The organism is Streptomyces lasiicapitis, assembly GCF_014646335.1.
GTDB lineage: Bacteria > Actinomycetota > Actinomycetes > Streptomycetales > Streptomycetaceae > Streptomyces > Streptomyces lasiicapitis.
The window spans coordinates 1-57,671 of record NZ_BMNG01000020.1 but is presented as its reverse complement, the minus strand read 5'-3'; the positions used below and the strand labels follow the sequence as shown (position 1 = coordinate 57,671).

General features: G+C 71.9%; 45 protein-coding genes, 1 tRNA gene and 1 pseudogene (1 of these 47 running past the window's edge). 15 read left to right on the top strand and 32 right to left on the bottom strand.

Features of this window, described 5'->3' with window-relative positions; genetic code table 11:
- Positions 1 to 413: the 3' portion of an RNA polymerase sigma factor gene (locus IEY91_RS35850; RefSeq protein WP_189177151.1), read on the top strand. It extends 139 nt beyond the left edge of the window; only the last 413 of its 552 coding nucleotides appear in the window; the start codon falls outside the window, past its left edge; the stop codon is at positions 411 to 413.
- Positions 410 to 1,342 (top strand): CU044_5270 family protein, encoded by a 933-nt coding sequence (locus IEY91_RS35845; RefSeq protein WP_189177150.1) that lies wholly within the window; start codon positions 410 to 412, stop codon positions 1,340 to 1,342. Before IEY91_RS35850 ends, IEY91_RS35845 begins: the two co-directional genes overlap by 4 nt.
- A gap of 32 nt (positions 1,343 to 1,374) precedes the next feature.
- Here IEY91_RS35845 and IEY91_RS35840 read toward each other — a convergent pair whose 3' ends face one another.
- A complete protein-coding gene (locus IEY91_RS35840) occupies positions 1,375 to 2,367 on the bottom strand; it encodes an alpha/beta fold hydrolase (protein ID WP_189177149.1) in 993 nt (330 codons plus the stop codon).
- Positions 2,368 to 2,642: 275 nt separating this feature from the next.
- A complete protein-coding gene (locus IEY91_RS35835) occupies positions 2,643 to 3,425 on the bottom strand; it encodes a hypothetical protein (RefSeq protein ID WP_189177148.1) in 783 nt (260 codons plus the stop codon).
- Between the two features lie 137 nt (positions 3,426 to 3,562).
- On the opposite strand from IEY91_RS35835, the gene IEY91_RS35830 reads away from it, so the two are divergent.
- Positions 3,563 to 4,276 (top strand): TetR/AcrR family transcriptional regulator, encoded by a 714-nt coding sequence (locus IEY91_RS35830; protein WP_189177147.1) that lies wholly within the window; start codon positions 3,563 to 3,565, stop codon positions 4,274 to 4,276.
- Between the two features lie 43 nt (positions 4,277 to 4,319).
- Here IEY91_RS35830 and IEY91_RS35825 read toward each other — a convergent pair whose 3' ends face one another.
- Both IEY91_RS35825 and IEY91_RS35820 read right to left on the bottom strand, forming a co-directional pair.
- The gene (locus IEY91_RS35825) at positions 4,320 to 5,933 is read right to left on the bottom strand and encodes an AMP-binding protein (RefSeq protein WP_229697447.1); all 1,614 of its coding nucleotides are present in this window, start codon (positions 5,931 to 5,933) and stop codon (positions 4,320 to 4,322) included.
- Positions 5,934 to 5,967: 34 nt separating this feature from the next.
- Positions 5,968 to 6,729, bottom strand: coding sequence for an SDR family oxidoreductase (locus IEY91_RS35820; protein ID WP_189177146.1), 762 nt, complete (start codon positions 6,727 to 6,729; stop codon positions 5,968 to 5,970).
- A 145-nt stretch (positions 6,730 to 6,874) separates the two neighbouring features.
- Between IEY91_RS35820 and IEY91_RS35815 the strand changes: the two genes are divergently transcribed.
- Positions 6,875 to 10,090 carry an AfsR/SARP family transcriptional regulator gene (locus tag IEY91_RS35815; RefSeq protein WP_189177145.1) on the top strand — a complete coding sequence of 1,072 codons (3,216 nt, stop codon included), beginning with the start codon at positions 6,875 to 6,877 and terminating at the stop codon, positions 10,088 to 10,090.
- On the opposite strand, the gene IEY91_RS35810 is transcribed toward IEY91_RS35815, so the two are convergent.
- The 12 genes from IEY91_RS35810 to bldG all read right to left on the bottom strand — a co-directional run bounded on the left by IEY91_RS35810 (position 10,087) and on the right by bldG (position 27,587).
- Complete coding sequence (locus IEY91_RS35810) at positions 10,087 to 10,449, bottom strand: cupin domain-containing protein (protein ID WP_164322360.1); 363 nt, start codon at positions 10,447 to 10,449, stop codon at positions 10,087 to 10,089. The genes IEY91_RS35815 and IEY91_RS35810 overlap by 4 nt on opposite strands.
- A 210-nt stretch (positions 10,450 to 10,659) precedes the next feature.
- Positions 10,660 to 10,733, bottom strand: a tRNA-Thr gene (locus IEY91_RS35805).
- 131 nt (positions 10,734 to 10,864) lie between these two features.
- Entirely contained in the window at positions 10,865 to 12,385 is a 1,521-nt protein-coding gene (locus IEY91_RS35800) for an alpha/beta hydrolase (RefSeq protein WP_164322362.1), read from the bottom strand.
- Between the two features lie 278 nt (positions 12,386 to 12,663).
- Positions 12,664 to 13,869: a DNA polymerase III subunit delta' gene (locus IEY91_RS35795; RefSeq protein WP_164322364.1), complete on the bottom strand. Its 1,206-nt coding sequence runs from the start codon at positions 13,867 to 13,869 to the stop codon at positions 12,664 to 12,666.
- 250 nt (positions 13,870 to 14,119) lie between these two features.
- The gene (tmk, locus tag IEY91_RS35790) at positions 14,120 to 17,380 is read right to left on the bottom strand and encodes a dTMP kinase (RefSeq protein WP_189177144.1); all 3,261 of its coding nucleotides are present in this window, start codon (positions 17,378 to 17,380) and stop codon (positions 14,120 to 14,122) included.
- A gap of 165 nt (positions 17,381 to 17,545) precedes the next feature.
- The gene (topA, locus tag IEY91_RS35785) at positions 17,546 to 20,365 is read right to left on the bottom strand and encodes a type I DNA topoisomerase (protein WP_189177143.1); all 2,820 of its coding nucleotides are present in this window, start codon (positions 20,363 to 20,365) and stop codon (positions 17,546 to 17,548) included.
- 400 nt (positions 20,366 to 20,765) lie between these two features.
- Complete coding sequence (locus IEY91_RS35780) at positions 20,766 to 20,963, bottom strand: hypothetical protein (RefSeq protein ID WP_164322367.1); 198 nt, start codon at positions 20,961 to 20,963, stop codon at positions 20,766 to 20,768.
- Between the two features lie 220 nt (positions 20,964 to 21,183).
- Positions 21,184 to 22,704: a DUF7059 domain-containing protein gene (locus tag IEY91_RS35775; RefSeq protein ID WP_189177195.1), complete on the bottom strand. Its 1,521-nt coding sequence runs from the start codon at positions 22,702 to 22,704 to the stop codon at positions 21,184 to 21,186.
- Between the two features lie 218 nt (positions 22,705 to 22,922).
- Entirely contained in the window at positions 22,923 to 23,513 is a 591-nt protein-coding gene (locus IEY91_RS35770) for a small secreted protein (protein ID WP_164322368.1), read from the bottom strand.
- 215 nt (positions 23,514 to 23,728) lie between these two features.
- Positions 23,729 to 26,131, bottom strand: coding sequence for a sodium-translocating pyrophosphatase (locus IEY91_RS35765; protein ID WP_164322369.1), 2,403 nt, complete (start codon positions 26,129 to 26,131; stop codon positions 23,729 to 23,731).
- Positions 26,132 to 26,673: 542 nt separating this feature from the next.
- Entirely contained in the window at positions 26,674 to 27,090 is a 417-nt protein-coding gene (locus IEY91_RS35760; RefSeq protein WP_164322370.1) for an ATP-binding protein, read from the bottom strand.
- Positions 27,091 to 27,245: 155 nt separating this feature from the next.
- Positions 27,246 to 27,587 (bottom strand): anti-sigma factor antagonist BldG, encoded by a 342-nt coding sequence (gene bldG / locus IEY91_RS35755; RefSeq protein WP_164322372.1) that lies wholly within the window; start codon positions 27,585 to 27,587, stop codon positions 27,246 to 27,248.
- An 81-nt stretch (positions 27,588 to 27,668) separates the two neighbouring features.
- Here bldG and sftH point away from each other — a divergent pair, with 81 nt between their 5' ends.
- Positions 27,669 to 30,122 carry a DEAD/DEAH box helicase gene (gene sftH / locus IEY91_RS35750; protein ID WP_189177142.1) on the top strand — a complete coding sequence of 818 codons (2,454 nt, stop codon included), beginning with the start codon at positions 27,669 to 27,671 and terminating at the stop codon, positions 30,120 to 30,122.
- 366 nt (positions 30,123 to 30,488) lie between these two features.
- Here sftH and IEY91_RS35745 read toward each other — a convergent pair.
- From IEY91_RS35745 to ssd, 7 genes and pseudogenes are all read right to left on the bottom strand, one after another.
- A pseudogene (locus IEY91_RS35745) lies at positions 30,489 to 30,836 on the bottom strand (Rv3654c family TadE-like protein); the annotation flags it as partial.
- 47 nt (positions 30,837 to 30,883) lie between these two features.
- Complete coding sequence (locus IEY91_RS35740) at positions 30,884 to 31,264, bottom strand: TadE family type IV pilus minor pilin (RefSeq protein WP_189177141.1); 381 nt, start codon at positions 31,262 to 31,264, stop codon at positions 30,884 to 30,886.
- Positions 31,251 to 31,388 (bottom strand): DUF4244 domain-containing protein, encoded by a 138-nt coding sequence (locus IEY91_RS35735; protein ID WP_373288093.1) that lies wholly within the window; start codon positions 31,386 to 31,388, stop codon positions 31,251 to 31,253. The genes IEY91_RS35740 and IEY91_RS35735 overlap by 14 nt, the downstream gene beginning before the upstream one ends.
- A gap of 400 nt (positions 31,389 to 31,788) precedes the next feature.
- Complete coding sequence (locus tag IEY91_RS35730; protein ID WP_189177139.1) at positions 31,789 to 32,739, bottom strand: type II secretion system F family protein; 951 nt, start codon at positions 32,737 to 32,739, stop codon at positions 31,789 to 31,791.
- Positions 32,736 to 33,602, bottom strand: coding sequence for a type II secretion system F family protein (locus tag IEY91_RS35725; protein ID WP_189177138.1), 867 nt, complete (start codon positions 33,600 to 33,602; stop codon positions 32,736 to 32,738). Before IEY91_RS35725 ends, IEY91_RS35730 begins: the two co-directional genes overlap by 4 nt.
- A complete protein-coding gene (locus IEY91_RS35720) occupies positions 33,599 to 34,813 on the bottom strand; it encodes a TadA family conjugal transfer-associated ATPase (RefSeq protein WP_189177137.1) in 1,215 nt (404 codons plus the stop codon). Before IEY91_RS35720 ends, IEY91_RS35725 begins: the two co-directional genes overlap by 4 nt.
- On the bottom strand, positions 34,810 to 35,928 hold the full coding sequence (gene ssd / locus IEY91_RS35715) for a septum site-determining protein Ssd (RefSeq protein ID WP_189177136.1): 1,119 nt from the start codon (positions 35,926 to 35,928) through the stop codon (positions 34,810 to 34,812). Before ssd ends, IEY91_RS35720 begins: the two co-directional genes overlap by 4 nt.
- A gap of 525 nt (positions 35,929 to 36,453) precedes the next feature.
- Here ssd and IEY91_RS35710 point away from each other — a divergent pair.
- Positions 36,454 to 37,278, top strand: a complete 825-nt coding sequence (locus IEY91_RS35710) for an HAD family hydrolase (RefSeq protein ID WP_164322385.1) — start codon at positions 36,454 to 36,456, stop codon at positions 37,276 to 37,278.
- 431 nt (positions 37,279 to 37,709) lie between these two features.
- Here IEY91_RS35710 and IEY91_RS35705 read toward each other — a convergent pair whose 3' ends face one another.
- Positions 37,710 to 38,525 (bottom strand): Fic family protein, encoded by an 816-nt coding sequence (locus IEY91_RS35705; protein ID WP_189177135.1) that lies wholly within the window; start codon positions 38,523 to 38,525, stop codon positions 37,710 to 37,712.
- A 116-nt stretch (positions 38,526 to 38,641) separates the two neighbouring features.
- On the opposite strand from IEY91_RS35705, the gene IEY91_RS35700 reads away from it, so the two are divergent.
- A complete protein-coding gene (locus IEY91_RS35700; protein WP_164322388.1) occupies positions 38,642 to 39,631 on the top strand; it encodes an ATP-binding protein in 990 nt (329 codons plus the stop codon).
- Between the two features lie 17 nt (positions 39,632 to 39,648).
- On the opposite strand, the gene IEY91_RS35695 is transcribed toward IEY91_RS35700, so the two are convergent.
- Positions 39,649 to 40,941, bottom strand: coding sequence for a polysaccharide deacetylase family protein (locus IEY91_RS35695; protein ID WP_164322390.1), 1,293 nt, complete (start codon positions 40,939 to 40,941; stop codon positions 39,649 to 39,651).
- A gap of 298 nt (positions 40,942 to 41,239) precedes the next feature.
- Here IEY91_RS35695 and IEY91_RS35690 point away from each other — a divergent pair, with 298 nt between their 5' ends.
- The 6 genes from IEY91_RS35690 (at position 41,240) to IEY91_RS35665 (ending at position 49,274) form a co-directional block, all read left to right on the top strand.
- On the top strand, positions 41,240 to 43,693 hold the full coding sequence (locus tag IEY91_RS35690) for a SulP family inorganic anion transporter (protein ID WP_189177134.1): 2,454 nt from the start codon (positions 41,240 to 41,242) through the stop codon (positions 43,691 to 43,693).
- Positions 43,694 to 43,741: 48 nt separating this feature from the next.
- Positions 43,742 to 45,742: an acetate--CoA ligase gene (acs, locus tag IEY91_RS35685; RefSeq protein WP_189177133.1), complete on the top strand. Its 2,001-nt coding sequence runs from the start codon at positions 43,742 to 43,744 to the stop codon at positions 45,740 to 45,742.
- A 240-nt stretch (positions 45,743 to 45,982) separates the two neighbouring features.
- Positions 45,983 to 47,380: a Na+/H+ antiporter NhaA gene (nhaA, locus tag IEY91_RS35680; protein ID WP_229697446.1), complete on the top strand. Its 1,398-nt coding sequence runs from the start codon at positions 45,983 to 45,985 to the stop codon at positions 47,378 to 47,380.
- A 123-nt stretch (positions 47,381 to 47,503) separates the two neighbouring features.
- A complete protein-coding gene (locus IEY91_RS35675; protein ID WP_164322395.1) occupies positions 47,504 to 48,001 on the top strand; it encodes a phage holin family protein in 498 nt (165 codons plus the stop codon).
- Positions 47,998 to 48,948 (top strand): alpha/beta fold hydrolase, encoded by a 951-nt coding sequence (locus IEY91_RS35670; protein ID WP_164322397.1) that lies wholly within the window; start codon positions 47,998 to 48,000, stop codon positions 48,946 to 48,948. The genes IEY91_RS35675 and IEY91_RS35670 overlap by 4 nt, the downstream gene beginning before the upstream one ends.
- A gap of 128 nt (positions 48,949 to 49,076) precedes the next feature.
- Complete coding sequence (locus IEY91_RS35665) at positions 49,077 to 49,274, top strand: hypothetical protein (RefSeq protein ID WP_164322399.1); 198 nt, start codon at positions 49,077 to 49,079, stop codon at positions 49,272 to 49,274.
- Positions 49,275 to 49,312: 38 nt separating this feature from the next.
- Here the strand turns inward: IEY91_RS35665 and IEY91_RS35660 are convergent, their stop codons facing one another.
- From IEY91_RS35660 to nth, 3 genes are all read right to left on the bottom strand, one after another.
- Positions 49,313 to 50,515 carry a MarP family serine protease gene (locus IEY91_RS35660; RefSeq protein ID WP_189177132.1) on the bottom strand — a complete coding sequence of 401 codons (1,203 nt, stop codon included), beginning with the start codon at positions 50,513 to 50,515 and terminating at the stop codon, positions 49,313 to 49,315.
- 72 nt (positions 50,516 to 50,587) lie between these two features.
- On the bottom strand, positions 50,588 to 51,415 hold the full coding sequence (locus IEY91_RS35655) for an NUDIX hydrolase (RefSeq protein ID WP_189177131.1): 828 nt from the start codon (positions 51,413 to 51,415) through the stop codon (positions 50,588 to 50,590).
- A 145-nt stretch (positions 51,416 to 51,560) separates the two neighbouring features.
- A complete protein-coding gene (nth, locus tag IEY91_RS35650) occupies positions 51,561 to 52,415 on the bottom strand; it encodes an endonuclease III (RefSeq protein ID WP_189177130.1) in 855 nt (284 codons plus the stop codon).
- Between the two features lie 410 nt (positions 52,416 to 52,825).
- Between nth and IEY91_RS35645 the strand changes: the two genes are divergently transcribed.
- Both IEY91_RS35645 and IEY91_RS35640 read left to right on the top strand, forming a co-directional pair.
- On the top strand, positions 52,826 to 53,500 hold the full coding sequence (locus IEY91_RS35645; protein WP_016642758.1) for a Crp/Fnr family transcriptional regulator: 675 nt from the start codon (positions 52,826 to 52,828) through the stop codon (positions 53,498 to 53,500).
- Positions 53,501 to 53,678: 178 nt separating this feature from the next.
- The gene (locus IEY91_RS35640) at positions 53,679 to 54,560 is read left to right on the top strand and encodes a nucleotidyltransferase domain-containing protein (RefSeq protein ID WP_189177129.1); all 882 of its coding nucleotides are present in this window, start codon (positions 53,679 to 53,681) and stop codon (positions 54,558 to 54,560) included.
- Between the two features lie 15 nt (positions 54,561 to 54,575).
- Here IEY91_RS35640 and IEY91_RS35635 read toward each other — a convergent pair whose 3' ends face one another.
- The 4 genes from IEY91_RS35635 to sp36 form a co-directional block, all read right to left on the bottom strand.
- Positions 54,576 to 55,406 (bottom strand): MBL fold metallo-hydrolase, encoded by an 831-nt coding sequence (locus IEY91_RS35635; protein WP_164322407.1) that lies wholly within the window; start codon positions 55,404 to 55,406, stop codon positions 54,576 to 54,578.
- Between the two features lie 466 nt (positions 55,407 to 55,872).
- Positions 55,873 to 56,769, bottom strand: a complete 897-nt coding sequence (locus IEY91_RS35630) for an NUDIX hydrolase (RefSeq protein WP_189177128.1) — start codon at positions 56,767 to 56,769, stop codon at positions 55,873 to 55,875.
- A 96-nt stretch (positions 56,770 to 56,865) separates the two neighbouring features.
- A complete protein-coding gene (locus IEY91_RS35625) occupies positions 56,866 to 57,333 on the bottom strand; it encodes a RidA family protein (protein ID WP_164322412.1) in 468 nt (155 codons plus the stop codon).
- A complete protein-coding gene (gene sp36 / locus IEY91_RS35620; protein WP_003975360.1) occupies positions 57,330 to 57,491 on the bottom strand; it encodes a Sp36 family protein in 162 nt (53 codons plus the stop codon). Before sp36 ends, IEY91_RS35625 begins: the two co-directional genes overlap by 4 nt.
- Positions 57,492 to 57,671: the final 180 nt, after the last annotated feature.

Here is a 57,671-nt window from a genome sequence, read left to right as displayed (position 1 = left end):
TGCTGGCCGAGCTCTGGCTGCAGGCGTACGCCGCGCGGCGCGGCTTCGACCCGGCGCGCGGGCCCGCGAGGGCGTGGCTGTTCGGCGTGGCGCGGAACGTGCTGTCGGCGCACTGGCGGCGTACGGCGCGGCAGCGCCCCGCGCTGCCCGGCGACGGCGGCGACGACCCGTGGGAGGCGGTGGACGCGCGGCTCGACGCGGCGGCGGTGGCACCGCGACTGCGTGACCTGCTGGCCGGCCTGCCGGAGGAGGAGCGGGAGTTGCTGCTGCTCGTCGCCTGGGAGCAGCTGACACCCGGAGAGGCCGCCGCGGTGGTCGGCATCCCCGCGGGGACGGCCCGCTCGCGGCTGCACCGCGCCCGTACCCGGCTGCGCGCCGACGCACCCCTCGACCTGGCAGGAGACCCGGCATGACCGAACGTACCAACGAGCGTGACGACCTTCTCGACTTCCCCGGCGCCGGGGAGCTGATCACGGCGGGCGACGTGGCCCCGCCCGCGCCCGGGGCGGTGGCGGCGGCGAAGGCCGCGGTGGCCCGCGCGGCGGAGCGCGAGACGGCGGTGGTGCCGCTGCGGGTCCGCGTCCCGCGCCGCCGCAGGTTCCTGGTCGCGGCGGCGGCGGTGGCGGCGATCGCCGCCGGCGCGGTGGCGTACCCGGTCCTCGACGTGGGCGGCGAGCAGGCCGCCACGGCCTCGGCGGCGGAGTTCCTGAACGACATGGCGGCGGTCGCGGCGGATGCCCCGGCGACGGACGCCAAGTACTGGAAGGTCCGCGTGGAGACGGTCAACGGGGACGACAGGGAGATGAGGACCACCACCTACTTCGACCGGGCGGGCCGGGTCTGGACGGTGGACGAGGACGGCACCGTCCACGAGCCGCCGGCGGGCGAGGAGGGCAAGGTCAAGAACTGGCCCGTGGGCAAGCGGTGGCTGACCTGGCCGGAGCTCGACAAGCTGCCCACTGACGCGAAGGCGCTGGCCGAGCGGTTCCCGAAGGACGCCCAGAGCCGGTTCCGGCAGCTGGTGATCATGCTGGAGGACTCGCCCGCGAGCCCCGAACTGCGCTCTGCGCTCTTCGAGGTCCTCGCGGACACCCCCGGCATGGAGCTGGCCGGAAAGGTCAAGGACAGCAAGGGCCGTCCGGGCGTCGCGATCGACACCACGCAGAAGGCCACGTTCACGGGCGGCCCCGGAAAGGACGTGACGTACTGGACGACGGACCGCTACATCGTCGACCCGGACACCGGCCTCCTCCTTGAGTCCACCCACAAGATCCGCGGCCAGGACATCCCGGCGGACCGCTACACCTGGCAGGAGGTGGGCCCGGCGGACCAGATCGGCTGAGCACGTACGTGCCGGTCCGCTCCTGCCGCTGGTCACCCCAGTTGGCGGAGCCAGCCGGTGAGGATCCCGTTGACCTCCTCGGCCCGCTCCTGCTGCACCCAGTGCCCGCACCCCTTGAGGATGTGGGAGGAGACGAGGCCGGGGAGGGTCACGGGGTAGGCGTCCAGGGCGCCGGACAGCCACTGGAGGGAGGGGTCGAGCTCGCCCGCGACGAAGAGGGAGGGCTGGGTGAGGGGTGCCCCGTCCCAAGCGGCGAGGTCGGCCCAGTCGCGGTCCATGTTGCGGTAGCGGTTGAGCGGCCCGGTCATGCCGCCGCGCTCGAACTCGGCGGCGTACACGTCGAGTTCGCGCTCGGACAGCCAGGCGGGCAGCGCCCCACCGCTGACGAACCGCTCGGACATCCGCGCCCCCTTGGGCACGAAGGCGGGGCTGGGCGAGCCGGGAGGCGCCATGGTGTCACCGGAGTAACTGGCGTAGAACCCGGCGATCCAAGCCCGGACATCGGGCTCCATCTCCCCCTCGGCCCGCCCCGGCTCCTGGAAGTAACTGACGTAGAACTCCTCGTCCCCCGGGATGGCGGCGAAGGCGTCGGTGGGCCGGGGCCCGCCGCGGGGCGCGTAAGGCACGCTCATGAGCGCCGCCCCCTTGAAGACATCGGGCCGCAGCAACGCCGAATTCGCCGCGATGGGCGACCCCCAGTCATGCCCGACGACAACGGCGCTCTCCTCCCCCAAGGCCCGCACGACCCCGACGTTGTCGGCAACGTGGGCGAGCATCCCGTAGGCCTCGGCGTCACGCGGCTTGGACGACCGCCCGTACCCCCGCAGATCAATGGCCACGGCCCGATACCCGGCCTCGGCGAGGGCAGGCAACTGCCACCGCCACGAGTACCAGCTCTCGGGAAACCCGTGCACGAGCAGGACAAGTGGCCCGGCCCCCTGCTCCACGGCATGAATCCGAATCCCGGGACTCTCGGGGAACTCCAGCAGCGTGTGCTTGACGCTGTCCAGCGAGGGTGCGGTCATGGTGGGGGCTCCTCCGGTTGTACGGGCGGCGGCCATTCGCCACGAGTCTGTACGGGGACGGGCCCGAACGCAGAGGGTCGTTGCCGTTCCGGCAAGTTTCGCGGGCGCGCCCCGTAAGGGGCGCGGGGAACTGCGCGACCAGCCCCCACCGGCCCGCAGGGACAGCACGGCGGCAGCGGAGCAATTAGCCCGTCCGGCGTTTGAGGACGAGCGCGCAGCGCGATCGGCGGGGTGCCGGGGGCAAGGGTGCCGGGCGGGCGGGTGGGAAGTCTCCGCTAAGCCGCAGGCACCTGCACAGGCACCGTCGGCAGGGGCAGCGGGGGCGACATCGGGTAGGCCGACGGCACCCCGCCCGCGAGCCGGGACTTCGGGAGCCACAGGGACAGGATCCGACTCGTCCGGTCGAAGTACCGCTCCGCGGCCAGGGATTCCGGCAGGAGCGAACCAAGGGACACCTCGGCCTCCAGCCCGGCCGAGGCCTCCCTGGACGCCACGGAGTGGATCCCGATCAGCCGCTGCTCGGGCTGATGCAACAGCCACACAGCCCCCAGCCCCCGCGCCTCCGCCTCGTCCCGCAGGGACGCCCACGCCCCCCGAACCGCCACGTCAGCGTCAGCGTCCTCATACCGGAACCGCTCAAACCGACTGACGTGATGCTCCTCCAGAGGCAGGAAGTTGTGAGCCCCGGCAACCCGCCAGACAAACCGCTCCACGTTCAGGAAAAACGGCCGGCTCCAGAACTTCACCCCCGGCTCGAACTCCAACTCCTCGCTGGTGAACCGCTCATAGTCGAGCACGTCGTCCCACGTCTCGAACAGGTACCGCCCCCCGGTGAAGTGCGTCCCCGCACCGCCCTCCTCAATCCGACTCGGCATGTACTTCGCGTACATCCCAGGCCGAACATCCATCACCCGCCGCTCCACCTCCTGCTTGTCCACGATCTCCTGAACCCCAACCCCCTCAGCCAACGGAAAGTCCGACGTGAACGCGGCCTCCATAGGAATCGGCCCAACCTCGTAGCCCTTGATGGGCCCAGCCCCATACGCGTGCGTGGCCATGCCACACCCCCTGCAATAGCTCATACCAGTACATATCTGCGCACTCGGCACAAGCCGCCGAGCACTCCAGAAACGTAACCCGAACACCGACCAAATTCCAAACACTGTTCAATCTTTGCCCGCCGTACCATAGGGACATGCCTGCAGCCAGCCGCCGAGAACGCCACCGCACCGAGACCACCGCCGAGATCAAGGCGACAGCCCTGAAGCACCTGGTGGAGGAGGGTGCGGAATCCGTGGCCCTGAGGGGCATCGCCCGGGACATGGGCATGGCACCCGGCACGTTCTACAGCTACTTCGACACCCGCGAGGCCCTGCTCTCGGCACTCGCCGCGGACGCGTACCGCGACCTGGCAGCCCACCTGCGCGAGGCCCGCGACGCCCACCCCCCGACGGCCCCGGCGGCCCGAGCCCTGGCCCACGGTCTGGCGTACCGCGCATGGGCGCTGGCGCACCCGCAGGAGTTCAGGCTGCTGTTCAGCGGCCGCGCGCAGACCCCCCACACGAACACACCGGAAAGCACGGCCGCAGAGTACGAACTCTGCCTGGGCATAGTGGAAATCGCCACAACAGCCACCCCCGCCTCCCCTTCAGCGGACGGCAACGGCAGCACCACCTACACCTGGGAAGACTTCGCCCCCGACTTCACCACCGTGGCCCGCGCCACCTTCCCCACCCTCACCCCGCCCGCTCTCGCCCTCTCACTCCGCGTATGGGGCCGCATGCACGGCCTGGTCACGCTGGAGATCGACGGCCTGCTGCGCCCCCAGATCGACAACCCGGACACGCTCTACAGGGATGAACTCGCCGACCTGGTAAGGGGATTGGGCCTCACTCCGACAACGGAGTGACCCGCGACGACGGAGTGACCCGCGGGCACGAAGCGACCCGCAGCTACGGAGTAACCCGCAACTCCCGCCGCAACACCTTCCCCGCCGCCGACCGCGGCACCCGCTCCCGGAACTCGATCACCCGAGGCACCTTGAACCCGGCGAGCGCGCCCCGACAGTGCTCGACGAGCCGCGCGGCAAGCCCGTCGTCCCCCCGCACCCCCGCCTCCGTCTGCACGACGGCGGCAACCCGATGCCCCCACTCCTCATCAGGCACCCCCACCACGGCCACGTCGGCGACATCCGGGTGCGAAATCAGCACAGCCTCGACCTCCGCCGGATACACGTTCACACCCCCGGAAATGATCAGGTCGGTGCGCCGGTCCCGCAGGTACAACCACCCGTCCTCATCGACGTACCCCTGATCCCCCGCGGTGAAGTACCCGCCCCGCATGGCCCGTTGAGTCTTCTCCTCGTCCTTGTAATACGAGAACGGCACGGCGAGCCGGAAGTACACCCCACCGGTCTCCCCGACCCCCACTGCCGTGCCCTCATCGTTCAAAATCCGTACGTCGATGCCCGCGAGAGGCAACCCCACGGTCCCGGGCCGCGCCAGCCACTCCTCACTGCTCGCGGCGGTCACCCCGCCCTCGGTCGCAGCGTAGAACTCGTACAGAACCGGCCCCAACCAGTCGATGGCCCGCCGCTTCACGTCCGGCGGACAGGGCGCCGCCCCGTGCACGACGGCGCGCAGGCTCGACACGTCGTACCGAGCACGCACCTCGGCGGGCAGCCGCAGCAGCCGATGCAGCACGGTCGGCACCGCGAACAGCACCTGCACGCCGTGCCGTTGGATCAGCCGAAGCCACTCCTCCGTACCCGGCCGCTCCGCGAGCACGACGGTGTGCCCGAGCTGCATCGCCATGTTCGCGAAGAGCCCGGGGGCGGCGTGGTAGAGCGGCGCGGCACTCAACTGCGTGTACGCGCCCGCCCGCACCCCGACGCGCGCCATGAAGTCCAGCTCGTACGGGCTCGGTCCGGGCGGCGCGTCCGGCAGCGCCCGCCGCACGGCCTTGGGGCGGCCTGTGGTCCCGGAGGTGTAGAGCATGACGCCGCCGGCGCGGGGGTGCGGGGGCGGGGTCGCCGGGGCGGCGGCGAGCAGCTCCTCGTAGTCGACCCAGCCGTGGGGCACCCGCTCGGCCCCCCACACCACCCGCCGCCCCTCCGGCACCCCCGCCGCATCCAGCGCGGGCCCGGCCACCTCCACCAAGGACGCGTCCACAACCACCACCCGAGCCTCACTGTCGGCGACGACATGCGTCACCTCGGCGGTGGTGAAGTGATGGCTGAACGGCGTGAAGTACACCCCCGACCGCCCCGTGGCCAGCCGCAGCTCGAAGAAGGCCCGGCTGTTGGGCAACATGGCGGCGACACAGTCCCCCGCCCCCACCCCGAGCCCGGCCAGGGCATGCGCGAGCCGGTAGACGCGGGCGGCCAGCTCGCCGTACGTGAGGGTGGCACCGTCGGCGTCGACGAGGGCAACCCGATCAGGATCCGCAGCGACAACGGCATCAAAGCCGACCCTCGCAGCCGCACCACTGCTCACATTCGCACCCGTACCCATGACCGCCTCCCGCCCCTGCTCACCGTCCCAGCCGTCCCAGCCGTCCGGCCGCACGCGCGCATCGTAGGCACAGGCGCCCCCGCCCGCATCAGTGGCCGACAGGCAACCCCTGCGCGAACCCGCCATCCACCGCCAGCTCGACATTCGTCGTGAACGTGGCGTCGGCGGCGAGGAACAACGCGGCCGCGGCGACCTCGTCGACGGTCCCGTTCCGCCCCAGCGGCGTCGTCTCGTTGCCCTGCCGCTCGAACTCGCGCCGCTGCTCCTCCGTCAGCCCGGCGACCCCCATGGTCGGCGTCTTGATGAAGCCGGGCGCGACCGAGTTCACCCGGATCTTGCGCGGAAGCAGTTCGAGCGCGAGGACGTGCGCGAAGGCCCGCATGGCCTCCTTGGAGGCGGAGTACGCGCTGAGCCCCGGGAAGACGACGTCGTTGACGACCGTCGTGAACACCACCGACCCGCCGTCGTTGATCAGCGGAGCGAGCCGCTGCATCGTGAAGAACGAACCCTTCGTGTTGATCGCGAACTGCCGGTCCCAGGACTCCTCGGTGACCTCGGCGAGCTCGGCGAACTCCGCGATGCCGTGGTTCACGAAGACGTGGTCGACCCGGCCGAGCCGGGCCTGGACCAGGTCGGCGAGGCCCGCGATGTCGGCCATGCTCGCCGCGTCAGAGCGCACGACGTGCGCCGCGCGCCCCTTCAGCTCGGTACGCGCCTCTTCCAGGGTCTTCTCGTTCCGCCCCGTGAGGACGACCTCGGCGCCCCCGTCGAGCAGCCCCTTGACGATGGCGAGACCCATGCCGTGCGTACCGCCGGTGACGACGGCGGTCTTGCCCGCGAACTTGCTCATGCTGAGCTCCAATTGGCTGGTGGTTACGTGGCGACTCGGTACGAGGACGACTCTGCGGGTGGGCCCTTTCGGCGGGCCTTCGCTCGGCTTTCGGTCGGCATTCGGTCGCCGCCGGGTCCGCGGAGCGTTGATCTACGCTGGCCATATGCGCTTCGGTGTCCTGGGACCGCTCACCGTCCGGACGCCCGAGGGCGCTCCCGTGACGGTCCCCGAGGCACGCGTACGGACCCTGCTTGCGAGCCTCCTCGTCGCCCCGGGCGCGGTCGTCCCGGCGGACCGCCTCATCGAGGACCTGTGGGGCGCGGGCCCACTCCCCACGCGCCCCGCGAATGCCCTGCACACCCTGGTGTCCCGACTGCGCACGGCCCTGGCGACGGGCGGCGGCCGGGACCTGGTGGTCCGCCGCGCACCCGGCTACCTCCTCCGGATACCCCCGGACACGGTGGACGCGAACCGCTTCACGACCCTGGCGACACGCGCCCGCGCGACCACGGACGCCCGCACCCGGGCCGCACTCTTCGCCGAGGCGCTGGCCGAGTGGCGGGGCGCGGCGTTCACCGAGTACGCCGACGAACCGTTCGCCCGCGCCGCCGTGACACACCTGGAGGAACAACGGCTCCTGGTGCGCGAGGAGCACGCGGAGGCCCGCCTGGAACTCGGCGACCACGCCGAACTGGCCGCTGAACTGGCCGAGTTGACCTCGACGCACCCCCTGCGAGAGCGCCTCCGCGCGGCCCACATGCGCGCCCTGCACGGCGCGGGCCGCACGGCGGAGGCACTGGACGCGTACCAGGACCTGCGGCGACACCTGGACGAGGAGCTCGGGCTCACTCCGGGAGCGGAGGTGATGGCGCTACAGGGCCGGATCCTCCGGGGCGAGCGGGAGCAAGCGCCCGCGCACCACACAACCCCACTCAGACGTCGCACCAACCTCCCCGTCCCTGTCACCCCCCTCATCGGCCGCACCGGCCCCCTCCAAGACGTACGAGAACTCCTCTCCGCAGGCACCCGTCTGGTGACCCTGACCGGCCCCGGCGGCGTCGGCAAGACACGGCTGGCGCTGGAGGTGGCGGGGACGTACGCGGACGGGGAAGCCGTCGGCTCGTACGCGGACGGGGCAGCCGCAGCCCCGTACCCGGACGGAATCTGGCTGGTGGAACTCGCCGCCCTGCCCACCTCCTCAACCCCCGAGGAGGCAGCGCAGACAATCACGGCGACCCTGGGCCTACGCGAGGCTCAAGCTCCCCGAACCACCGAAAGCCCCAGCACTCCCGGCACCCCCGCAGCCCCCACAGCACCCGCGGCCCCCGCCACCCACCACCTCACCGAAGCCCTCCGCGACCGCCGCCTCCTCCTCGTACTCGACAACTGCGAGCACCTGGCCGCCGCGGCAGCCGACCTCACCCGCCACCTCTTGCGCGCCGCCCCCGGCCTCCGCGTCCTGGCCACCAGCCGCGAACCCCTCGCCCTCACCGGCGAAACGCTGTACGCCGTACCGCCCCTGGACCTGCCGGACCCGGACGCGGAACCGTCCGAGGTCCAACGCGCGGGCGCCGTACGCCTGTTCACGGCAAGAGCGGCAGCCGCGACGCCCGACTTCAAGGTCACCGACGCCAACTCCACCGCCGTTGCCACCATCTGCCGCCGCATGGATGGCCTCCCGCTGGCACTCGAACTGGCAGCGACGCGCGTACGCGCCCTCGGCCCTCAAGCGCTGGCCGAACGCCTCGACGACCGCTTCGGCCTGCTCACCGGCGGCCGCCGCGACGCCCCGGCCCGCCAGCAGACACTGCGCGCGATGATCGACTGGAGCTGGGAACTGCTGACGGCGGCCGAACGTACGGTCCTGCGCCGCCTCGCCGTACACGCCGATGGCTGCACACTGGAGGCCGCGGAAGCGCTCTGCTCAACACTGGACGTCAAATCATCCGAAGTCCTTGACCTCCTCTCCCGCCTGGTGGACCGCTCGCTGGTGACGGTGACGCACACGGAGGACGGCCCGCGCTACCGCCTCCTGGAGTCGGTGGCGGCGTACGCGCTGGAACAACTCACGTCCTCCGCCCCGGAGTTCGAGTCCCTGCGCCGGGCCCACGCCACCCACTACACAGCCCTGGCCGAACGGGCCGACCCCCTGCTCCGCGGCGCCGGCCAGCAGACGTGGCTGCGCCGCCTGAACGCGGAGTCGGCCAACGTCCGCGCGGCGCTGGCCACGGCGTCGGCGACGGGCGACGGCGCGCTGGCGCGGCGGCTGACGCGGGCGATGGCGTGGTACTGGTTCCTGCGGGGCCGCTTGACGGAGGCGCGCCGCGCGATGGCAACGGCACTGGCGGTCCCGGACGCGACATCGGAGGCCGCCGACAGCGAACAGGTCGAGGCCTTGCATCGAGCCATGACACTGCTGACGGGCGAGGGCGAGGCGGAACTGACGGAACCCACCACCGACGACCGGGCAACTCCCCTCACCACCCTCTTCCTCTCCTACGCCGCCACGATGTTCGGCGGGATGCCCGAGGCCGAGAGACTGACCGCCCGCGCCCTGGAAGCGTTCCGGGCCGGGTCGGACGACTGGGGCACGGCGGCGGCGCTGACAATCCGAGGCGTACAGCGCTACGTACGAGGCGACTTGGAGGGCTCGTACAAGGACGGCGTACGCAGCCTCGCCCTCTTCCGGGCGACGGGCGACGGCTGGGGCCAACTGCAGGCGACGGGCGTACTGGGCAGGGTCGCCGAGATCAAAGGCGACTACACGGAGGCCCGCGCCCAGCACACCGAGGGCCTGCGCCTGGCAACAGCCCTCGAACTGTGGTCGGAGGCATCGACGCGCTGGTCCCAACTGGGCCGTGTGGCACTCCTCACCGGCGACCACGAACAGGCGGACGCCCACCACGAACGGGCCCGCCGCCTGGCGGTCGAGCAGGCGGACCGCGCGGCCCAGGAGGTCGCGGAGGTCGGCCTGGCCCTGGGCGCGCGCAGACAGGGCCGCCTGGCCGAGGCGGAGGCGTACCTGCTCCCGTGGCGGGAGTGGAACCGCCGATTCCCGGCGGAGAACGGCGCGGCCCTGATCCTCGCGGAACTGGGCTTCATAGCCGAACAGCGGGGCGACGCGCATGCGGCCCTACGCCTGCACACGGAAGGCCTGGCGGCAGCCCGCACCACAGCGGACCCCCGAGCGATAGCCCTGGCCCTGGAAGGCCTGGCAGGCGCTCACCACCTCACAGACTCCTCCCCCACCCGAGCCACCCACCTCCTAGCCACAGCGGCCCGCCTACGAATTTCGGTAAACGCCCCACTCCCCCCAGCGGAACGAACCGACGTGGACCGCATAACAACAGCGATCCAAGCAACGAGACGAAAGGGCTAACCCTTGGCCTTCGCGTACTCCTGCGCCATGCCTCCGGCGAAGTCGTACACCACGACCTGTTCCTCACCCACGACCCAGGCGTCGTGTCCGGGCGGGCACACGAAGACATCGCCGGGCCCGACCTCGGCCTCACCACCGTCGTCCATACGGATATGCATGCGCCCCTGGACTACATAGCCGTTGTGGTGGATCTGACAGCTCTCGGTCCCCGCGAGCTCCGCCACGGACTCGGACCAACGCCAGCCGGGCTCGAAGGTGCCCACGGCGAAGTCCAACCCGGTGAGATGGACGGCTTCGAGGTGCCCACGGGGAAAATCACGCCGCTCGTCCGGCTTCTCAACCGCCTTGACCTCGATCATGACAACTACCTCCGCCCTGCACATGCCAACTCTTCAGGCCGACTACCACCGCGACGCCATCCACGGCCGACGCCATACCCAGCCGACCCCTTCACTCCATCGTCCGCCTGCCGACCTGGGGCCGCCAACTTGAGTGCCGCGCTTCCCCCCTCCCGAATCCGGGCATGAAAAAACCCCAGGTCACGGCGAGTGAGTCCTGGGGTTAATCCGAGCCGCCTTCGGGATTCGAACCCGAGACCTACGCATTACGAGTGCGTTGCTCTGGCCATCTGAGCTAAGGCGGCGCGCTGTCCGCACCTATGGTGCGATCAGCAACGGCGCCAAGTCTACACAGTTTCGGAGGGTGCTCCGTACACCCCTCCGGGGCGGCCCGCGGGTGGGGCGGGTGCGGCCGCTGCGGGGCCGTGAGCTGGGGTTATGTGCAGCGCTTGGACTTCTGGGGGGCGCGGCCCTCCAGGAGGTACGTGTTGATCGTCTTGTCCACGCAGGCGCTGCCACGGCCGTACGCGGTGTGGCCGTCGCCCTCGTAGGTGAGGAGGCGGGCCGAGGTGAGCTGGGCGGCGAGGGCCTGGGCCCAGCGGTAGGGGGTGGCGGGGTCGCGGGTGGTGCCGGTGACGATGATCGGGGCGGCGCCCTTCGCCTCGATGCGGCTCGGCTTGCCCGTGGCCTTCGCCGGCCAGTACGTGCAGTTCAGGGCCGACCAGGCCAGGCCCTCGCCGAACACCGGCGACGCCTTCTCGAACTCGGGGAGCGCCTTGCGCACATCCTCGGGCGAGGTGAAGGACGGCGGCAGGTCGAGGCAGTTCACGGCGGCGTTGGCGAACATGAGGTTCGTGTACGACCCGTCGCCGTCGCGCTCGTAGTAGCTGTCCGAGAGGGCGAGTAGCGGCGCGCCGTCCTTGTTCTTCATCGCCGACATGAGCGAGTCCCGCAGCTCCGGCCACGCCGCCTCGTCGTACATCGCCGCGATCACGCCGGTCGTCGCCAGCGCCTCGCCGAGCTTGCGGCCGCCGGACGTGCTGGTGTCTCCGGCCCGGAGCGGCCTGCGGTCCAGGTCGGAGAAGAACCCCTTCAGGCGCTTACCCGCGTCCGCCGCGCTCTTCGTTCCGAGCGGGCAGTCCCGCTCCCGCACGCACTCCCGCGCGAACGACTGGAACGCCGTCTCGAAGCCCGCCGTCTGGTCGAGGTTCATGCGGCGCGCGGTGAGCGAGGGGTCCATCGCGCCGTCGAGGACCAGGCGGCCCACGCGCCCGGGGAACAGCCCGGCGTACGTCGCGCCGAGGAACGTGCCGTACGACGCCCCCACGTACGTCAGCTTCTTGTCGCCGAGCGCCGCCCGCAGGATGTCCATGTCCCGGGCCGTTTCGACAGTGGAGACGTGCCCGAGCAGCTTGCCGGACCGCTTCCGGCAGCCCGCCGCGAGTTTCTTGTACGTCGCCGACAGCAGGCCGACCTCGCGGCCGTCGTCGGGCGTCACGTCCGTCTGCGTGTACGCGTCCATCTCCCGGTCGTTCAGGCACGACACCGGCTCGCTGCGGGCGACGCCGCGCGGGTCGACGCCCACCATGTCGTACCGGGCACGGACCTTCTCCGGGTAGCCGAGCGCCGCGTACGCCTGGAGGTACCCGACCGCCGAGCCTCCCGGCCCGCCCGGGTTCACGAGCAGCGAGCCGAGCCGGCGGTCCGGCTTCCCGGTCGCCCGCTTCCGCGACACCGCCAGCTTCACGTCCCCCGCGTCCGGCTTGTCGTAGTTCAGCGGCGCCCTCAGCGTCGCGCACTGGAAGCCGGGCACCCCGCAGTCGCGCCAGCGCAGCTTCTGGCCGTAGTACGACGTGAGTTGCTTCGGCGTGGCGCTCGGCAGCTCGGCCATGACCACGTCCGCCGACGAACCGTCCGACGAACTCGCCGACGAGCAGCCGGACATGAGTAGACCCATGGCCAACAGGGCCAGACCGCCGCGGCGGAACGGACGGCGGGCGCGTGCTGGTTCGCTGGCGGGCTCTCCTGCTCGAGCGGGGGCGTGGGCTCGGGGAAGGGAGGTTTCCATCTCGCGAGACTAACTCTATGGAGTTGTTGGATCACTTTCCGTGCCCGTATGGGTGAGGCGGTCAACCTGGCGTGCCCGGACGTACGGAGCGGAGGTACAGGGCGGAGGGAGAGGACAGAGGGAGAGGGCGGAGGGACGGCGCGGAGGGGCAGACCGGATCGACCGGCTCAGCCCGCCCGCAGCGCCACCGTCATCGCCTCCACCGCGAGCAACGGCGCCACATTGCGGTCAAGCGCCGTGCGGCACGCGCCGATCGCCTCTATGCGGCGCAGCGTGGACTCGGGCGACGTACCCCGCGCCATCCGCTCCAGCATGTCCTGCACCTCCGTGTTGGCGAGCGGCACGCGGGAGCCCAACTGAAGCGCGAGGACGTCCCGGTAGACCCCGGTGAGGTCGATGAGGGCGAGGTCCAGGCTGTCCCGCTGCGTACGCGTCCTGCGGCGCTTCTGCTTGTCCTCGAGGTCCTTCATGACGCCCGCCGTGCCCCGGGGCATACGGCCGCCCTGGGCGGCGCCGAGCGCCGCCTTCATGTCCTCGGTCTCCTTGACGTCGACGTCCTCGGCGACCTGCTTGGCCTCCTCCGCCGCCGTGTCGATCAGCTCCTGCGCGGCCTTCAGGCAGCCGCCGATCTCCCCGACGCGCAGCGGCAGTTTGAGGACCGCGGCCCGGCGCTCCCGCGCGCGGTCGTCCGTCGCGAGGGTGCGGGCGCGGTCGATGTGGCCCTGGGTGGCGCGGGCGGCGGCGGCCGCGGCGGTGGGCTCGATGCCGTCGCGCCGCACGAGCATGTCGGCCACGGCGTCCACCGACGGCGTACGCAGGGTCAGGTGGCGGCAGCGGGAGCGGATCGTGGGCAGCACGTCCTCCAGCGAGGGCGCGCAGAGCAGCCACACCGTGCGGGGGGCCGGCTCCTCCACCGCCTTCAGCAGGACGTTGCCCGCGCCCTCCGTGAGACGGTCCGCGTCCTCCAGGACGATGACCTGCCAGCGGCCGCCGGCCGGTGAGAGCTGGGCGCGGCGGACCAGCTCACGGGTCTCCTTGACGCCGATCGAAAGCAGGTCGGTGCGGACGACCTCCACGTCGGCGTGCGTGCCGATCAGGCTCGTGTGGCAGCCGTCGCAGAAGCCGCAGCCCGGCTCGCCGCCCAGCGCGCGGTCGGGGCTCACGCACTGCAGGGCCGCGGCGAAGGCACGGGCGGCGGTGGCGCGGCCCGAGCCGGGCGGGCCCGTGAACAGCCAGGCGTGCGTCATCTTGGACGACTCGGGCAGCGGGGTGTCGGCCGCGACGGCGGTGACCAGCGTGTCGGCGTCACGGGCGGCCGCGCCGAGCTGCCCGCTCACCTTCTCCTGGCCCACCAGGTCGTCCCATACCGGCATGGGTCACCGCCTTTGCCCTACCGACGCCCACCGTCCCCCGGCACACGTCCCACTTCGCGCTGTCGGAATTCATTGTGAGGCACCCCACTGACAACGCCGCCCACGGCTGCGCTGAGCTGGGGTTATACGCGACGCGGGGCTCTCGGCCGGGCGGCGTACGCGGACGACGGAGCGTACGCGGACGAATGGACGTACGCGGACATAAGCGGACGAACGCCTCAGTGTCGGCGCCGCCACCCCGCGTCCAGCCTCAGCGCCTCCGCCGCCCCTCATCCACCTCATCCACCCCATCCGCCTCATGCGACCCGAGCAACTCGTCCGCCAGCGACGGCAGGTCGTCCAGCGGGGTCTCCTCTGCCCAGTCGGAGCGCGGGCGCTGCCGCGGCGTGCCGTCCTCGTCGACCTGCGGCAGCTCCCGCGTGCGGTCGTCGGGGGCGGGTCGCTCGTCGCGGAAGTAGCCCGGCGGCACCTTGTCCGCCGCGTTCTCGCCGCGCGCCGGCGGCTCGTTCCCCACGGCCGGAAGGACCGCTGTCTCGTCGACGGCACCGGGCACGGACGCCTGCGGCAGCTCGGCGGTCACGTCGGACGCACTGAACGCACTGTCAGGGCCGGTCCCGTGCTGCCCCGCCGCGGCCTCGGCCCGCGCCGCCGCCCCGGCCTCCGTGGCCTGCGGCAGCACAGCCGTCTCGTCGGCGGCACCCGGCACCTGCGCCTGCGGCTTCACGACCGGCGTGGGCACGGTCGCGGTCGTCTCGTTGTCGGGCGAACTCGGCGCGGACGGCGCGGAAGTCGCGGAAGTCACAGGCGACGCGGGCGGAGCGGCCGGTGCAGCAGGCGCGGCCGACACCGGCGGCGCAACAGGAGCCGCGGACGCCGACGACGTGGGCGGAGCCGCAGGCGCAGGCGGCACCGGCGGCGCGTCGGCGGACGCGGCCGCCGCCTCAGCCAGCAGCCGCGCCTCCTCAGCCCGCCGCAACGCCTCCTCGGCCTTGCGCTGCTTCTCAAGACGGCGCGCCTCGGCCTCGGCCCGCAGCCGGGCCTCCTCCTCGGCCGCCTTGCGGCGCCGCTCCTCCTCGGCGGCGCGGACCTGCTCCTCGGCGAGGACCCGCGCGCGCTCCTCCTCGGCCTTGCGGCGGGACTCCTCGGCGCGCAGCCGGGCCTCCTCGGCCTGGCGCTCGGCCTCGCGGCGCTGGGCCTCCTCCAGCTCGCGCTGCTTGCGCTCTTCCTCCTCCGCGCGGAGCTTGGCGAGCTGTTCCTGGCGCTCCCGCTCCAGGCGCTCCTCCTCGGCCTTGCGCGCGGCCTCTTCCTCGGCGCGCCGCCGCGCCTCCTCCTCGGCCGCCTTGCGGGCCTCTTCCTTGGCCTTCACTTCGGCTTCGGAGAGGGGCAGTACGACGTCGAGGCGGTGCCGGATGACGGTCGTGACGGCCTCCGGCTCCTGGGCGGCGTCCACGACCAGATACCGGCCGGGGTCGGCCGCGGCCAGGGTGAGGAAACCGGAGCGCACGCGCGCGTGGAACTCGGCGGGCTCGGACTCCAGGCGGTCGGGCGCCTCGGTGAAGCGCTCGCGGGCCGCCTCGGGCGCCACGTCGAGCAGGACCGTCAGATGCGGTACGAGACCGCCCGTGGCCCATCGGTTGATGCGGGCGACCTCGGTCGGCGACAGGTCGCGGCCCGCGCCCTGGTAGGCCACGGACGAGTCGATGTACCGGTCGGAGATCACCACGGCGCCGCGCGCGAGGGCGGGCCGGACGACGGTGTCGACGTGCTCCGCGCGGTCGGCGGCGTACAACAGCGCCTCCGCGCGGTGCGACAGACCGGCCGACGACACGTCGAGCAGGATCGACCGCAGCCGCTTGCCGACCGGCGTCGCGCCGGGCTCGCGCGTGACGACGACTTCGTGGCCCTTGGCGCGGATCCACTCGGCGAGCGCCTCGGCCTGCGTGGACTTGCCCGCGCCGTCGCCGCCCTCCAGGGCGATGAAGAAGCCGGAGTCGGCGCGCGCCTGCACCGGGTCGTCGCCGCCGCGCAGCGCGTCGCGCAGGTCGTGGCGGAGCGGCACACCCTGCCGGTCGTCGGCCTTGGCGAGGACCAGCGCGGCCACCGGAAGCAGCAGCGCGCCGACGAGCATCAGCGTGAAGGAGGCGCCTCCGTGGTCGAAGACGAACTTGCCGTTGACCATCCGGTGCGGACCGATCACGGCCGCGAGCAGCGGGGCCACGAGCGCGGCGAGCGCCACGGAGAGGCGTACGACCGCCTGAAGGTGCTCGGTCGTGCGCGCCCTTCGGTAGTCCTCGACCTCCTGGTCGAGCAGCGCGTGCCCGGTGTTCGCGGCGATGCCGGCGGCGACGCCCGCGAGCGCGAGGATCAGCAGGACCGTCGTCACGTCGGGCACGAGACCGGCCGCGAGCAGCGCGACACCGGTGACGGTGATCGCGAGCGCGAGCAGGCGGCGGCGCGACAGCGAGGGCAGCAGTGCGGGCGCGAGGCGGATTCCGGCGACGGTGCCGCCGGTCAGCGCGAAGACGAACAGGCCGTACGTGACGGGCCCGCCCTGGAGGTCCTTGGCGTGCAGGACGGCGACCGCGACGGCCGCGGCGATGGCTCCGGCGACGGCGGTGCAGGCGGCCACGAGCAGCGGGATGGCGCCCGTGCGGCCCTTGTCGGTGCCGCTGCCCGTGCGCGGCCTGCGCAGGCCCTCCAGGGGGCTGCGCGCGCGGGGCGTGTGCGTGCCGGGAAGCTCGATGGCGTACACGATCGACAGCGACGCCGCGAACAGTCCGGCCGCGAGGAACGAGGCGAGGCCCGCCTGGTGCTGGTCGAACCAGTCGACTCCGGAGCCGAGCAGTATCCCGACGAGGCTGACCGCGACGAGCGCGAGGGCCGCGAGCGGCAGCGCCACGAATCCCGTACGCAGCGACAGGCGCCGCAGTGCGTCCATGTGGTCCGGCAGCGGGCGCACCGTCGCGCCCTCCAGGGGCGGGGCGGGCAGCAGCGCGGGCGCGGCGCTCTCACGGGCGACCGTCCAGAAGCGCTCACCGACGCCGATGACGAACGCGGTGACAAGGAGCATCGCGAGCGCGTTGGCGGGCGTCCAGTCGATCCACAGGGGCGCGCAGATCAGCAGCGCGGCACGGACCCCGTCCGCGCCGACCATGGTCCAGCGGCGGTCCAGCGGGCCGTCGGGCGACGTCAGGGACGTCAGCGGGCCGAGGAGCACCGCTCCGAAGAGAAGGGTCGCCAGAACGCGCGCTCCGAAGACGGCGGTCACGGCGATGGCGACCCCTCGGTAGCCACCCCCGAACGAGCCCTCCGCGATGGCTGCTTGAAGCACCAGCATCACAAGGACGAACAACGCCAGGGCGTCTCCGACGCTGCCGACGAGGTGCGCGCTCCACAACCGCTTCAGCTGCGGTACGCGCAGCAGCGATCGGACGGCGCGCTCGCGGGAGTCCGCGAGCAGGGCGTCGTCTGGGGCCACTTTCATGGCGGGTGGCTGCTCGGCACGCGTCATCCGTCCAGCCTATCTGGACGGCCCGCTTCCCCGCGGTGCCCGTCCGAACATACGGCCACCGCGCCGGGGCTCCCGTGGAGGGGAACCCCGACGCGGTGGTCGGTTCGTTTCGGTATGTGCCGTCGCCGCGGCTCAGCCATGGCCGACTCAGCAGTCAGCCACCGCTCAGTCCTCGGCCGCGGCCTTCGAAGCCGTCGCCTTCTTGGCGGTCGTCTTCTTGGCGGCGGTCTTCTTGGCCGCAGTCGTCGTCTTCTTGGCTGCCGTTTTCTTGGCGGCAGTCTTCTTGGCCGTCGTCTTCTTCGCCGGGGCCTTCTTGGCGGTCTTCTTGGCCGGCCCCTTCGCGCGCTTCTCGGCGAGGAGTTCGAAGCCCCGCTCGGGGGTGATCTCCTCGACGCTGTCGCCGGACCGCAGCGTCGCGTTGGTCTCGCCGTCCGTCACGTACGGACCGAAACGGCCGTCCTTGACGACGACGGGCTTGGCGCTGACCGGGTCCTCGCCGAGCTCCTTCAGCGGCGGCTTGGCCGCGGCACGACCGCGCTGCTTCGGCTTGGAGTAGATCTCCAGGGCCTCGTCCAGCGTGATGTTGAAGAGCTGCTCCTCGGCCTCCAGGGAGCGCGAGTCCGTGCCCTTCTTCAGATACGGGCCGTACCGGCCGTTCTGCGCGGTGATCTCCACGCCTTCGGCGTCCGCGCCGACGACGCGCGGCAGCGACATCAGTTTCAGCGCGTCCGCGAGCGTCACGGTGTCCAGGGACATGGACTTGAAGAGGGAGGCCGTGCGCGGCTTGACCGCGTTCTTGCCGGTCTTCGGGGTGCCCTCGGGGAGCACCTCCGTCACATACGGGCCGTACCGGCCGTCCCTGGCGATGATCTCGCGGCCCGTCCCGGGGTCCGTGCCGAGCGCGAAGTCGCCGCTGGGCTTGGCGAGCAGCTCCTCCGCGTAGTCCACGGTGAGCTCGTCGGGCGCCAGGTCGTCGGGGACGTCGGCGCGCTGGTGGCCCTCGGAGTCGCGCTCGCCGCGCTCGATGTACGGGCCGTAGCGGCCGACACGGAGCACGATGCCGTCGCCGACAGGGAAGGAGGAGATCTCCCGGGCGTCGATCGCGCCCAGGTCGGTCACCAGCTCCTTGAGCCCGCCGAGGTGGTCGCCGTCGCCGTTGCCCGCGCTGGACGCGACGCCCGCGTCGTCGCCCTCACCGAAGTAGAACCGCCGCAGCCACGGCACGGCCTGCGCCTCACCGCGCGCGATGCGGTCGAGGTCGTCCTCCATGCGTGCGGTGAAGTCGTAGTCGACGAGCCGCCCGAAGTGCTTCTCCAGGAGGTTGACGACGGCGAAGGACAGGAAGGACGGCACCAGGGCCGTGCCCTTCTTGAAGACGTAGCCGCGGTCGAGGATCGTGCCGATGATCGACGCGTACGTCGACGGGCGGCCGATCTCGCGCTCTTCCAGCTCCTTGACCAGCGAGGCCTCGGTGTAGCGGGCCGGCGGCTTGGTCGCGTGGCCGTCGACCGAGATCTCCTCGGCGGACAGCGCGTCGCCTTCGGAGACCTGCGGCAGCCTGCGCTCACGGTCGTCCAGCTCGGCGTTCGGGTCGTCCGCGCCCTCCACGTAGGCCTTGAGGAAGCCGTGGAAGGTGATGGTCTTGCCGGACGCGCTGAACTCGGCGTCGCGGCCGTCGGCGGCCCGGCCGCCGATCTTGACGGTGACCGAGTTGCCGGTCGCGTCCTTCATCTGGGAGGCAACGGTCCGCTTCCAGATCAGCTCGTAGAGGCGGAACTGGTCGCCGGTCAGGCCGGTCTCGGCGGGCGTGCGGAAACGATCACCCGAGGGACGGATCGCCTCGTGCGCCTCCTGCGCGTTCTTGACCTTGCCGGCGTACACGCGCGGCTTGTCGGGCAGGTAGTCGCCGCCGTAGAGCTGCGTCACCTGTGCGCGGGCCGCGGAGACGGCCGTGTCCGACAGCGTCGTGGAGTCCGTACGCATATAGGTGATGAAGCCGTTCTCGTACAGCTTCTGCGCCACCTGCATCGTCGCCTTCGCACCGAAGCCGAGCTTGCGCGAGGCCTCCTGCTGGAGCGTCGTCGTACGGAACGGCGCGTACGGAGAGCGGCGGTACGGCTTGGACTCGACCGAGCGTACGGAGAAGTCGGTGTTCTCCAGGGCGGCGGCAAGGGCGCGGGCGTTGGCCTCGTCCAGGTGCAGGGTGTTCTGGCTCTTCAGCTGGCCGACCGAGTCGAAGTCGCGGCCCTGCGCGATGCGCTTGCCGTCGACCGTCGAGAGGCGGGCGACGAGCTGGGAGGGGTCGCTGGAGTCACCGGGGCGGCCGGTGCCGAAGGTGCCGGTGAGGTCCCAGTACTCGGCGGAGCGGAAGGCGATGCGCTCGCGCTCGCGCTCGACGACGAGCCGGGTCGCCACGGACTGCACGCGGCCCGCCGAGAGCCGCGGCATGACCTTCTTCCACAGCACCGGGGAGACTTCGTAGCCGTACAGGCGGTCCAGGATGCGGCGGGTCTCCTGGGCGTCGACCATGCGCTGGTTGAGCTCGCGCGGGTTGGCGACGGCGCCCTGGATCGCGTCCTTGGTGATCTCGTGGAACACCATGCGCTTGACCGGGACCTTGGGCTTCAGGACCTCGAGGAGGTGCCACGCGATGGCTTCGCCCTCGCGGTCCTCATCGGTGGCGAGGTAGAGCTCGTCGGAGTCCTTCAGGAGGTCCTTGAGCTTCTTGACCTGGGCCTTCTTGTCGGCGTTGACCACATAGATCGGCTGGAAGTCGTGCTCGACGTCCACGCCGAGGCGGCGCACCTCGCCCGTGTACTTGTCGGGGACCTCGGCGGCCCCGTTGGGAAGGTCGCGGATGTGCCCGACGCTCGCCTCGACTACATATCCGGGGCCGAGGTAGCCCTTGATCGTCTTCGCCTTGGCAGGCGACTCGACGATGACGAGTCGGCGGCCGCCCTGTGCGGTCTCGCTGGTCGGGGACAACTTCGCTCTTCTCTCCGGTCGACGCTCGGTGGCAGTGCTGCGGTGCTTCGGCAGTGCGGTGGCGGCGCCCGGTGGGGCGCCGTGACTGCGCTTGCGTTGCGCTGACGCTGCGGAGTGTGACGGTACATCCCGCCCCCGTGTCAAACGGGAAAAGCCCGCAACGGCCACTCGAACGGTAACCCGACTACCGCCATTCCTGCCGCCTGGGCTGGCCCCTGGGCCTTGAGCGGTGCGTGTGTGGGCCCCTTTTATGTTGCCGTCGGCCCGGCGTGCCGTCCATCGCGCTGCGCGCTCGTCCTCAATCGCCGGACGGGCTTTTCCCCACCCGCCCGCCCTTTCTGCGCTGCGCGCGGCCTGCCCGGGCGCGTTCCGCTTCTGCGCTGCGCGCGGCTCCCCGGCGTCAGAGCCGTGTGAAGCACCACACCGCGAGGGCCAGGGCGCCGGATCCCGCCAAGGTCGCGAAGGTGGCGGCGGCAGTGGGGTGGACGCCGTGGGCCACGGGGGCGCGGTGGGCGACGCGGGTGCCCGTCCAGAGCAGCAGGCCGGCCCCGAACAGCGCGAACACCGTCCCGGCGAAGATCGCTGGTCCGCTCTCCATGCCCCTGGCCTCCCGTGCCGTCCGCGCGCGGCACCCGTCGGGTGCCCAGGGTGCGGAGGCTGGCACGTCCGGGCGGCGGAAGCACGAAATCCGGGTGAACGGGGGACGGCGGGGAGGGCCCACATTGGCTGGTTTCCCTCCAGGAGGGGCTGGTTTCTCCCTCATGGGTGGGCATGGGTCAGCCCCGGGCCGACGCACACGCCGGTCGCCCCAGGCGCCCCTACCGCCCCACAGGCTCCAGGAACCCCTGCTCCACCAGGAGCCGGATCTGGGCCGGCGTGCGGTCCCTGAGCAGCACCGGGTCCTCGCCCATGAGCTGGGCGATCGCGTCCAGGATCCGTCCCGCGCTCAGCGAGCCGTCGCACACGCCCGCGAAGCCCGCGCCCACCGTGTCCACCTTGGTGGCCCGCCGCATGCCGCGGTGCTGGCGCAGCACGACGTGCTCGGGGTCCTCGGCGCCCGGCAGGCCGACCTGCTCCTGCACCACTTCACCGGCGAGCTTGAAGTGCGCGGCGAGCAGCGCGGCGTCGTCGTGGTCCCGCAGGTAGTCCTGCCGCTCGAAGAACGCCTGCACGGCCTCGCCCAGCGGCTGCTCGACGGGGTGCGGCCACTCCTCGACGGTCACGGACGGCTCGGCGGCGCCGGACTTGCGCAGGGTGATCCAGCCGAAGCCGACGGCCCGGGTCTTGCGGGCCTCGAACTCGTCCAGCCACGCGTCGTACCGCGCCGCGTACTCGGCCGGGTCGGTGCGGTGATCACCGGCGTCCCTGAGCCACAGCTCGGCGTACTGCGTGACGTCCTGCACCTCGCGCTGCACGATCCACGCGTCACAGCCGCGGGGCACCCAGGAGCGGAGCCGCTCGGTCCACTCCTCGCCCTCCACGTGCTGCCAGTTGGCGAGAAATTGTGCGTACCCCCCTTCGTTCAGTCGTGCCCCCGCCTCCTGAACGATCGAGCGGCACAGATCGTCCCCGCCCATGCCGCCGTCCCGGTACGTCAGCCGGGCGCCGGGCGAGATGACGAACGGCGGGTTGGACACGATCAGGTCGTACGTCGCGTCGCCCACCGGCTCGTACAGGGAGCCCTCCCGCAGGTCCGCCTCCGGCGCGCCGGACAGGGCGAGCGTGAGCCGGGTGCAGTGCAGGGCGCGGGGGTTGAGGTCGGTCGCGGTGACGCGGGTGGCGTGCCGGGAGGCGTGCAGGGCCTGGATGCCGGAGCCGGTGCCGATGTCGAGGGCGCTCGCCACGGGCGTACGCACCGTGATCCCCGCGAGCGTCGTGGACGCGCCGCCGACCCCAAGCACCACGCCCTCGTCCCGGCTCCCGATGCCGCCGGCCCCGCCGACCGCGCACCCCAGGTCGGACACGATGAACCAGTCCTCGCCGTCCGGCCCGCCGTAGGGCCGCACGTCCACGGTGGCCCTGAGCCCGCTCCCGGCGCCCGCCGCGCCCTTGGAGTCCGCCACGAGCCAACCGCTGTCCAGAAGGGCGTCGACAGGCAGAACGTCGGCCACGCGCGCGTGCGGCACGGAATCCTGCAGCAGGAACAGTCGTACGAGCGCCGCCAGCGCGCCGTCGCCCCGGGTGGCCCTCAGGGCGGGCACGGTCTCGCTGCGGGCGAGCGCGGTGTAGGCGGGCGCCCCGAGCAGTTCGAGCAGCCCGTCGGCGGTGAAGTCGACGGCGAGAAGGGCTTCCCGCAGCCGCGCGGACACATCGGCACGGTCGGACGAGGGCAAGGGCATGCTGGCGTTACTCACCCCCCAATTGTGACCCGCCCGCTCAAGACGGCACCCCCGGCGCCACTGGGCACCGGGGGCGGACGGCCGTACGGACGACCGGGAGGGGTGAGCGGGACGGCGGGACGGCCGCGTGGTGGGCGCCGCCTGACGCCCAGTCCGACGCTCTGTCCGAGGCCCGGCCCGACGCCCCGTCCGGCTCTCCGCTCGGCCTGGGCCGAGGCCTAGCCGTTCGTCGACGGCGACGAGGCCGCGGTCTTGCAGCTGTCCTGCTCGCGCATGGCCTTGCCCGCGTCGCCCTCCTCCAGCTTCTTCTGTGCCGTGTTCTCGCTCTTGCTGAGCTTGCCGAGCTCCTCGGCGATCTTCGCGAGGTCGTCCGCGAAGGCCGACTGGTCCTTGGTGTCGAGCTTGTCGGTCTGCGTCTTCAGGTCGGCGTACGACTTGGAGAGGCCGTCCAGCTCCTTCACGGCGTCGTTGAGCTTCTTCTCGCCGTCGTCGACGGGCGGGGCGCCCGCCTTCTTCAGCGCGGCGCTGCGCTGGGCGTACGCGGCGGAGATGTCACCGAACGCCTTGGAGTCGGTCGACTTGACCTCGTCCGGCGAACTGTTGTCCGCGGTCTGCTTCTTGATGGCCGCGTTGGCGTCGGCGATCTTCTTGGACTGCGGCCCCACGGCCGTGTCACAGACCTTCTTGGCCCAGTCGTCGAGCTTCTTGTCACCGTCGTCACTGCTGCATCCCGACAGCGCCAGTACCAGTACCGCACCGCCGGACAGTGCGGCCGCGAGCTTCTTGTTCACCGGATTGGTCCCTTCCATGGCTCTCGGCCCCGGAACTTACACGCCAGCCGGGCGACAACCGCATGCCAGGGGTACGTTACGACCCCTATTAGAGCCATTTGCACCAAGCAGGAAGCACGAGAGAAGGCTCACGAGGTCCGCCGCGCGACCCCCGCGCACGCACACGCGGGCGGACGACGCCTCAAAAAGCGCCGCCCGCCCGCGTGTTGAGCGGTTACTCGTGCCCTTCTAGGTCACGAAACCACCGCCGGGTCCGCCGAATTGGCGATCTTGCCCGGGTTCTCGTCCTCGCCCACGGCGATCCCGCGCCGCTTGGACACGTACACCGCCCCGACGATGACGGCGATGGAGAGCACGGCGATCAGCACCCGCATCCCCACGCTCTTGTCCTCGCCGTAGCTGAACTTGACCACCGCGGGCGCGATGAGCAGCGCCACCAGGTTCATCACCTTCAGCAGCGGGTTGATCGCCGGGCCCGCGGTGTCCTTGAACGGGTCGCCGACCGTGTCACCGATCACCGTCGCGGCATGGGCCTCGCTGCCCTTGCCGCCGTGGTGGCCGTCCTCGACGAGCTTCTTGGCGTTGTCCCACGCGCCACCGGAGTTGGCGAGGAACACCGCCATCAGCGTGCCGGTGCCGATCGCGCCCGCGAGGAACGAGCCGAGCGCGCCGACGCCGAGGCTGAAGCCCACCGCGATCGGTGTGAGCACGGCGAGCAGTCCGGGCGTGGTCAGCTCGCGCAGCGCGTCCTTGGTGCAGATGTCGACGACGCGCCCGTACTCCGGCTTCTCCGTGTAGTCCATGATCCCGGGGTGCTCGCGGAACTGCCGCCGCACCTCGTAGACCACGGCCCCTGCCGACCTGGACACGGCGTTGATCGCGAGCCCCGAGAAGAGGAACACGACCGCGGCGCCGAGGATCAGGCCCACCAGGTTGTTGGGCTGTGAGATGTCCATCACCAGGTTCATCGGAGCGCCGTCGCCGAGCTTCTGCCCGACGTCGTCCGCCGCCTCGGCGATCGCGTCCCGGTACGACCCGAAGAGCGCCGAGGCCGCGAGCACCGCCGTGGCGATGGCGATGCCCTTGGTGATGGCCTTGGTGGTGTTGCCGACGGCGTCCAGGTCGGTGAGGACCTGCGCGCCCGCGCCCTGGACGTCGCCGGACATCTCGGCGATGCCCTGCGCGTTGTCGGAGACCGGCCCGAAGGTGTCCATGGCGACGATGACGCCGACCGTGGTGAGCAGGCCGGTGCCGGCCAGGGCCACCGCGAACAGGGCGAGCATGATCGACGTACCGCCGAGCAGGAACGCCCCGTACACGCCGAGACCGATCAACAGCGCGGTGTAGACGGCCGATTCGAGACCGATGGAGATGCCCGCGAGCACGACCGTGGCCGGTCCCGTCAGCGAGCTCTTGCCGATGTCCCTGACGGGACGCCGGTTGGTCTCGGTGAAGTAGCCGGTGAGCTGCTGGATCAGCGCGGCCATGACGATGCCGATGGCGACGGCGATGACCGCGAGGATCCGCGGGTCGCCGCTCTTGGCGAGGATCGCCGCGTCCGTGACTCCGTCCAAGTCCGCGTACGAAGACGGGAGATAGACGAAGACGGCGGCCGCGACGAGCGCCAGCGAGATCCCCGCGGAGATGAAGAAGCCGCGGTTGATGGCGGACATGCCGCTGCGGTCCGAACGCCGTGGCGCCACCGCGAAGATCCCGATCATGGCGGTGATCACGCCGATCGCCGGAACGATCAGCGGGAACGCGAGTCCGGCGTCACCGAACGCCGCCTTGCCGAGGATCAGCGCGGCGACGAGCGTGACGGCGTACGACTCGAAGAGGTCCGCGGCCATCCCGGCGCAGTCGCCGACGTTGTCGCCCACGTTGTCGGCGATGGTCGCGGCATTGCGCGGATCGTCCTCCGGAATGCCCTGTTCGACCTTGCCGACCAGGTCGGCGCCGACGTCGGCGGCCTTGGTGAAGATGCCGCCTCCGACACGCATGAACATCGCGATCAGCGCTGCCCCGAGGCCGAAGCCCTCGAGGACCTTGGGTGCGTCGGCCGCGTACACGAGCACCACACAGGAGGCGCCGAGCAGACCGAGCCCCACTGTGAACATGCCGACGACGCCGCCCGTACGGAAAGCGATCTTCATGGCTTTGTGCGAGACGGCGGTGAGATCCTTTTCCGGCTCGCCTTCCGCCGGTGTCGCTTCCCGCGCGGCCGCGGCCACGCGCACATTGCTGCGTACGGCGAGCCACATACCGATATAGCCGGTGGTCGCCGAGAACGCCGCACCGATCAAGAAGAAGATCGAGCGGCCGATCCGCTGATTCCAGTCGTCCGCGGGCAGCAGCAGGAGCAGGAAGAACACCACGACGGCGAAAACACCGAGGGTGCGCATCTGCCGTCCCAGATAGGCATTCGCGCCTTCCTGGACCGCTGCCGCGATCTTCTTCATGCTGTCGGTGCCCTCGCCCGCCGCGAGTACCTGGCGCACCAGGACCCAGGCGAGCGCGAGCGCCGCGATCGCGACGGCCGCGATGACCATCACGATGAGGCGGTTGTCGTCGGTCAGTACCGCTGCTGCGAGGGTTGAGGGGTGGTCAAGCTGATGAGGGGTAGAAAGCCCCGCCATTCGTCCTCCTTGACGCTTGGGCTGAGCTCAAGATGTGGACGGATTGTAGGGAGCCTGACCTGATCAAAACAGTGCGCCGCAAACGGAATTGGCGCGCAAGTGCGTGTCCGCAAATGATCGCGCCCAAACTTTGACCCCGAAAGCGGTAATGCTCCAAAAGCATTGACGCCCGCGTTGACGCCGAGATCGGCTCCTGATCACGGGGGTTTCTGGCCCCTGGGCCCACTAGTCACATTAAAGAAAACCCCGAACGCCCCACACCGATAAACGAACGGTCCCGCGGGGCGGGAGGAGCTTGGCTTCAGCCCGTCAGGCGGCCGAGGGTTTCCAGCCCGTCCGGCGTTTGAGGACGAGGCCGAAGGCCGACAAGGGGGGAGAGGGGCGAAGCCCCATGTGGAGCCCGCGCAGGGCACAGGGCGAAGCCCTGGAAGGGGTGGGCGGGCGGGGGACAAAGCCCAGCGGGCACGCCGAAGCGGCGGCGAACCACGTCACGCACGGGACCAGCGCCCAAAAACGTCACGGCACAGGCAGAGGGCCCAACGTCACGTAGTGGTGGGCCAAGTCATCCGGATGGACCCACCGTTCTCCCCGGCGGTCACTTCCACGTCATCCACAAGCCCACTGATGACGGCAAGCCCCATCTCGTCCTCCCCCTCGGCCTCGGGGTCCTCCCCGGGGGAACCGGGAGCCCGTTCCCCGGGCGCGGAGCGCGGAGCCTCATCGCCGACCTCGATGGAGAACTGCTTCTCCTCCTCGATCAACGAGACCCGCACGGGAGCGGGAACACCGGCCGCCTGATGCAGACCCACGGCACGGGTGCACGCCTCGCCGACGGCGAGCCTGACCTCATCAAGGACGGCCTCGTCCACTCCGGCCCTGCGCGCCACCGCCGCCGCCACCAGGCGGGCGGTCCGGACGTGCTCGGGCAGCGCGCTGAAGCGGAGTTCAACGGTGGCCATGCATCCCCCTCGGACATACACGCGTGCTGTCAGGGGGCCCGGCCGTCGGCCCGGCCCCCTGCCGTACTGCCACTTCCGGTCCTGCGGCCCGAAACCCCGGGCCGAGGCCCGGGACGTCAGGCCGCAGCCGGACTCCTGCTCGGTCGTCGACCGACTCAGTCGGTGGCCGCGACCGCTTCCTCGACCGAGGTGTGGATCGGGAACACCTTGGTCAGTCCGGTGATACGGAAGATCTTGAGAATGCGCTCCTGGTTGCACACCAGACGCAGCGAGCCCTCATGGGCACGCACCCGCTTCAAGCCGCCGACCAGCACGCCGAGTCCGGTGGAGTCGAGGAAGTCCACGCTCTCCATGTCGACGACCAGATGGAAACTGCCGTCGTTCACCAACTCGACCAACTGCTCGCGCAACTTGGGCGCGGTATAAACATCGATTTCGCCACCGACCTCGACGACCGTACGATCGCCGACGGTACGGGTCGACAGAGACAGGTCCACGGATCCTCCAGCACCTTGCTATCGAGCGGTCGCCCCTCGGGACACCTCGGCCCACGCCCTCGGGACGGATCGCCAGCCGCGATGGCATTCAATCACTTACCGGCAGGCGTGCACGACGCCTTCGGACCATTGTCCATCCCGCCGGTGACACACTCGGTGCCGATGGCCAACTTTTCTCCTGCCGGAGGACCCTCGGCGGACACCCCGGACCGCGTCTCCCCGCAGACGGTCCTCGACCGGCTGACCGCGGGGCCGAGCCGAGCTGCGCGCATCACTCATACGGAGCACCTGCCCCCGCGTGCGGCCCGGTATGCAGTGTGGCCCGATCGCATTCGCCCGGAGGTGGTCGCGGCGGTGCAAGCGGCCGGAATCGAGCACCCGTGGGCCCACCAGGCACTCGCCGCCGAGCACGCGCTGGACGGCGAGTCCGTCGTCGTCGCCACCGGCACCGCGTCCGGCAAGTCCTTGGCATATCTCACACCCGTCCTGTCGGCCCTCCTCGACGGCTCCGAGGCACCCAACGGCCGCGGCACCACCGCCCTGTACCTGGCCCCCACCAAGGCCCTGGCCGCCGACCAGCGCCGCTCCGTGCGTGCCCTGGCCGCGCCCCTGGGCACGGCGGTGCGGCCCGCTGTGTACGACGGCGACACCCCCGTCGAAGAACGTGAATGGGTACGTCAGTACGCCAACTACGTCCTGACCAACCCCGACATGCTGCACCGGGGCATACTCCCGTCCCACCCCCGCTGGTCCTCCTTCCTGCGCGCCCTGCGCTACGTCGTCATCGACGAGTGCCACACCTACCGCGGCGTCTTCGGCTCCCATGTCGCCCAAGTCCTGCGCCGCCTGCGCCGCTTGTGCGCCCGCTACGGCTCCGACCCCGTCTTCCTCCTCGCCTCCGCCACGGCCGCCGAACCGGCCGTCGCCGCCGAACGCCTCACCGGCCTGCCCGTCACCGAGGTCGCCGACGACGCCTCACCCCGCGGCGAGGTCGTCTTCGCCCTCTGGGAGCCGCCGCTCACCGAACTGCACGGCGAGAAGGGCGCCCCGGTCCGCCGCACCGCCACCGCCGAGACCGCCGACCTGCTGACCGACCTGACCGTCCAGGGCGTACGCTCCGTCGCCTTCGTACGCTCCCGGCGCGGCGCCGAACTGATCTCCGTCATCGCCCAGGAACGCCTCGCCGAGGTCGACCGCTCCCTGGCCCGGCGCGTGGCCGCCTATCGCGGCGGCTATCTCCCCGAGGAACGCCGCGCCCTGGAACAGGCCCTGCACTCCGGCGAACTCCTCGGCCTCGCCGCCACCACCGCCCTCGAACTCGGCATCGACGTCTCCGGCCTGGACGCCGTCCTCATCGCCGGCTACCCCGGCACCCGCGCCTCCCTGTGGCAGCAGGCGGGCCGCGCCGGACGCTCCGGCCAGGGCGCGCTCGCGGTGCTCATCGCCCGCGACGACCCGCTGGACACCTATCTCGTCCACCACCCCGAGGCCGTCTTCGACCGGCCCGTCGAGTCGACCGTCCTCGACCCCGACAATCCGTACGTCCTCGCGCCCCACCTCTGCGCCGCCGCCGCGGAACTCCCGCTCACCGACGACGACTTCAAGCTCTTCGGCCCGGCCACCGAGGAACTGCTCCCCCAGCTCGAGGCCGCGAAGCTGCTGCGCCGGCGCACGAAGGCCTGGCACTGGACCCGTCGTGAGCGGGCCGCCGACCTCGCGGACATCCGCGGCGAGGGCGGCAGGCCCGTACAGGTCGTCGAGGAGGGCACCGGCAGGCTGCTCGGCACCGTCGACGCCTCCGCCGCGCACTCGACCGTCCACGAGGGCGCCGTCCACCTCCACCAGGGCCGCACGTATCTCGTCCGCCGCCTGGACCTCGACGACTCCGTCGCCCTCGTCGAGGAGGCCGTCCCGCCGTACTCGACCACTGCCCGCGACACCACCGCCATCTCCGTCCTCGAGACCGACACCGAGATCCCCTGGGGCCCCGGCCGCCTCTGCTACGGCTCCGTCGAGGTCACCAACCAGGTCGTCTCCTTCCTGCGCCGCAAGCTCATCACCGGCGAAGTGCTCGGCGAGACCAAGCTGGACCTGCCGCCCCGCACCCTGCGCACCCGCGCGGTCTGGTGGACGGTCACCGAGGACCAGCTCGACGCCGCCCGCATCAACCCTGAGATCCTCGGCGGCGCCCTGCACGCCGCCGAACACGCCTCCATCGGCATGCTGCCCCTCTTCGCCACCTGCGACCGCTGGGACATCGGCGGTGTCTCGGTGCCCCTGCACCCGGACACGTTGCTGCCGACGGTCTTCGTGTACGACGGCCACCCCGGCGGCGCCGGATTCGCCGAGCGCGCCTTCCACACCGCCCGCCCCTGGCTCACCGCGACCCTGGAGGCCATCGCCTCCTGCGAGTGCGACGCCGGCTGCCCCTCCTGCGTCCAGTCCCCCAAGTGCGGCAACGGCAACGACCCACTGCACAAGCGCGGCGCGGTACGCCTCCTCACCACCCTCCTGAAGGACGCCCCTACGGGCTGAGGCATCCTCGCCGGGGGCGTTGACCGAAGCCGTGGGCGGCCTGGCCCAACCGGTCGGCCCCACAGGCCCTGTGGCCCCCGGGGATCCCATTGCCTCCGAAGCCTCCGAATGTTCCGCGGACCCCGCAGACCCCGCAGACCTCTCGGACCCCGCGGACTCTGCAGACCCCGAAGGCACCACGGGCTCCGCCGGCCTGGTTGACCTCGTCAGCCCTGCGGATCCCGTGGACCCCGCTGACCCTGCCGACTCCGTTGGCCCCACAGAACCCGTTGGCCTCACAGAACCCACTGACCCCGCTGACCCCGCTGGCCCTGCAGGACCCGCTGGCCCTGTAGGACCCGCAGGACCCGCAGGACCCGCAGGACCCGCAGGACCCGCAGGACCCGCCCGCGATCTAACCTCCGTCGTGAACGGCCCGACCTCCACCGCAGCCGTGACCTCCGACACCTCCCCCACCACCTCGCACCGCACCATCCGCGTACCCTGCGCCCGCGCCACCCGGTCGGCCCGGGCGCACGCCCCCGCACGGCCCTCCGTCCAGTGGTCCGCCGCCGCCAGCGCCGCCAGGTCGGCCGCGCCGCCCGCCCGATGGCGAGCCACCGTCACCTGCCCCATCGCCAGCACGGCCCCGGTGATCGCGCACAGCACGGCCATCGCCACCACAGCCCAGACCGTCGCCGCGCCCCGATCGGCCTGCGCCTCGGGCCCACGCACACCTCCGCGCCCCGGCCCAGCCCTCGCGCCGTCCCCCCGACCGCTTCTCACGTCCCCACCCCCACCGTCTCCTCCGCCATCGCCACGGCCTCCGCTCGCAGCCGCAACCCGAGCCCCAGCGCCCTCGGGCCCGGCGACCGCGCCACGACCTCCACCCGGACCAGGTCGCCGTCCCGGCTCACCGCCACACTCGCGCCGCGCGGGGCCGCCTGCCGGGCCGCCGCGACCGCGGTGCCCCGCGGGTCCTGGCGGGCCATGGCGCGGGCCCCCGCCCGGGCCGCGTCCACGCACTGGATCTGCGCGGACGCGGCCAGCAGGGCCCACACGAGCGCCATCGTGAAGAGCACCAGCGTCGGCAGCACCACGGCTGCCTCCGCCGTCACGTACCCGCCGTCACGCCGGGCGCGGCGCCCCTCAGAACTGGACATCCAGCGCCCCCTCCACCACCGCCTGCAGAGCCGCCTTGACCGGGCCGCTCGTCACGACCTTGTAGAGCAGCCCGGCGAACGCGACCGTCGCGATGATCCCCATCGCGTACTCCGAGGTCACCATTCCGACATCCCTCGCGACCCCGGGCATCCGACGCGCCGCCCACCCCCGGGGCACCGTCCACCCCCGGGGCGCGAGCCGCCCCGTACGCCCTGTCCGACCCGGACGCTCCCACCGCATCCATCGCGCCATCCGCGCCACGTACAGCCGAGCGCGCGCACGCACCTGTCCCCTCATGCCAACCCCCATGGAATTTCCGTCAGTTGTTCAGTGCTCGTGTTCAGTGATTCCGTGCTTGAAGTTGCTTGAAATTGCTTGGTCAAGGTCGGTACCCCGGGGCACGAACAGGCCGGCCCCCGCACCCCGCGATGTCCTGCCGGCCGTACGACATTTCGCCCAGCCATCCGCATGTCCCGGAGACCTGCCGCTGCCCACCGCGGCCGCCCCCGCCGGGCAGGCCACCTCACACCCCGCCCATCAGGCCCCCGGCCAGCCCGATCACCACCGGCAGCACCCCGACCGCGATGAACGCGGGCAGAAAGCACAGCCCCACCGGTGCCGTCATCAGGACCGCGGCACGCCGGGCCCGGGCTGTCGCCGTGCGCCCCTGTTCGGCACGGCAGTCCGCGGCGATGCGGGCGACGGGTCCCGCCGCGGGGGCGCCGGACTCGGCGGTCTGTTCGAGGAGGCGGGCCAGTCCTCCGGCACCCGGTATCTCGCCGACCTGCCGCCACGCGTCCGCCGGTGCGCCGCCGAGCCGCACCTGCGCCGCGCCCCACGCGAGCCGGTCCCCCACGGGACCGCCCAAGGACTCGCCCACGGCCTGCGCCGCCACGACAGGCCCGGCCCCTGCGGCCACGCAGGCCGCCAACAAATCTGCCGCGAGCGGTAGTTGCTCTGCAGCTCGGGCAGCATCGACCTCCGCCTCCCGGTCACCGCCGAGCCGCATTCGCCACACGCAGCACCCGACGATCACGCCGACCACGCATCCCGCGACCCCGCCGACGAACGCCCACCCGGCACCCGCCACGGCGGCGACCGTGAGCCACCTCCGCGCAAGCTCCCGCCGCCCGGTCAGCGCACCATCCCACCGCCCGAGCCACCCCCGCTCCCCGGGCTCCCCGGGCCCGCTGCCGCGCCCCAGTCCCCACAACCGCCCCGGCCGACCCCCGGCACCCAGCACGGCCAAGACCCGCCGCCCCGCGACACGTTCACGCCGTGCCGCCGCCACCGTCAGCACCAGCCACACCAGAGCCGTCACCGACCACACGACAACCCCCAGCCTGTGGAAAACCCCGGCGTCACCGAACAGGCCCGGCACTCCGGACGAGCCCGAGGGGCTGGACAGGCCCGATGAGCCGGACACGCCCGACGGGCCGGACAGACCCGGCAAGCGGCTGAACTCGCCCCTCATCGCCCCTCCGCCTTCCGCATGATCCGCAGCGCCCACCACACGCCCGCGCCCTCCAGCACTCCGCCCACGAGCAGGCAGCCGAGACCCGCTCCGGTGTGGAACAGCACCCGCAGCGGGTCGGCCCCGAGAGAGACGCCCATCAGCAGGCCGAGGACGGGAAGTCCGGCGAGCATCAAGGCCGTCGACCGGGCGCCCGCCAACTGCGCGCGCAGGTCGGCCCGTTGGTCCCGCTCCGCGCGGAGCGCCGCTTCGAGGCGGTCCAGGCCCGCCGCGAGACCGGCGCCCCGGTCCACCGCGACCCGCCAGCACGCCGTGAGCCCGAGGAGACCTTCGGCACCCGGATCGCGGGCCGCCTCCCGCAGCGCGGCGGGCACGTCCCCACCGAACCGCGCCGCCGCGAGCACCCCGGTCCGCGCCCCGCCGAGCCCCCGGCCGGTCCCCTCACCGGCCTCCGCGGCCGTACGCAGCGCCTGCCCGGGCTGCCGCCCCGCCCGCACCTCACCGGCGAACGCCCCGCACAGCGCGATGACCGCGTCGGCCCGCCGCTCCCGCTCCTGGCGCGCCTCCCGGGCCCGTCGCACCCGGCCCGCGAGGGGCATGCCGACCGCCCCCGCGAGGAGGGGCAGGAAGGAGTCCCCCAGCAGCCCTACGGCCGCCCCGGCCACCAGGACCCAGACCTCGTACCCCAGGCGCCCACGCGCCCACGTGAGCCCCCGCTGCCACCTGGGCGTCTTCGCCGGGCCGCCCACCGCGAGCAGTGCCCGAGCCCGCCGCAGCCCCCGAGTGGCCCGAGCCCGCCCGCCGAGCAGCCACACCGAGCCGCCCGCGCACAGGGCGGCACCGCACACCGCCGCCGCGCTCATGCCCCCTCACCCCGAGAGACCCAATCAACCCGGTCGCCCTGGTCGCTCCGGTCACCCCGGCCCCCGAGCAATGCGCTCAGCCGCGGCCAGCCGCGCTCCTTGACGAAGCCCCGCTCGCCCCAGCGCAGCGCGGGCACCGTCGCCACCAGGCCCGAAGCGCCGCGCTCCAGCACCTGCACCTCGGCGATCCGGCGCCGCCCCGCCCGGTCGCGGGCGAGGTGGAGGACCACCGACAGGGCGGCCGCGAGCTGGCTGTGCAGCGCGGCCCGGTCGAGCCCGGCGGCCGTGCCCAGCGCCTCCAGACGGGCCGGTACGTCCGCGGCGGCGTTGGCGTGCACCGTGCAACAGCCGCCCTCGTGGCCCGTGTTCAGAGCGGCCAGCAGGTGCACCACCTCGGCGCCCCGCACCTCGCCCACCACCAGCCGGTCGGGGCGCATCCGCAGTGCCTGGCGCACCAGGTCGTCCAGGCCGACGAAGCCCACTCCCTCCTGGTTCGCCGGCCTGGCCTCCAGGCGCACCACGTGCGGGTGCTCGGGGCGCAGTTCGGCGGAGTCCTCGGCGAGGACGATGCGCTCTCCCGGCCCGACCAGGCCGAGCAGGGTGCTCAGGAGCGTCGTCTTGCCGCTGCCCGTTCCGCCGCTGATGAGGTAAGAGAGGCGGGCGTCGAGCAGCCTGCGCAGCACCCGCTCGCCGCCGGGCGGAACCGTGCCCGCCGCGACCAGCTCCGCGAGCGTGAAGGCGCGTGGCCGCACGACCCGGAGCGACAGATACGCGGAGCCGACGGCGACCGGCGGCAGTACCGCGTGCAGGCGGGTGCCGTCCGGCAGCCGGGCGTCCACCCAGGGCCGCGCGTCGTCCAAGCGCCGGCCGGCCACGGCCGCGAGCCGCTGGGCGAGGCGCCGCACGGCCGCCGCGTCCCGGAAGGAGACGTCCGTGAGTTCCAGGCCGCCGCCGCGGTCCACCCAGACGCGGTCCGGCGCGGACACCAGCACGTCGGTCACCGACGGGTCGGCGAGCAGCGGCTCCAGCGGGCCCGCGCCCACCAGTTCCGAGCGCAACTGCTCGGCCGCGCCGAGGATTTCGGTGTCCCCCAGGACCCGGCCCTGTGCCCGCAGTGCCTCGGCGACCCGCGCCGGGGTGGGCTCGGTGCCGTTGGCCGCGAGCCACTGCCGCACTCCGTCGAGCATCCGGGCGCCCACGACCGCGCTCATACGCCCCCTCCGGCCTCGGCGGGAAGCCGCTCCCAGAAGGCCCCGCAGAACCGGGCGAGGGGCCCGCGCGTCGTGCCGCCGGGCGGCCGTCCGCCGCTCTGTGCCGTCAGGAGGCCGTGCTCCCAGGGCAGTTCGCCGACGAGAGGGAGGCCGAGCAGCCGTGCCACCTCGTCCGCGTCCAGCCTGTCGCCGCCCGACGCGCCGGGTCCGGGAGTGGCCACGACCCGCAGGTCGCGCAGCACCATGCTCACCGCGGACGCCACCCGCCGGGCTCCGGCGACCGCGCGCAGCTCCGCCGGCACGACGAGCAGGCCGACGTCGAGCTGTGCGAGGGCCTCCGCCACCGCTTCGTCGACCCGGCGCGGCAAGTCCACGATCACGACGCCGCCGCGCCTGCGGGCGGCGGCGAGGACGGCCCGCACGGCCTCCGGCGCGACGGCCGGAGTGTCGCCGCGGTCCCAGCTCAGGACGTGCAGGTCGTGCAGCGCGGGCAGGGACTCCTCCAGGGCGCCGCCGCCGACGCGGCCCCGCGACTGCGCGAAGGCGGGCCAGCGCAGCCCTTCGGCGGCCTCTCCGCCGAGCAGCACGTCGAGCCCGCCGCCCAACGGGTCGGCGTCGACCAGCATGGTGCGCCGCTCGGCGCGCGCCGCCGTGACGGCCAGGGCGCAGGCCAGGGTGGAGGCCCCGGCGCCGCCGCGGCCTCCGATGACGCCGACGGTGAGCGCGGGCCGCCCCACGCCCTCGGCGACGTCGGCGATGCGGTCCACGAGCCACTGCTCGCCGTCCGGCAGCATCAGCACGTCGTCCGCGCCGATCTCCACGGCCCGCCGCCAGACGCCCGAATCATCCTGATCCCGCCCCACGAGCACGACTCCGCGCCGCCGTGCGGCCCCGCGCACCCGGTCCGCCGCGTCGTCCCCGACCAGGACGAGCGGGGCGGCCTCCCATCCCCCGCCGCGCTCCGGCACGCCGTGGTGCACCTCTGGGCGCGCCCCCGCCGCGGCGCACAGCCGCAGCAGGTCGTCCAGCAGATCCACGTCCTCCGTGACGATCAATGGTCCGCCGGCGTGTCCCTCGGACGGCGGCGGCGTGTCGCACGCAATGACTCCAGCCACGATCTTTGCCCCCCTCTCGCTGCAAGTCCTTCGAATGCGCGCCTGTGCGCATCCGGATCCGCCTACGCGAAGACCGGCCAATGGAATCCGGCCATGAACTTCACGAGCGGAATCAAGCGTGCTGCGATCCCGGAAATCGTGTGGATCTTGGTGAATAACTGTGGAGAAGGCGCTGGCTGTGAATATCTCCTTCACCCATACCGGTGACGCCTCGAACGACTTCCACAGCGCAGCCCCACGCTTACGCACAGTGACGGATCTTGGACGCGCGGCATCGGCGCCGTTCGGGCAAACGAAAGGCCCCGGCGATCAGACAAGATCAGGAATGAGAGGAGAAAACCCACCCGGACATGCGACGACCCCCGCCGGGGGGGAGAGCGGGGGTCGTCCCCTCGGTCCGACTCGGGGGGGGAGGAGCCAGACCGGGTTAGCACGGTCGCGAACGATCCGTGACTTCCATGGTGTACCCGAGAGCCTTCTCAGGCAAACCCACGCGCCTCAGCTTACGCCGAATGGTGGGCGCCTATGCTCAGGCTCGTGGAAAACCACTCCTTGCCCCGCACAGCCGCGTTCTTTGACCTGGACAAGACGGTCATTGCGAAGTCGAGCACTCTGACGTTCAGCAAGTCGTTCTACCAAGGCGGGCTGATCAACCGCAGGGCGGTGCTGCGGACCGCCTATGCCCAGTTCGTGTTCCTCGCTGGCGGCGCCGATCACGATCAGATGGAGCGGATGCGCTCGTACCTGTCCTCGCTGTGCCGCGGCTGGAACGTGGAGCAGGTCAAGGAGATCGTCGCGGAGACGCTGCACGACCTGATCGACCCGATCATCTACGACGAGGCGGCCTCCCTCATCGAGGAGCACCACACCGCAGGACGCGACGTCGTCATCGTCTCCACCTCGGGTGCCGAGGTGGTCGAGCCGATCGGTGAACTCCTCGGCGCGGACCGGGTGGTGGCCACGCGCATGGTCGTCGGCGACGACGGCTGCTTCACGGGCGAGGTGGAGTACTACGCGTACGGACCCACCAAGGCGGAGGCCGTGCGGGAGCTCGCCGAGTCGGAGGGGTACGACCTGGAGCGCTGTTTCGCCTACAGCGACTCGGTCACGGACGTGCCGATGCTCGAGTCCGTCGGCCACCCCTATGCCGTCAATCCGGACCGGGCGCTGCGCCGCGAGGCCCTCGCGCGCGGGTGGCCGATTCTCGACTTCCACCGCCCGGTGCGGCTCAAGCAGCGGCTGCCCGCGCCACCCCGTCCGGCGCTCGTCGCAGTGGCCGCGGTCGGCGCCGCGGCGGCCACCGCGGGCCTCGTCTGGTTCGCCAGCCGCCGACGCGCGGCCGCCGGCTGACCTCCTGGAGACCGCGACCGGGCCTCCAGGGGACGGTGACTGACCGGCATCCAGGAGGCGGCCGGAAACCCTTGTCCGATTCACCCTTGTTTGAACCTAAAAGTAAAGAAGTGCAGCCAGGGCTTCCGCTTACCCCAGGACAGGAGTACAAAGGAGTCAACGGCCCGCGAGACCAAGGACATCCGAGAGGATTACCTTTAACCGCAATGATTGGCCCCACGGACCGAAGCATGAACATCGAGCACCCACGCGACGTCGACCCGTCGATTACGGGCCAGCCGCACCAGGTGACGGGCAAAGTCCCGACCTGATGGGCAAATATTCGAGGACGCTTGGTAACCCGGTGAACATGCCAGCGGCGGTACGAATTCTCGTACCGCCGCAACCCTGTTCAGGGCCCGCCACTCAGGCGGCACCCCCGCCCCGGGCCCTCACGCCGCGCCGCGCTGAAGCGCCTCGCACACCGCCGTCGACTCCCTGACGCCCAGCTCAACCGCCTTGCCGCAGTGGGCGATCCAGGCGGCCATGCCCTCCGGCGTGCCGGACGCGTACGCCTCCAAGGCACCCGCGTAGGCCGCGCGCCCCAGTTCCGCGTGGCCCGCCTCGGCCGGGCAGATGGACTTCGGGTCGAGACCGCTGCCCACCAGGACGATGCGCTCCGCCGCGCGTGCCACCAGGCCGTTGTGCGAGCCGAAGGGGCGCAGGGCCGCCAGCTCGCCGTGCACCACGGCCGCCGTCACCAGGGCCGGTGCCGAGCTCCCCGCGATGACGAGCTGCGCGAGCCCTTCGAGGCGGCCCGCCACCTCCTTCGCGTCCGGCAACTCCAGCTCGATCAGCGGCTCTTCGACCGGCTCACCCGCGAGTCGCGGGCGGCCCGCGGCCTCGTCGGCGTCGGCCGCGGCGACCAGGTGCAGGCGCGCCAGGACCCGCAGCGGCGACTGCCGCCAGATGCTCAGGAGCTGCCCCGCCTCGGCGGTCAGCCGCAGCGCGGCGCCCATCACGCGGGCGTCGCCCTCGCCGCCGAAGTCGCTGCGCCTGCGGACCTCCTCCAGAGCCCACTCGGCGCCGGACAGCGCCGCGGACCCCCGCGCGCCGCGCAGCGCAGCCTCGGCGGTGACCTCATTGCTGCGGCGCCGCATGACCCGGTGGCCGTAGACCCGGTCGACGGCCTTGCGCACGGAGTCCACGGAGTCGGGGACGCCGGGCAGCGCGCCCAGGGCCACCAGCGGATCGGCATTCGTACTCATGAGTACGACCCTACGCACCACCGGCTCACCCGCCACGAAGGAGTGGTCTTCTTCACGCGAACCGGCGCTCTCTTCTCCCGAACGGCGCCCGGCGGAAGAGGGCGCGGCTACGCTACATGAACATGAAGATCGCTTTCGTCGGGAAGGGCGGCAGCGGCAAGACCACGCTGTCCTCGCTCTTCATCCGTCACCTCGCCGCCACCGGCGCCCCGGTCATCGCCGTGGACGCCGACATCAACCAGCACCTGGGCGCCGCGCTCGGCCTCGACGAGGAGCAGGCCGCCGAACTGCCGGCGATGGGCGGGCGGCTGCCGCTGATCAAGGACTATCTGCGCGGCACCAACCCGCGCATCGCCGGCTCCGATTCGATGATCAAGACGACTCCGCCCGGCGAGGGCTCGCGGCTGCTGCGGGTCTGCGAGGACAACCCGGTGTACGAGACGTGTGCGCGGGCCGTGGAACTCGACGGCGGCGCCGTCCGTTTGATGGTCACCGGGCAGTTCACCGAAGCCGACCTCGGTGTCTCCTGCTACCACTCGAAGACGGGAGCGGTCGAACTGCTCCTGAACCACCTGGTCGACGGCCGCGACGAGTACGCGGTGGTCGACATGACCGCGGGCTCGGACTCCTTCGCCTCCGGGATGTTTACCCGCTTCGACATGACGTTCCTCGTCGCCGAGCCGACCCGGAAGGGGGTCTCCGTCTATCGCCAGTACAAGGAATACGCACGCGACTTCGGCGTCGCCCTCAAGGTCGTGGGCAACAAGGTGCAGGGCCAGGACGACATCGACTTCCTGCGCGAGCAGGTCGGCGACGACCTCCTGGTGACCGTCGGGCACTCCGACTGGGTGCGCTCCATGGAGAAGGGCCGTCCGCCCCGGTTCGCACTCCTGGAGGAGGGCAACCACCTCGCCCTGAAGACGCTCCAGGACGCGGCCGACGCCACGTACGACAGCCGCGACTGGGAGCGGTACACCCACCAGATGGTCCACTTCCACCTGAAGAACGCGCGGAGCTGGGGCAGCGAGCGGACCGGGGTCGACCTGGCCGCCCAGGTCGACCCCGACTTCGTCCTGCGTGAGTGCCCGGCCGCCGCTACGGCCTGATCACCGCTACGGCTTGATCACCGCTTGGCCGGCTCCGCGCCCGGGACTCCCTTGGGCGCCGGGGCGGGCCTGGCGGACAGGTAGGGGCGCCAGCCCTCCTTCGGGGCCTTGCCGACGCCGAGCCGGGTCAGCCTGTCCAGGACCTGCGGGTCCTGCGCGTCCAGCCAGTCGGCGAGTTGCCGGAAGGACACGCAGCGCACCTCGCGCTTGGTGCAGACGCGCTCGATGGTCTCCTCGATGGCGCGCATGTACGTGCCGCCGTTCCACGACTCGAAGTGGTTGCCGATGATCAGCGGGGCGCGGTTGCCGTCGTAGGCGCGCGCGAAGCCGCGGAGCAGGCCGTCACGCATCTGGTCGCCCCAGTACTCGTGCTGGTCCGGGTCGCCCTGAGAGGTCGAACCGGACTGGTTCACCATGAAGTTGTAGTCCATGGTGAGCGTCTCGAAGCCGCGGCCCGGGACCGGCACGAGCTGCATCGACAGGTCCCACAGGCCCTCCTTCTTCTTGGGCCAGAGCTGGTTGTTCACGCCGCTGGTGTCGTAGCGGAAGCCGAGTTCGCGGGCCGCGCGCATGAAGTTGGTGCGGCCTTCGAGGCAGGGGGTGCGGGCGCCGATGAGTTCCCGGTCGTAGTCGAAGGGCAGCGGGGCTGCCTTCTTCAGACCGGTGTTGGTCTTCCAGGCCTTCACGAAGGACTTGGCCTGGCCGATCTCGCTCTTCCAGTCCTCGACCGACCACTCGCCGACGCCCCGGCCCGTGCCGCAGAAGTGGCCGTTGAAGTGGGTGCCGATCTCGTTGCCCTCGAGCCAGGCGCCGCGGAGCTGGTCCACGGTGTCCTTGATTCCGGCGCGGTCGTTGAAGCCGATGTCCGAGCTGCCTTCGAGATGCTGCGGCGGCTTGTAGAGCCTCCGCTTCTCCTCGGGAAGCATGTAAACGCCGCTGAGGAAGTACGTCATCGTGGCGTCGTTGCGCTTGGCGACCTTGCGGAAGTGCGAGAACAGCTTCTGGCCGTCCTCGCCCGCGCCGTCCCAGGAGAACACCACGAACTGCGGGGGCTTCTGGCCCGGTCTGAGGCGCTCGGGCCTGGGCAGCAGCGGCTGTTGACCGGTGAACGCGGTCGAGCCGTCCCCGATCATGCGCACCGCGGCCTTGGGCGCCGGAGCACCGGCCGGCTTCTTCGCCCCGTGCGCGCCCCCCTTGGCGCCCGGCGAGTCGTCGGCGCACCCGGCCAGGGCCGCCGTGCAGACCATGAGTGCGGCAAGGCCCGCGGCCGTCCGCCGCGCCCCCGCCCCAGTCCTTGGGTTGGCGGCCATCTTCCGCCCACCTTCTTCCGTTGCAAGTCGGGACAGAACGGCAGCAACTTCGCATGGCGGCGCGGGGGACGTATTACGACAAGCCGATAAGCATTTTTATTCACTCATTGAGGTGATCAGATACCCCATTTGCCCGGAAGGTCCAGACGCGAGCTTTACTCAGCATTACGATCCATTTACCGAGAGTTGATATATCCCGCCGCTGCAACGCCGTGACCCACGGCCGCGACCCGCCCTCCGGTGCCTGCCGGAGGACCCCTTGTTCCGCGACCGCGCCGCCCCGGAGGAGACGGGAACCATGACTGCCTGCGTCCGTACCAGCGACACCGAATCGGCTCACGGCCCACGCGCCCAGCAGCCCCACGCGCCACCGCCGCGCAAGAGGTTCCGCATCGCCGGCGCCGACGTGTCCGCGTCCGTCGCCGTCTTCCTGATCGCCCTGCCGCTGTCCCTGGGCATCGCCCTCGCCACCGGCGCCCCGCTCCAGGCGGGCCTGGTCGCCGCCGCCGTCGGCGGGCTCGTCGCCGGCCGACTGGGCGGCGCCCCGCTCCAGGTCAGCGGCCCCGCCGCCGGCCTCACGGTCGTCACCGCCGACCTCATCCAGCGGTACGGATGGCGGACCACCTGCGCCATCACCGTCCTCGCAGGCCTCGCCCAAGTGGGCCTCGGCTGCCTGCGGGTGGCGCGCACGGCGCTCGCCGTCAGCCCGGCCGTCGTACACGGCATGCTCGCCGGAATCGGCGTCACCATCGCCGTCGCCCAACTGCACATCGTGCTGGGCGGCACCCCGCAGAGCTCCGTGACCGCCAACCTCGGCGCGCTTCCCGCCCAGTTGGCCGACCTGCACCCGGCCGCGCTGTCGATCAGCCTCCTGACACTCCTCGCCCTGGTCCTGTGGCCGCGGCTGCCCGGGTGGGCCGGGCGCGTCGCCCGGACCGTTCCCGCGCCCCTGGTGGCGGTGACGGCGGCCACCGCGCTCGCCGGCTTCGCCCATCTGCGCCTGGACAAGGTCGAGTTGCCCTCGTGGCGCAGCCACGCCCTCGTGGGTCTGCCCGAGGGGCCCGTGCTCGGGCTCGTCGCGGCCGTGCTCACCGTCACCTTGGTGTGCGGCGTGCAGTCGCTCCTCGGCGCGGTCGCCATCGACAAGCTCAGCGGCGCCCGCCCGGGGGCCGCGCCGGGTGTCGGCCGCTCCGACCTCGACCGCGAGCTGCGCGGCCAGGGCGCCGCGAACATCGTGTCCGGGGCGCTCGGCGGACTGCCGATCGCCGGGGTCGCGGTGCGCAGCGTGGCCAATGTCCGCGCCGGAGCCGTGAGCCGGAACTCCACGATGCTGCACGGCGTTTGGGTAGTAGTGGCCGCCCTGCTGCTCGTGCCCGTCCTCGAGCTGATCCCGCTGGCCGCGCTCGCCGCCCTCGTCATGGCCATCGGCATCCAGATGGTCAGCCTCAACCACATCCGCAGCGTCACCCGCCACCGCGAGATCCTCGTCTACGTCGTCACCACCCTCGGCGTGGCCGTGCTCGGGGTCCTGGAAGGCGTGGCCACCGGCGTCGCCGTCGCCGTGGCCGTCGCCCTGCACCGCCTCGCCCGCACCCGCATCACCTGCGAGGAGGACTCGGAGGGCGTCCACCACGTTCATGTGCGCGGGCAGTTGACGTTCCTCGCGGTGCCCCGGCTCAGCCGCTGCCTGCACCACATCCCCCAGCGGGCGCACGCGGTCGTGGAGCTGGACGGCTCCTTCATGGACCACGCGGCGTACGAGACGCTGAACAGCTGGCTGGACTCGCATGCCGCGCACGGCGGCAGCGCCGAGGTCACCGGCCGCGGCGGGCAGCGCATCACGGAGCCCGCGGCCACGGCGCACTGCGGCTGCCGCCCCTGGACGCCGTGGCGCAACCACCAGTGCGACACCCCCCAGGAGGCCCCGCGGGCGGACGGCCGCGAGCAGCACCAACTGGCCAAGGGCATCAGCGCGTTCCAGCAGCACACGGCGCCGCGCGTGCGCGGTGAGCTGGCCCGGCTCGCCCGCGAGGGACAGCAGCCCGTGCAGCTCTTCCTGACGTGCGCCGACTCCCGCGTCGTCACGTCGATGATCACGTCCAGCGGTCCGGGCGACCTCTTCGTCGTGCGCAACGTGGGCAATCTCGTGCCGCTGCCCGGCGCCGAGAGCGGCGACGACTCGGTGGCGGCCGCGATCGAGTACGCGGTGGACGTCCTCCAGGTCAAGTCCATCACCGTGTGCGGGCATTCGGGCTGCGGAGCCATGCAGGCGCTGCTCACCACGCCGACGACCGGGGCGCCGACCCCCCTCAAGCGGTGGCTGCGGCACGCGCTGCCCAGCCTGGAGCGGACGGTCGGGCAGGGCCTCGTGGGGACAGAGGGAGAAAGAGAGGGAGAAGGGGACGCCTCCGGCCCGGCAGGGGTCGGCACCTCAAGCGCCTCAAGCGCCTCAGGCACGACAAGCACACCCCGCATCGCGGGCCGCGCCCCCGTCGACGTGGTCGAGCAGCTCTGTCTCACCAACGTCGTGCAGCAGTTGGAGCACCTGAGGGCCCACGAGGCGGTGGCAAGGCGGCTCGCCGAGGGCACCATCGAGCTGCACGGAATGTACTTCCACGTGGGCGAGGCGCAGGCATATCTGCTGGCAGAGAGCACGGAAGGGGGTGCGGACGGGGGTGGGACGGCGACGGCTGGGCAGGCATCTGACGAGGTGTTCAGCCAGGTCACCCCCACCCGCCCGGTAGAGGTCTAAACCAATTCCTAGAAGCCCTTGTCACCGGGGCCGGGTGTCTGATGAGCTGTGGCCGGGGACACAACGGACACCCTGGGAAAGGGACATGTCGTGAGTAACGAAAGCCTGGCCAACCTGCTTCGTGAGGAGCGCAGGTTCGCGCCACCGGCCGAGCTGGCGGCGCACGCCAATGTCACGGCGGAGGCGTATGAGCAGGCCAAGGCTGACAGGCTCGGCTTCTGGGCCGAGCAGGCCCGCCGGCTGACCTGGGCCACCGAACCGACCGAGACGCTCGACTGGTCGAACCCGCCGTTCGCGAAGTGGTTCAAGGACGGCAAGCTCAACGTCGCGTACAACTGCGTCGACCGCCATGTCGAGGCGGGCAACGGCGACCGCGTGGCCATCCACTTCGAGGGTGAGCCCGGCGACAGCCGGGCCATCACCTACGCCGAGCTGAAGGACGAGGTCAGCCGCGCGGCCAACGCCCTGACCGAGCTGGGGATCACCGCGGGCGACCGGGTCGCCGTGTATCTGCCGATGATCCCCGAGGCGGTCGTGGCGATGCTGGCGTGCGCCCGCATCGGCGCCGCGCACTCGGTGGTCTTCGGCGGATTCTCGGCGGACGCCATCGCCGCGCGCATCCAGGACGCCGACGCCAAGCTCGTCATCACCGCCGACGGCGGCTACCGCCGGGGCAAGCCGTCCGCGCTGAAGCCCGCGGTCGACGAGGCCGTCGGCCGCGTACAGGGTGTCGAGAAGGTGCTCGTCGTCCAGCGCACCAAGCAGGACGTGGCCTGGACCGAGGGCCGTGACGTGTGGTGGCACGACGTCGTCGGCAAGCAGTCCGCCGAGCACACACCCGAGGCGTTCGAGGCCGAGCAGCCGCTGTTCATCCTCTACACCTCGGGGACGACGGGGAAGCCGAAGGGCATCCTGCACACGTCCGGCGGCTATCTGACGCAGGCGTCGTACACCCACCACGCGGTCTTCGACCTCAAGCCGGAGTCCGACGTCTACTGGTGCACGGCCGACATCGGCTGGGTCACCGGCCACTCGTACATCACGTACGGACCGCTGTCGAACGGCGCGACGCAGGTGATCTACGAGGGCACCCCGGACACCCCCCACCAGGGCCGGTTCTGGGAGATCGTGCAGAAGTACGGCGTCACGATCCTGTACACGGCGCCGACGGCGATCCGTACGTTCATGAAGTGGGGCGACGACATCCCCGCCAAGTTCGACCTCAGCAGCCTGCGGGTGCTCGGGTCGGTCGGCGAGCCGATCAACCCCGAGGCGTGGATCTGGTACCGCAAGCACATCGGTGCCGACAAGTGCCCGATCGTGGACACCTGGTGGCAGACCGAGACCGGCGCCATGATGATCTCGCCGCTGCCCGGCGTGACCGAGACCAAGCCCGGCTCCGCGCAGCGGGCGCTGCCCGGGATCGCGGCGACGGTCGTGGACGACGAGGCGCGCGAGGTGCCGGACGGCGGCGGTGGCTATCTCGTGCTCACCGAGCCGTGGCCGTCCATGCTGCGCACGATCTGGGGCGACGACCAGCGGTTCATCGACACGTACTGGTCCCGCTTCGAGGGCAAGTACTTCGCGGGTGACGGCGCGAAGAAGGACGACGACGGGGACATCTGGCTGCTCGGCCGGGTGGACGACGTCATGCTCGTCTCCGGGCACAACATCTCCACCACGGAGGTCGAGTCGGCGCTCGTGTCGCACCCGGCCGTGGCCGAGGCCGCGGTCGTCGGTGCCGCCGACGAGACCACCGGACAGGCCATCGTCGCCTTCGTGATCCTCCGGGGCACGGCGAACGCCGAGGACGAGGGGCTGGTCGCCGGGCTGCGCGACCACGTGGGCAAGACCCTCGGGCCCATCGCCAAGCCCAAGCGGGTGCTGCCCGTGGCGGAGCTGCCGAAGACCCGTTCCGGGAAGATCATGCGGCGGCTGCTGCGGGACGTGGCGGAGAACCGCCAGCTCGGTGACGTGACCACGCTCACGGACTCGTCCGTGATGGACCTGATCCAGTCCAAGCTCCCGGCCGCACCCAGCGAGGACTGACCCACTCAGAAGCACCACCGGAGCACCACCGGAGCACCGCTCCAGCACTCAAGAGGCACCCGGCGCCACCCGCGCCGGGTGCCTCTTTTGTGCTTACAGTGAATTTCGCCGGATAAGTCCAGGCGCACGGTTAGGTAAGCTAAGGATCAACGTCAACAACGCGACAAGAAATACCTAGGTGCGCCGGGAAGTCTGGTCGGCATGTGCTCAGCCCTGCCTACCGACCGGAGGTCGACTCTCGTGGCCGCGCCCGCCAGCAGCAACCGCAAGTTTCTCGGACGTCTCTCCCTGCCCGAGCGGAACTTCGTCGCGGAGGCGCTGCGGACCGAGACCGTCGGTGGCGTACTCCTCCTCATCGCCGCCATCACGGCGCTGATCTGGGCGAACACCCCGATCAAGGAGAGCTACGAGAGCGTCAGGGACTTCCACATCGGACCCGGCTCGCTCGGCCTCGACCTCTCCATACAGCACTGGGCGGCCGACGGGCTGCTCGCGGTCTTCTTCTTCGTCGCCGGTATCGAGCTCAAACGAGAGCTCGTCGCCGGCGATCTGCGTGAACCCAAGGCCGCCGCGCTGCCCGTGATCGCCGCGATCTGCGGCATGGCCGTGCCGGCGCTCGTCTACACGCTGGTGAACACCCTCGGCGGCGGCGCGACGGACGGCTGGGCCGTGCCGACCGCGACCGACATCGCCTTCGCGCTCGCGGTCCTCGCGGTCATCGGCACCTCGCTTCCGTCGGCGCTGCGCGCCTTCCTGCTGACGCTCGCCGTCGTCGACGACCTCTTCGCGATCATGATCATCGCGATCTTCTTCACCAGCGACCTGAACTTCGCGGCGCTCGGCGGCGCGGTCCTCGGCCTCGCGGTCTTCTGGCTGCTGCTGCGCAAGGGCGTACGCGGCTGGTACATCTACGTTCCGCTGGCCCTGGCCATCTGGGGGCTGATGTACAACAGCGGCGTCCACGCCACCATCGCCGGTGTCGCCATGGGCCTGATGCTGCGCTGCCACAAGGAGGAGGGCGAGCGGCACTCCCCCGGTGAGCACATCGAGCATCTCGTACGTCCCCTCTCGGCGGGGCTCGCCGTGCCGCTGTTCGCGCTGTTCAGCGCCGGTGTCGCCGTCTCCGGCGGGGCGGTCGGGGACGTCTTCACCAAGCCGGAGACGCTCGGCGTCGTACTCGGACTCGTGGTCGGCAAGGCCGTCGGCATCTTCGGCGGCACCTGGCTCGCGGCCCGCTTCACCAAGGCCGAGCTGAACGAGGACCTGGCCTGGCCGGATGTGTTCGCGGTGGCCTCGCTCGCCGGAATCGGCTTCACTGTCTCGCTGCTCATCGGGGAACTCGCGTTCAGCGAGGACCCGTTGCTCACCGACGAGATCAAGGCCGCCGTGCTGATCGGCTCGCTGATAGCGGCCGTTCTCTCCGGAGTCCTGCTGAAGATGCGCAACCGCAAGTACCGCGCGCTGTGGGAGGACGAGGAGCGCGACGAGGACCTCGACGGCATCCCCGACATCTACGAACAGGACAATCCGGACTACCACCTGCGTATGGCGGAGATCTACGACAAGAAGGCCGCCGAGCACCGCAGACTTGCTCAACTGTCAGCCGGATCGAGCGACAGGCACGATGGTCCGGCATGATCTGATCTGACCAGAACTTCCGCGCGCACAGCCGCCAAGGCCGTCCGCGCGGACAGGTCCGCGAGCAGGGAACGCGGACAGGTCCGCAGGCAGAGAAGAAGTCAGAGAAATGAGGAGCAAGCGATGAGCGCACCCGACGGTCCCGTCGGCACCGAACGCAGCCTCGGCCAGCTCGTCTCCGCGGCGAGCAAAGAGATGTCGGAGCTGGTGCACGATGAGATCGCGCTGGTCAAAGCCCAGCTGACGCAGGACGTCAAGCGCGGTGCGATCGGCAGTGCCGCGTTCATCGCGGCCACCGCCGTCCTCATCTTCTCGCTGCCGATGCTGAGCTTCGCCCTGGCCTACGGCATCCGCACCTGGAGCGGCTGGAACATGGCCATCTGCTTCGTGCTGTCGTTCGCGGCGAATGTCCTGGTGGCCGGACTTCTGGCGTGGATCGGCGTGGTCTACGCGAAGAAGGCCGCGAAGGGCAAGGGACCGCAGAAGGCCGCGGCCGCCGCCAAGGAGACCGCCGCCGTACTGGGCAACGTCAAGCCGCACCCGCGCGCCGTGGCCCCTGCGGGCGCCCTTGAGCTGGAGTCCGGTGAGCGGGCCGAGGCTGTGGCACGCTCGACTGCATGACGGACCAAGCCCCACCCACGGCCAGGCCCACGGCGGCGACTCCCGCGACCGTACGGATCGAGGGCCCCTGGACGCACCGGGACGTCGCCGCCAACGGCGCCCGCTTCCACATCGCGGAGCTGGGCGAGGGCCCGCTGGTGCTGCTCCTGCACGGCTTCCCGCAGTTCTGGTGGACGTGGCGGCACCAGCTCGTCGCGCTCGCCGACGCGGGCTTCCGCGCGGTGGCGATGGACCTGCGGGGCGTGGGCGGCAGCGACCGCACGCCCCGCGGCTACGACCCGGCGAACCTGGCCCTGGACATCACGGGTGTCGTACGTTCCCTCGGCGAGCCCGACGCCGCGCTCGTCGGGCACGACCTGGGCGGCTACCTGGCGTGGACGGCCGCCGTGATGCGGCCCAAGCTGGTGCGCCGCCTCGCCGTCTCCTCGATGCCGCACCCGCGGCGCTGGCGCGCGGCGATGCTGCGGGACCGCAAGCAGACGGCGGCCGGGTCGTACGTGTGGGGCTTCCAGCGGCCCTGGCTGCCCGAGCGGCAGCTCGTCGCGGACGACGGGGCCCTGGTGGGGCGGCTCGTGCGGGACTGGTCCGGGCCGAGCCTGCCGGACGACGAGGCCGTGGAGACGTACCGCCGCGCCATGTGCATCCCCTCGACGGCGCACTGCGCGATCGAGCCCTACCGCTGGATGGTGCGGTCCCTGGCGCGGCCCGACGGGATCCAGTTCAACCGGCGCATGAAGCGGCCGGTGCGGGTGCCGACGCTGCATCTGCACGGCTCCCTGGACCCGGTCCTGCGCACGCGCAGCGCGGCCGGCTCGGGCGAGTACGTCGAAGCGCCCTACCGCTGGCGGCTGTTCGACGGTCTCGGGCACTTCCCGCACGAGGAGGACCCGGTGGCGTTCTCCAACGAGTTGGTGTCCTGGCTCAAGGATCCCGAGCCGGACCGGTAGAACGTTCGTCACGGTTCGTCACCCCCGCAGGGAACTACTGTCCTACGAACGCCAATTGCCTGCCGCATAGGCCAATTGGGGCCCTTGGGCGCGGTTACCGACCTTGAGGCACGGGCACACGTCCGGGTATGGGCTGGACGCACGACTACAGTGACGTAGCACGCAAGCGCCGGACGGCCACCGTGGTGAACGGCCACGAGAGGGGCGGTCCGCACGATCCGGGACACCCCGGCCACGCGGCTTCCGCTCAGGCCATCGGCATCCCGCGCATCCTGCGCCGCAGGGCCCGCTGGATGTCCGCGCGGCTGCGGCACACCCGCGACTGACGCGCCGCGCCCCCGCAACTGACCCGCTCCGGGGCTCTCTAGAGCGCGCACCCCTGGCTGTCGACCTCCTGGTTGGCGGTGCGGCCGCGCTCGATGTCCTCGCGCACCTCGTCCGCGGTCAACGCGTACCCGGTGTCCGGGTCGTCGAGGGACTTGGCGAACACCACGCCGTAGACCTTGCCGTCCGGGGTGAGCAGCGGGCCGCCGGAGTTGCCCTGGCGGACCGTGGCGTACAGCGAGTACACATCGCGGCGGACCGTGCCCCGGTGGTAGATGTCCGGGCCGTTGGCCGTGATGCGGCCGCGCACGCGCGCGGAGCGCACGTCGTAGGGGCCGTCCTCGGGGAAGCCCGCCACGATCGCGCTGTTGCCGCTCTGCGCGTCGGTGGGGGTGAACTGCAGCGCGGGGGCGCGCAGGGTCGGTACGTCGAGCACGGCGATGTCGCGCTTCCAGTCGTAGAGCACGACCTTGGCGTCGTACTTCTCGGCCTCGCCCCCTATCTGCACCTTGGGCTCGTCGACGCCGCCGACCACGTGCGCGTTCGTCATGACGCGGCGCGGGGCGAACACGAAGCCGGTGCCTTCGAGGGCCTTGCCGCAACTGTGCGCGTCACCGCTGACCTTCACGATGGAGCGCTTGGCCTCGGCGGCGACCTTGCTGCCCGCGAGCTTGGGGTCCGGGGGCTGCACGTCCTTGATGGGCTCGTCCGAGAACGGGCTGAAGACCTGCGGGAAGCCGTTGCGCGCGAGGACGGAGGAGAAGTCCGTGAACCAGGTGTCGGCCTGGCCGGGCAGGGCGCGGTCGACGCCGAGCAGCACCTTGGAGTTGCGGACCTCCTTGCCGAGTGTCGGCAGTGTCGTGCCCGCGAGCAGGGAGCCGATCAGCCAGGCCACGAGCAGCATGGCGACGACGTTGACCAGGGCGCCGCCGGTGGCGTCCAGGGCTCTGGCGGGCTGCCAGGTGATGTACCTGCGCAGCTTGTTGCCGAGGTGGGTGGTGAAGGCCTGGCCGACCGAGGCGCAGACGATCACGACGACCACGGCGACGACGGCCGCGGTCGTGCTGACCTTGTCGCCCTTGTCGGTCAGGGCGTCCCAGATCACCGGCAGCAGATACACGGCGACGAGGCCGCCGCCGAGGAAGCCGATCACGGAGAGGATGCCGACGACGAAACCCTGGCGGTAGCCGACGATCGCGAACCACACGGCGGCGAGCAGCAGCAGGATGTCCAGCAGGTTCACGGATTCAGTCCTCGCCTCGCATCAGTCCCCGCCTCGCCTCGCCTCGTGATCGCCGTGGTCCCCGCAACCTTGTCATGAGCCCCAGTCGAGCGGGACCTGCCGGTCCCGGTCCCAAGGGAGCTCCCAGCCCGCGTAGTGCAGCAGTCTGTCGATCACGCCTGCGGTAAAACCCCAGACCAGGGCGGACTCGACGAGGAATGCGGCGCCCTTGTGCCCGCTCGGGTGGACCGTCGTCGCGCGATTCGCGGGGTCCGTGAGATCGGCCACGGGGACCGTGAAGACGCGGGCCGTCTCGGCCGGGTCGACCACGCCGACGGGGCTCGGCGCGCGCCACCAGCCGAGCACGGGCGTCACCACGAAGTCGCTCACGGGGATGAACAGGCTCGGCAGCACGCCGAAGAGCTGGACGCCGCTCGGGTCGAGGCCGGTCTCCTCCTCGGCCTCGCGCAGCGCGGCCCGCAGCGGGCCCTCCACGCGCGGGTCGCCGTCCTCCGGGTCGAGGGCGCCGCCGGGGAACGAGGGCTGGCCCGCGTGCGAGCGCAGGGAGCTCGCACGCTCCATGAGCAGCAGTTCGGGGCCGCGCTCGCCCTCGCCGAAGAGGATCAGGACCGCGGACTGGCGGCCCGCGCCGCTCTCCGGCGGCAGGAACCGGCTGAGCTGGTCCGGCCGGACGGTCTCGACGGCGCGCGTCACCGGGGCCAGCCACTCGGGCAGCCCCTCGGCGGTGAGCAGGCCCTGGGCGGTGAGGGCGTGGTGGCCGCCGCGGGGGGCGGGAGCGGCGCCATGGCCGTCGGGGGCGGGGGCGGGGGTGGCGCCATGGCCGTCGGGGGCGTGCTCGCGCCCGGTGCCGTCGCTCATGTTCGTGTCGCCCGTATGCGTCTCGGTTTCGCCTGTGTGCATGTCGCTCGCGTGCGTCATCGGCACCCCCGTCCGTCTCTGCACAACGCCCTCCGCACCGCGGATGGTTCCGCCGGCTCCGCTGGTTCCGCCCGCTCCTCCGGTCCCTCGTGCCCGTCGCCGCGCGGGCTCGCGTCCGGTCGCCGGATCACCCGGCGGCGCCAAGGGGCGGCGCGGGCCTGCCCGGGTAGCCCGGCGGGGGCTTGAGCCGCTGGCCGGGCGCTCCCCCCATCTCGTACTTCAGGAGCTTCTTGGCCTTTTCGGGGTCCGTCTCGCCCTCTCCGTACGAAGGACAGAGCGGGGCGATGGGGCAGGCGCCGCAGGCGGGCTTGCGGGAGTGGCAGATGCGGCGGCCGTGGAAGATCACGCGGTGCGAGAGCATCGTCCACTCGCTCTTCGGGAAGAGCGCGCCGACGGCGGCCTCGACCTTGTCCGGATCCGTCTCCTCGGTCCACTTCCAGCGGCGCACCAGGCGGCCGAAGTGGGTGTCGACGGTGATTCCGGGGACTCCGAAGGCGTTGCCGAGCACCACGAAGGCGGTCTTGCGGCCCACGCCCGGCAGCTTGACCAGGTCCTCTATGCGGCCGGGCACCTCGCCGCCGAAGTCGTCCCTGAGCGCTGCCGAGAGGCCCATGATCGATTTCGTCTTGGCGCGGAAGAAGCCGGTCGGGCGGATCAGCTCCTCGATCTCCTCGGGGTTGGCCGCGGCCAGGTCCTCCGGCGTGGGGTACTTGGCGAAGAGGGCGGGGGTGGTCTGGTTCACCCGCAGGTCCGTCGTCTGGGCCGACATGACGGTGGCGACCAGGAGCTGGAAGGGGTTCTCGAAGTCCAGCTCCGGGTGGGCGTACGGATACACCTCGGCGAGCTCGCGGTTGATCCGGCGGGCCTGGCGCACGAGGGCCGTCCGGGATTGCGGGGGTTTGGGCTTCTTGAGGGGCGTTGCGGCTTTCCCTTTCGCGGGAGTCGCGTCCCCGGAGCCCTCCGACACACCTCGTTTCGCCATGGCGCCAGCGTAAGGGCCAGCACTGACACGGACGGCGGAGATGCGCACTTGTCATCGCGATGTTGACCTTCACGAAGACGGGCGCGCGCCCCCCGTTCACACCCCGCGCAACGCCCGTTTTGTCCGATTCTCCAGGGTGGCGGAAGCATGTTCGCCCACAGCAGAATTCGGCAGGACAACCGTGACCGCCGCCCCCGTGGCCTGTGCTCTCACGGGCCTGGGAGCAGATGTCCGACCCACGTCCGGACGTCCGTATCCGCCGCCGGTCCCCCGGATCGGCCCCCAATTGGCCCCCTTCCGCATTGCCTCCGTCACAAGTGCGGCAGACTTGAGTGACTGATCACACTGTTTGAACCGTCCGGCAAACTGGGGGCACCGTCCCCTGATGCAGGTCGACAAGGAGAGAACTCGTGGACGACGTTCTGCGGCGCGCCCCGCTCTTCGCGGCGCTCGATGACGAGCAGGCCGCGGAGCTCCGCGCCTCCATGAGTGAGGTGACGCTCGCGCGCGGGGACGCGCTTTTCCATGAGGGCGACCCCGGAGACCGCCTTTACGTGGTCACCGAGGGCAAGGTGAAGCTCCACCGCACGTCCCCGGACGGCCGCGAGAACATGCTCGCGGTGCTCGGCCCCGGCGAGCTGATCGGTGAGCTCTCGCTCTTCGACCCGGGCCCGCGCACGGCCACGGCGTCCGCCCTCACCGAGGTCAAGCTGCTCGGCCTCGGCCACGGCGACCTCCAGCCCTGGTTGAACGCCCGCCCGGAGGTGGCCGCCGCCCTGCTGCGCGCCGTCGCCCGGCGCCTGCGCAAGACCAACGACCAGATGTCGGACCTCGTGTTCTCCGACGTCCCCGGCCGCGTGGCCCGCGCCCTGCTCGACCTGTCGCGCCGCTTCGGCGTGCAGTCCGAGGAAGGCATCCACGTGGTGCACGACCTCACCCAGGAGGAGCTGGCCCAACTGGTCGGCGCCTCCCGCGAGACGGTCAACAAGGCCCTCGCCGACTTCGCGGGCCGCGGCTGGCTGCGGCTGGAGGCCCGCGCGGTGATCCTGCTCGACGTGGAGCGCCTCGCGAAGCGCTCGCGCTGACGCTGTTTCGGCACGCGGCCGGCGTACTTCTGTACGCGGCTGACGCTGCTTCCGTACGGAGCCGAGGCTTCGTACGCGGTCGGGGCCGCCCCTGGAGTCGGGGGCGGCCCCGCGCCACAAGTCGGCTTTCGGGCAAAATTGCGTGCCCTGCGCGCCCGCACGCTGCACAGTGGGCCCCATGGGCACCGTCAGTCGTGGGACCGCCGGTCGAGGCACCGCCAGCCGTGGCGGTCGTGGACTCGACAGTCAGGGCTACATCGAGCGTGAGGGCTCGCTGGGGCGGGTGCGGGACGCCTTCCGGCCCGCCGTCGCCACCGCGCGTGACCGCGTCGCCGAGGTCTTCGGCAAGCGGCTCGACAGCGCGTATCTGTACGGCTCCGTGCCCCGCGGCACCGCGCGCGTGGGCCGCTCCGACCTCGACCTGCTGCTCGTCCTGCGCGAGGAGCCGACGCCGGACGACCGCGCCGACGCGGACGCCGTCGCCGCGGCCGTCGACGCCGAGTTCGCCGAGATCGACGGCGTGGGCGTCCTCCTGTCGAGCCGCGCGCAGGTCCTGAGCGAGCTGGAGACGTACGACCTCGGCTGGTTCGTCGCCTGCCTCTGCACGCCCCTGCTCGGCGAGGACCTGGCCGAATTCCTGCCCCGCTACCGGCCCGACAGCCTCCTCGCCCGCGAGACCAACGGCGACCTGGCCCTGTTCCTGCCCCGCTGGCGCGCCCGCGCCGCCGAGGCCGAGGCCGACCCCGCCGCACTGCGCGCCCTCGCCCGCCGCGCCTCCCGGCACCTCGTCCGCACCGGCTTCACGCTCGTCATGCCCCGCTGGGGCGGCTGGACCAGCGACCTCACGGAGATGGCGGAGGCGTTCGGCGCGTACTACCCGCGGTGGGCCGAGCGGATGCGGGCGGCGGCCGACATGGCGTACGAATCCGCCGCGGGCGCCGACACGAACGAGCTGAAGCAGGCCCTGCGGGAGTACACCGACGTGATCGGGCCCTGGCTCGCCGAGGAGTACGCCACGGTGCACGGCACGAAGGCACCGCGGCCGGCCGCGACCCCCTAGAACCCGCCCGCGCCCCTAGACCAGCCCGTGCTCCCGCAGATAGTCCAACTGCGCCCGCACCGAAAGCTCCGCCGCCGGCCACAGGGAGCGGTCCACGTCCGCGTACACGTGCGCCACCACGTCGCCCGGCTCCGCGTACCCGTTCTCGACCGCCGTCTCCACCTGGGCGAGGCGGTGCGCCCGGTGCGCGAGGTAGAACTCGACCGCGCCCTGGGCGTCCTCAAGGACCGGGCCGTGGCCCGGCAGGACCGTGTGCACGCCGTCGTCGACCGCCAGGGAGCGCAGGCGGCGCAGTGAGTCCAGGTAGTCGCCGAGGCGGCCGTCGGGGTGGGCGACGACCGTGGTGCCGCGGCCGAGGATCGTGTCGCCCGTCAGGACGGCCTGGTCGGCGGGCAGATGGAAGCAGAGGGAGTCGGCGGTGTGTCCGGGCGTCGGTACGACGCGCAGCTCCAGGCCGCCCGTCGTGATCACGTCGCCCGCCGCGAGGCCCTCGTCGCCGAGGCGCAGCGCCGGGTCGAGGGCGCGGACCTTGCTGCCGGTCAGCTCGGCGAAGCGGGCGGCGCCCTCGGCGTGGTCGGGGTGGCCGTGCGTGAGCAGGGTGAGGCCGACGCGGTGTCCGGCCGCCTCGGCCGTCGCGATCACGCGGGTGAGGTGCCCCTCGTCGAGCGGGCCGGGGTCGATGACGACCGCGAGGCCGGAGCCCGGTTCGGCGACGATCCAGGTGTTGGTGCCGTCCAGGGTCATCGCGGACGGGTTGGGCGCGAGGACGTTGACGGCGCGGTCGGTGGCGGGGCCGCCGAGTACGCCACCGCGGGGCTGGCCGGGAAGGGCGGCTGCTTCGGTCATACGGGGGTGACTCCCGTCGGGGCTTGGGGTGTGGGGCGCGGGGCCACGGGGTGGGCCGGGGCGGGCGGCCGCGGTGGGTGCGCGTGTGGGGGGCGGGGGTTCGCCGGGTGGGGCGGGGGCGACGGGTGCGGCAGGTGCGCGTGCGCGGGGCGCGGCTCCACCGAGTGGGCCAGGGCCGACGGGTGCGCACGTGCGGGGCGCGGCTCCACCGGGTGCGGCGAGGTCACCGGCTGCGCCAAGTGCGCACGTGCGGGGCGCGGGCCCACCGGGTGGGCCAGGGGCGACGGGTGCGCATGTGCAGGGCGCGGCTCCATCGGGTGCGGCGGGGCCGACGGCTGCGCCAAGTGCGCACGCGTAGGGCGCGGGCCCACCGACCGCGACGAGGCCACCGGCTGCGCCAAGGGCGCACGTGCGGGGCGCGGGCCCACCGGGTGCGGCGGAGCCACCGGCTGCGCCAGGCGGGTCGTCATGCCGCGCCGCCCGTCGGGATGTGTTTCGTGAACTCGTCGTGGCCCGGCCAGGTGAGGATCAACTCGCCGTCCTCCAGACGGGCTTGGGCCAGGACGGGGGGCAGGTCGCGGGTCTCGGCGGCGGCGAGGGCGTCGGCGGCCGTCGCGCAGGCGGTGAGCTGGCGGAGCGTGGCGATGGTCGGCGGCATCATCAGGAGTTCGCCGCGGTCGTAGCGCTCGGCGGCGTGCGCGGGGTCGATCCAGACGGTGCGGTCGGCCTCCGTGGAGGCGTTGCGGGTGCGCTGGCCCTGCGGGAGCGCGGCCACGAAGAAGAAGGTGTCGTAGCGGCGGGGTTCGAACTCCGGGGTGATCCAGCGGGCCCACGCGCCGAGGAGGTCGCTGCGCAGGACCAGGCCGCGGCGGTCCAGGAACTCGGCGAAGGACAGGTCCCGGGCGACCAGGGCGGCGCGGTCCGCCTCCCAGTCGGCGCCCGTGGTGTCCTCGATGACGGTGTCCGGGGTGGGGCCCGCGAGCAGCACGCCCGCTTCTTCGTACGTCTCGCGGACGGCCGCGCACACGGTGGCCTGGGCGGCCGCCTCGTCCAGGCCCAGGCGGGCCGCCCACACCGTGCGGGGCGGTCCGGCCCAGCGGACGTGGTGGTCGTCGTCGCGGGGGTCGACCCCGCCGCCGGGGTACGCGTACGCGCCACCGGCGAAGGCCATGGAGGCGCGCCTGCGCAGCATGTGCACTTCGGGGCCCGCCGTGCCGGTGCCCCCGGCGCCGACCGAGGTCGCGGTGTCCCGCAGGAGCATGACCGTGGCCGCCCGGCGGGGCCGGGCAGGCGTCAGCTCGCCCGCCGCGAGGGCACGGATGCGGTCGGGCCACTCCGGTGGGTACCACTGCCCATTTGCCATGGGCGGAGGCTATCCGGTGTGGTGCGGATGTTCGAGGGGCCTTTTGTGGCGTACGCCGGGTGGGACGCAAGCCTCAGGGAAGCAACCCCATGGACGTCAGGGAAGCAGCTCCACCAGTACCTCGACCTCCACCGGAGCGTCCAGGGGCAGGACCGTCACGCCGACCGCGCTGCGGGCGTGGACGCCCTTGTCGCCGAGGACCTCGCCGAGGAGTTCGCTGGCGCCGTTGATGACGGTGGGCTGGCCGGTGAAGTCGGGGGCGGAGGCGACGAAGCCCGTGACCTTCACGACGCGCGCGACGCGGTCGAGCTCACCGGCGACGGACTTGACCGCCGCGAGCGCGTTCAGCGCGCAGGTGCGGGCCAGGTCCTTGGCCTCCTCGGGCGTGACCTCCGCGCCGACCTTGCCGGTGACCGGCAGCTTGCCGTCCACCATGGGGAGCTGGCCGGCCGTGTACACGTACACACCCGACTGGACCGCGGGCCGGTACGCCGCGAGCGGCGGGACGACCGCGGGCAGGGTCAGACCGAGTTCGGCGATGCGCGCCTCGACCACGCCGCTCATGCCTGCTTCTCCCGCTTCAGGTAGGCCACGAGCTGCTCGGGGTTGTTCGGCCCGGGGACGACCTGGACGAGCTCCCAGCCGTCCTCGCCCCAGGTGTCCAGAATCTGCTTCGTGGCATGGACGAGCAGCGGCACGGTTGCGTATTCCCACTTGGTCATACGGCGAGGGTAATGCCTGGCACCGGGGGCCTCACGAACACCCACTGTCCGGCGCCCCTAGGGGTCGGGTCAGGGGCCGGTGGGGGCAGCCACATGCGTAGCCCGCCGGGCGACTGGTTAGACGCCTCACGTCGCTAGAAGTCAAGCCGCGGCGGCGAGCGGGGCAGGGAAGGCGGTCTG

Excerpts from the sequence above, each read along its gene's own strand:
- IEY91_RS35845 (WP_189177150.1), top strand. The coding sequence starts at position 410 with ATGACCGAACGTACCAACGAGCGTGACGACCTTCTCGACTTCCCCGGC.
- IEY91_RS35840 (WP_189177149.1), bottom strand. The coding sequence starts at position 2,367 with ATGACCGCACCCTCGCTGGACAGCGTCAAGCACACGCTGCTGGAGTTC.
- IEY91_RS35835 (WP_189177148.1), bottom strand. The coding sequence starts at position 3,425 with ATGGCCACGCACGCGTATGGGGCTGGGCCCATCAAGGGCTACGAGGTT.
- IEY91_RS35830 (WP_189177147.1), top strand. The coding sequence starts at position 3,563 with ATGCCTGCAGCCAGCCGCCGAGAACGCCACCGCACCGAGACCACCGCC.
- IEY91_RS35820 (WP_189177146.1), bottom strand. The coding sequence starts at position 6,729 with ATGAGCAAGTTCGCGGGCAAGACCGCCGTCGTCACCGGCGGTACGCAC.
- IEY91_RS35815 (WP_189177145.1), top strand. The coding sequence starts at position 6,875 with ATGCGCTTCGGTGTCCTGGGACCGCTCACCGTCCGGACGCCCGAGGGC.
- IEY91_RS35810 (WP_164322360.1), bottom strand. The coding sequence starts at position 10,449 with ATGATCGAGGTCAAGGCGGTTGAGAAGCCGGACGAGCGGCGTGATTTT.
- IEY91_RS35800 (WP_164322362.1), bottom strand. The coding sequence starts at position 12,385 with ATGGGTCTACTCATGTCCGGCTGCTCGTCGGCGAGTTCGTCGGACGGT.
- IEY91_RS35795 (WP_164322364.1), bottom strand. The coding sequence starts at position 13,869 with ATGCCGGTATGGGACGACCTGGTGGGCCAGGAGAAGGTGAGCGGGCAG.
- tmk (WP_189177144.1), bottom strand. The coding sequence starts at position 17,380 with ATGACGCGTGCCGAGCAGCCACCCGCCATGAAAGTGGCCCCAGACGAC.
- IEY91_RS35780 (WP_164322367.1), bottom strand. The coding sequence starts at position 20,963 with ATGGAGAGCGGACCAGCGATCTTCGCCGGGACGGTGTTCGCGCTGTTC.
- IEY91_RS35775 (WP_189177195.1), bottom strand. The coding sequence starts at position 22,704 with ATGCCCTTGCCCTCGTCCGACCGTGCCGATGTGTCCGCGCGGCTGCGG.
- IEY91_RS35770 (WP_164322368.1), bottom strand. The coding sequence starts at position 23,513 with ATGGAAGGGACCAATCCGGTGAACAAGAAGCTCGCGGCCGCACTGTCC.
- IEY91_RS35765 (WP_164322369.1), bottom strand. The coding sequence starts at position 26,131 with ATGGCGGGGCTTTCTACCCCTCATCAGCTTGACCACCCCTCAACCCTC.
- IEY91_RS35760 (WP_164322370.1), bottom strand. The coding sequence starts at position 27,090 with ATGGCCACCGTTGAACTCCGCTTCAGCGCGCTGCCCGAGCACGTCCGG.
- sftH (WP_189177142.1), top strand. The coding sequence starts at position 27,669 with ATGGCATTCAATCACTTACCGGCAGGCGTGCACGACGCCTTCGGACCA.
- IEY91_RS35740 (WP_189177141.1), bottom strand. The coding sequence starts at position 31,264 with ATGTCCAGTTCTGAGGGGCGCCGCGCCCGGCGTGACGGCGGGTACGTG.
- IEY91_RS35735 (WP_373288093.1), bottom strand. The coding sequence starts at position 31,388 with ATGGTGACCTCGGAGTACGCGATGGGGATCATCGCGACGGTCGCGTTC.
- IEY91_RS35730 (WP_189177139.1), bottom strand. The coding sequence starts at position 32,739 with ATGAGGGGCGAGTTCAGCCGCTTGCCGGGTCTGTCCGGCCCGTCGGGC.
- IEY91_RS35725 (WP_189177138.1), bottom strand. The coding sequence starts at position 33,602 with ATGAGCGCGGCGGCGGTGTGCGGTGCCGCCCTGTGCGCGGGCGGCTCG.
- IEY91_RS35720 (WP_189177137.1), bottom strand. The coding sequence starts at position 34,813 with ATGAGCGCGGTCGTGGGCGCCCGGATGCTCGACGGAGTGCGGCAGTGG.
- IEY91_RS35710 (WP_164322385.1), top strand. The coding sequence starts at position 36,454 with ATGCTCAGGCTCGTGGAAAACCACTCCTTGCCCCGCACAGCCGCGTTC.
- IEY91_RS35705 (WP_189177135.1), bottom strand. The coding sequence starts at position 38,525 with ATGAGTACGAATGCCGATCCGCTGGTGGCCCTGGGCGCGCTGCCCGGC.
- IEY91_RS35700 (WP_164322388.1), top strand. The coding sequence starts at position 38,642 with ATGAACATGAAGATCGCTTTCGTCGGGAAGGGCGGCAGCGGCAAGACC.
- IEY91_RS35695 (WP_164322390.1), bottom strand. The coding sequence starts at position 40,941 with ATGGCCGCCAACCCAAGGACTGGGGCGGGGGCGCGGCGGACGGCCGCG.
- IEY91_RS35690 (WP_189177134.1), top strand. The coding sequence starts at position 41,240 with ATGACTGCCTGCGTCCGTACCAGCGACACCGAATCGGCTCACGGCCCA.
- IEY91_RS35675 (WP_164322395.1), top strand. The coding sequence starts at position 47,504 with ATGAGCGCACCCGACGGTCCCGTCGGCACCGAACGCAGCCTCGGCCAG.
- IEY91_RS35670 (WP_164322397.1), top strand. The coding sequence starts at position 47,998 with ATGACGGACCAAGCCCCACCCACGGCCAGGCCCACGGCGGCGACTCCC.
- IEY91_RS35665 (WP_164322399.1), top strand. The coding sequence starts at position 49,077 with ATGGGCTGGACGCACGACTACAGTGACGTAGCACGCAAGCGCCGGACG.
- IEY91_RS35655 (WP_189177131.1), bottom strand. The coding sequence starts at position 51,415 with ATGCACACAGGCGAAACCGAGACGCATACGGGCGACACGAACATGAGC.
- nth (WP_189177130.1), bottom strand. The coding sequence starts at position 52,415 with ATGGCGAAACGAGGTGTGTCGGAGGGCTCCGGGGACGCGACTCCCGCG.
- IEY91_RS35640 (WP_189177129.1), top strand. The coding sequence starts at position 53,679 with ATGGGCACCGTCAGTCGTGGGACCGCCGGTCGAGGCACCGCCAGCCGT.
- IEY91_RS35635 (WP_164322407.1), bottom strand. The coding sequence starts at position 55,406 with ATGACCGAAGCAGCCGCCCTTCCCGGCCAGCCCCGCGGTGGCGTACTC.
- IEY91_RS35630 (WP_189177128.1), bottom strand. The coding sequence starts at position 56,769 with ATGGCAAATGGGCAGTGGTACCCACCGGAGTGGCCCGACCGCATCCGT.
- IEY91_RS35625 (WP_164322412.1), bottom strand. The coding sequence starts at position 57,333 with ATGAGCGGCGTGGTCGAGGCGCGCATCGCCGAACTCGGTCTGACCCTG.
- sp36 (WP_003975360.1), bottom strand. The coding sequence starts at position 57,491 with ATGACCAAGTGGGAATACGCAACCGTGCCGCTGCTCGTCCATGCCACG.